Below are 57671 nucleotides of genomic sequence, written 5' to 3' on the forward strand. Positions count from 1 at the left end.
TTGTCATGGTCTCGTTATCGTTTGTACTCATCTTAATTAGCTTCTTTGGAGCCGGAAAGTAAATTTACTTCCTTCCAGCTTTTTCATATAATCATAAATGAATGGGTTAACGGTCATACTAGGTGAAAACCATGTTATGGGATTTTATCAAGCACATCCCATGTGGGAATACGCCGGGAGCGTGACCGTAATGCGCTGGATCTATGTGACTGCGGCAATGGGACTTCTTCTAAGCTCGATCCCAGCAGCCGAATTACATGCCAAAGATAACCGATTACCCCAATCTCAAAACAAGGACAGGAGGGCTCCGATGACTCAAATATTGGAACGCAAGCAAGTACCGGCCGAGCACCGATGGAATCTAGAGGATTTATTTGCCGATCAGAAGGCTTGGGAACAGGAATTTCAGAATGTGAAAAACTCGCTTGGCAAAATCAGCGCCTTCCAAGGAAAACTAAGCGATCCCGCTACGGTAAAGCAGTGTTTCCAGTTGGAAGATGAAGTCTCTGTGAAAACAGAAAGACTGTATGTTTATGCCAACATGAAGCACCATGAAGATACAGCAGAACCAACCTACCAGGCCTTATCTGATAAAGCAAAAAAAATTAGTGTCGAAGTAGGAGAAGCACTCTCCTTTGTTTCACCAGAAATTCTTAGTTTATCGGATGAAAAGCTTAAGCAGCTGGTGGAAGATCCTTCTTTATCTTTCTACAAGGACACACTCGAAGAAATGATTCGCCAGAAGCCGCATACGCTATCCAAGGATCAAGAAGCCCTGCTTGCTCAAGCGGGTAACATGGCCGGAGCGCCGAGCACCATCTTCGGTATGCTCAACAATGCCGACTTGAAATTCCCAAAAATTAAGAACGAAAAAGGCGAAGAAGTCGAACTTACTCATGGGAGCTACATTCAATTCCTAGAGAGCCGCAACGCCGAAGTTCGAAAAAACGCCTTCCATGCTGTCTACGAAACTTATCGCAACAATAAAAATACAATCGGCGCAACGCTTAGCGCGAATATTAACAAGAATATCTTCTATGCTAAGGCTCGTCACTACCCTTCCGTTCTTGAATCAACCCTGTTTGGGGACAATATCAAGAAAGAAGTGTATACGAACTTAATTTCCACGATTCACGATTCTTTGCCGCAGCTGCAGCGTTATCTGAAGCTACGCAAGAAGCTGCTTAAAGTCGATGAATTACATATGTACGACCTTTTTGCCCCGCTGGTTGAAGAGTTCAAGATGGACATCACCTACCAGCAAGCCAAAGAAGAAATCAAGAAAAGCTTAGCCCCATTGGGTGAAAACTACTTAAAAATTCTTCAAGACGGCTTTGATAACCACTGGATTGATGTATATGAGAACAAAAATAAGCGAAACGGCGCTTATAGCTGGGGTGCTTATGGCACACATCCTTACGTGCTTCTGAATCATAAGGACAACTTGAACAGTATGTTCACATTGACACACGAAATGGGTCACGCCATTCATTCGTATTTGTCTGATGAGAACCAAGAGTACCGCTATGCGCAGTATACGATTTTCCTTGCAGAAGTCGCTTCTACGCTTAATGAGGCACTGCTCATGGACTATTTATTGAAACGCGTAACGGATCCGAAAGAAAAACTATATCTGCTTACTTACTACGCGGATCAGTTCCGGACAACAGTATTCCGTCAGACGATGTTTGCCGAATTCGAAATGATTACGCATGAAAGATCAGAAAGTGGAGATTCCCTGACACCGCAGGAATTCAGCGAAATCTACTATGGCTTGAATAAACTGTATCACGGGAATGCCATGGTCGTGGATCAGGATATCGAGATGGAATGGGCTCGAATTCCTCACTTCTACAACAGTTTCTATGTGTACAAATATGCAACGGGCTTCTCGGCAGCAACCAGCTTTGCGAAACAAATTCTGGATGAAGGCCAGCCAGCCGTAGACCGTTATTTGGGCTTCTTAAAAAGCGGCGGCAGCGACTACTCGCTGAACATCTTGAAAAAGGCCGGTGTAGACATGTCCACACCAGAACCAATCAAGCAAGCAATGAGTGTCTTCAGCTCCCTACTTGATCAAATGGAAGAGTTAACTAAGTAATTGTTCTGATAAAGGTTGGAGGCGTACGCCTCCAACCTTTTCTCAGGTGAAAGGATGAATGATGGATGAAGATGCAATGGATTCTCATATCTGCTTTAGTATTCGCTCTCATAACGGCTATCTTTGCCGTCATTAATGTCGAACCGGTTCAAGTAAATTTCATGTTTGCTCAGACATCCACCCCCTTGATCCTTGTCATTTTAACATCCACCTTGTTAGGCGGTCTGATTGTCGGCCTCTTCGGAATGGTACGTCAGTATAAGCTGCAGCGTAAAGTTCGGCATTTGGAAAAGCAGCTTCAGGATGCCTTGTTCCCTCCAGCTCCCCCGCAGCCGGCGCATGATAAAGACCAAACCGAACCCAGCGGTTCAACGGTTCATTAAGCATACAAAAACAACCCTACTGCACAGATTGCAGCAGGGTTGCTTTGTAGTTATTTTAAAATATCAAAATACTTATTACTAAACACATAATGCCTCCGACTAGCGAGGATACGGCATTGACCTTATCATTTGTCATCCAGCTCATACCGCGAATCTGTGTGGCTTTTTGGTCGCAATGAAACTGTTTCTCAATGGTTTTCCCGCAAACATTACACCGATACATCACTTGAAACGTCGCCCCGAGCCAAGAATCAGCCAAAGAACCAAGCAAGCCAGAAACAGCACCTAGTATGATTAGCGCTGCAAGTGTTCCTACCTGATATCCGGAGTCGCCTATCTGACTGAACCACCCACTAACCAGACCAATGAATGCTCCTCCCAGCAATGAAGCTAATAGTCCTAATCCCGTTACACCGCCCGATGTACCAGCCGGAACACGCTTGCCGTTAATAATTGAACGCGGTGCAGATACACTCATTCCGCCTATTTCCGTAGCCCAAGTGTCTGCATTGACCGTTGCCATAACCCCTACAAATACAATCCACCAAGCTGGATCGGGCCAAACCGCATTCCCTATACATAGCAATAAACCAAGACCACCATTTGCAGCAACTTGTCCGGCATCTCGCCTTCCACCTTTGGCATAACCGCTTTCTGCTGCGGATTTGCGTTGATGCTTGAGTTTAGATAATAAGGTAGAAGATACGAAGAAGGCAATAAGTGTCCCAAACCAAGCTAAGCTTCCCAGCGCAAACATCGATGTACCGAGCAGCACAGCAGCAATCAAACCCGATAAGGATAAGGATCCCTTCCAATAGGCTGCACCTGCGATGATTAAGCTACCCGCTAAACCCCAAATCCACTCCACATGCAGCACTCCTATTCTTCTTCCATACCCTTTATAAACCGTTCAAAAATCTCTCTTATTGTATCATAGTCGTATTCGAGGTCATACGTTTACAATCCTTTCGTCATGTTTGACAAATTCATCTGAATTTTTGGTTAACTCGACAAGATGCAACCAATTTCTATGAAATTTATGATAAACTTAGTTCGGTGAATGTTAGGAGGCTGACATGGAGAACGATCAATTCGATAAAACGTCCCAGTTAAAAAAAGACCTGGATCCTCAAGGAATGCTGCGTGTTATTTTTGACTATGCAGCCAAAATTGCGAACGAACGAATCCTAGACAACGTACTTATGCTGATGGCCGACATGGGACGAGAGATGATTGTCTCAGATCGCTGTACAGTTTGGTTGCTTGATACGAACAAAAATGAGTTATGGTCCAAAGTAGCTCATGGTCTTGACGAAATTCGCATTCCTAGTACGGCTGGTCTTGTCGGCTATGCTGTAACGAATGATAAAGCTGTATTTATTCATGACGCTTATTCGAATGAAGAGTATAAATCCTATCTCTTGAATGGGGCCCTTCGAACGGACCAACAAACGGGTTACCGCACCAAAGCGCTCTTGGTTATTCCATTCCGAAACAGCCAAGGTGAAATTATGGGTGCTTACCAAGCCATTAATAAGCTGACGGCAAGTGAACAATTTTCTGATAAAGACATGGAATATTTAACGTTAGCTTCCTCCTACGCGGGTAAGTCATTAGAATCTGCTTTGCTTACGAACGAGATCGAGGAAACACAGAAGGAAATTATTTTTCGAATGGGGGAAATTGGTGAGAGCAGGTCCAAAGAAACAGGAAATCATGTAAAGCGAGTAGCGGAATATTCTTATCTCTTAGCCTTAGGCTTAGGTATGAGTCAAGAAGAAGCTGAATTATTGAAAATGGCTTCGCCCATGCATGATATCGGTAAGGTGGCTATCCCTGATAGTATCTTAAACAAACCAGGAAATTTAACAGATGAAGAATTCAAATTGATGCAGAACCATACACGAATTGGCTATAATTTGCTCAAGAACTCCAATCGCCATATTCTGAAGACGGCCGCTGTTGTCGCTTATGAGCATCATGAGAAATGGAACGGGCGCGGATACCCACGCGGAATCAAGGGCGAGGACATTCACATCTATGGCCGAATTACAGCGATTGCTGACGTATTCGATGCACTCGGCAGTGAGCGTGTTTACAAAAAAGCTTGGGAGCTCGATCGCATTTTGACTTTGTTTAAAGAGGAGCAGGGCGAGCATTTTGACCCCAAAGTGGTGGATGCTTTTTTTCAGCAATTGCCGGCCATCCTTCGAGTTCGTGATCAATATTCAGATGCTGCTTTAGAGGATCCAACAGAAGTTTAATCAAGGAAAAATAAAGGGCAGTTCTCTCAGGTCACTAATGACCTTAAGAGACTGCCCTTTGATCTGTTACATGTTAATCGTAACGGCTCCGAATCCTTCTTCTCCCCATAACAGTTCCAAGCGATCACCTTGATGTACAGGACCTACCCCTTCAGGAGTACCTGTGTAGATGATATCACCAGCACCTAAACCATAATGCTTTGCAATGTAATCAATAATGGTTTGTAGATCGAAGATCATATTACTGATGTTGCCGTTCTGCACAACTTGTCCATTCTGGCGAAGCTGAAAGTTCGATTCTGCCAGCTTTGAAGCTCCTGGAAATGGTCGGAATGAACTGATTGGCGCTGAATTCAGAAAGCCTTTGGCAGGCAGCCATGGCTGACCCTTCTTCTTAATGACGTTCTGAACATCCCGAAGTGTGAAGTCAATGCCAAGTGCATACTTGTCGACAATTTCATCCACTTGGATACCTTCTGTATAAGGCTTTGCGATATGTAGGATAAGCTCGGCTTCATAGTGAATCTCACCTTGATCACCAGGAAGTATCAATTCTCCCCCATTCATTGGGGCAAGTGCATGTGTCGGCTTGGTAAAAATCATAGGTTGATCGGGAACATCATTCCCCAGTTCAGCGGCATGTGCCCGGTAGTTGCGACCTACACAGTAAATATTGCGAACAGCTTCTGTCATGTTGATTGCTCCTCATCTTATTTCTTGCTAACATTGCCTTGCGCGTCCACTTGAGCGCCAATTGAGATTTTACTCAAACGCTGAAAGAGCTTTGCGCCATCTTCCGTACTCATCGGAGTCGGCAGTGCTGCTTTGGTCAAAATTGGCACAAGGTGGATATCGCATTGTTTATCTTTTGAACACGCAGCCTCTAAAATAACTGTCTCCCATGTCTTTGGGGTATCATTCGTTGTAAAAATGAAATTACCTAGACTATAAGCAATCCATTTGCCTTTATATTGCTCGAAGCCTTGTAAAACATGTGGATGACCGCCTACGATGAGATCAGCGCCGGCATCGATGTAGCGATGGGCCAGGTCTTTCTGATTCTTATCCGGATTATCGCTTCTTTCCACTCCCCAATGGGTAACGACAACGACCAGATCAGCACTTTCTTTTGCTTTCTGAATGGCTTCGACCGGCAGCTTGTAGCTATACGTTTCAGCTACGCCGGCATGGCCAGGACCTGCTTTCCATGAAGCCTCTGGAACGACACGGCTGAAGCCGAAGAAGGCAATCTTCACCCCCGCTTTTTCCACGATGACTGGTTGGTAAGCTTCTTCCAAATCTTTGCCCGCTCCAACTCGCTTAACGCCCTCTTGATCTAGGGCATCCATCGTGTCCAGCAAACCTTCTGTCCCATAATCCATCACGTGGTTATTCGCTAGATTAACGAGATCAATCCCAGAAGCTTTCAGGGCAGGCAACGCCATCGGTGAAGAACGGTAGACGTAATCCTTATTTTGAACTGTGCCTCTAGTTGTTATGGGTGTTTCTAAATTAGCAATCGTATAATCGGGCTTGCTCAGAAAGTCTTTTACATTCGTATAAGGGTAATCATAGCCTTTTTGCTTTAAAATATCTTCCACTTTGGAGGCCATCAACACATCACCCACAAAAGTTAACTTCACTTGCCCGCCACTGCTCGTGGGCTCACTCGATGCGATAGGAGGAGGAGTCGGGATAACGGCTTTTACCGTAGACTCTGGGCTAGGCTTCGCACTAGCTGTGCTAGCACTGCTCGCTGTATTCGTTGGTTTGGTTGGAACAGGCGAAACACTAGCCACTGGTGAGGATGCTGAATCTTGCTCTTCTGCTGATTTACTGTTCGATGTCCAATAGGAAGCGCCTATGCCAATAGCAAAACAGGCTGCTGCGGCAAGCGTGAGTCCCCCAATTACCTTAAGCGGGGTCTTCTTGCTCGTAGAGCGTTCTTTTTTCGGTTTACGGTGACGATCTTGTCTGGATTCCAATCAAAACATTCCCCTTTCCCCCTACAAATTATAGCAGAAGAAACCCTCATTGGGTAATAGTAAGAGACTCTCATTTTCAGATTCATAATCCTTGTGGTATAACTGAAACATAATTAAGTTCATTTGAGTTTATCAGAGAAAGGGAACGAAAACGTTGGAGAAAATCGCAATCATATCGGATATTCATGGTAATTTGCCCGCACTGGAAGCTGTGCTTTTAGATATTGAACGCCGAGGCATTAAACGCATTATATGTTTGGGCGACCTAGTAGGTAAAGGGCCTGATTCCGCTGCTGTCGTTGACCGTATCAAGGAGGTATGTGAATCCGTTGTTCAAGGAAACTGGGATTTGGGGATTACCCTTCCACAGGAACAGCCAGCCGGATTGTGGCATCAGCACCAGCTTGGTGAGGATAGGCTTGCTTATCTGGAACAGCTGCCTTTCTCCGTTGATTTGAATGTAAGCGGCAAATTGTTCCGACTGTTCCACGCTTCTGCGCAAAGTGTCTATCATAGAGTGAAACGTAAAGCATCTAAACAAGAACGTCTTGCAATGTTTCAAAATACGGAGCTGACAGGTGCGTCGCCGGATGGGAAACAGCCTGATATCGTCGGCTACGGAGACATTCATATTCCCTATCTTATAACGATCAAAAACCCATCGGAGAAACGCTCTGTGAAGCACGCAAGCAGCGGTCTGATGCTCTTCAATGTTGGTAGTGTAGGAACGCCCTATGACGGCATACCGCAAGCCTGCTACTGCGTTTTGGAAGGGGAAACCGACGACAATGTGCAAGCTGGATTTGCGATTCAATTCGTACGCGTTCCTTATGATATTGAACGTGCTGTTCGCTTGGCTTACGACGCGCAAATGCCGGAAAGTCAACGATATGAACTAGAGATTACTACAGGACTGGTTCATAAATGAAGAGTGAGAAATAATCATGGGAATTTCTTCCACAATATGATAATATAGGCGTATCATTGAAAGTGAGGATGCCATCCATGAGGCTGAACTGGCGTAAAATTGTTTTGATCGTCGTATGTGCAGAGTTATTATTTATCTATTGGAACGGCATCAGTGCTATTTCTTTCAAGAAGCAAGAAGTCACTCACCCTAGTACCACATCACAATCGGTGCCTCCGTTAACGCAAATAAAACCAATTACTCCTGGCAAATTAAGCGAGTCTAACTTCCATATATCAAATCAGAAAGCATCTTAAAGTTAAATAAGGGATTAGCTTCGATTACCTCAAACCACAAAATATATCATTTTTATATGTCAATGAAGAGGAGCTGTCCCAGAAGTCAATTTATGATTTTTGAGCCCCACTTAGAATCAGCTTCATATGTAAAAAGCACCTCCATCTCCCACTTTAGTAGTGGAATTGGAGGTGCTTTTGTTTAAATTTCGGACATGCTCGAGCAAACGAGCACTTTTGGGACAGCCCTTATTGCGTACAAAGAGAAGTTATAGAGATTATACGCCGTGCGTCAATCTACATGGATATGTCTTAAATCGAAATCCCCCGTCATTTATGCTCTCTTTGAGGTTCCGAATGAATGAATTAATATTCGCGATTGAATGATGTTGTAGAAAGTACAACAATTGCTGCCTAAATCTCGCCGTACTCCCTTCGTTGTTGCATCATGTACAACAATTTGGTCCTATACAGGCCATTTCGCAACAAATGAGCTCGAAATGATGTGCAGACTGCAACTTCAAGTTGCAAAGTAGCCTTGAAGCGTGTGAATTGTTGTAGAAAATACAACAATGGTAACCTTTAAAGCCCCATCTACCCTCACGAAATAACATAGTGAGGAGGCATAATGAATCAAACGACAGACTCGGTGTTACTTCACTCGTGCTAAAGCCAAGCCATCATAGGCCGGGAGAATGGTACTTTCCAAACGCGGATCCGTAGCGATCAGCTGGTTAAAAGTACGCATCGCCTGAACCGAGGCTTTGGTTTGGTTCGCGTCGACGACTTTTCCTCGCATTAGCGTGTTATCCCCTGCAATAATGGCTCCAGGGTTTGCCAGTTTAATTGCCAGCTCCAAATAATTTGGATAATTCACCTTGTCCGCATCAATAAAAAAGAAATCAAACCGCTCTCCCTGCTCCAGAAGCTCATTCAGATGAATGAGTGCTTCGCCAATCCGGTACTCAACGAGCTGGCCAAGGCCCGCTTCGGTCACATTTTGCTTGGCTACATCAGCAAATTCTTGTTTTAACTCGAGGGAAATCAGCTTGCCGCCTTCTCTTAAGCCTCTCGCCAAACAAATCCCGCTATAACCGCCCAAAGCACCTATTTCCAATACCTTCGTTGCGCCAATCATCGTGACCAGCATAGTAAGCAATCTGCCGTACCCAGGTGCAATCGATATTTCCGGCATATTCTGGGTGCGTATGATTTCCTTAACCCGCTCTAGAACTTTATCTTCTTCGTATAAACCCTCCATATAGCTCTCAGCTGTTATGGTTTCCATGTTTTATCCTCCTTAGAAAAGCATCAAAGCATCCACTTTGCGTTGTTTCGTTTGTAAGTGTAACCTATTTGTCCTATACTTGTTAATTGTATGAGTTTTATGAGCGATGCACAACCCGGATGGAAGGAATCTAAACATGCCACAACAAATTGAACTAATCGCAACTTGCCCAATGGGACTTGAGGCCATCGTTGCTCGTGAAATCCGTGATCTTGGCTACAACGAGGTGACTGTCGAGAATGGGCGTGTCCGTTTTCTCGGCGACGAGCTGGCCATCTGCCGCACCAATCTTTGGCTCAGAACCGCCGATCGCATCTTGGTACACATGGGCCAATTTAAGGCCCTCACTTTCGATGAGCTTTTCGAAGGTACCAAAGCGCTTGCTTGGCCGGACTGGATTCCGAACGATGCCGAATTCCCTGTGGAAGGGCGTTCCCATAAGTCACAATTATCTAGCGTTCCCGCTTGCCAAGGCATCGTGAAGAAAGCCGTCGTGGAGAAGCTGAAGCTTCGCTACGGAACGGAGTGGTTCCCTGAGAACGGGGCACGCTACGTGATCGAAGTCGCACTCCTGAACGATATCGCAACGCTAACGATCGACACGACCGGCGCCAGCCTGCACAAGCGCGGCTACCGCAAGCTCGTGACCGAAGCTCCGCTCAAGGAGACCATGGCGGCTGCGATGATCCTCCTGAGCCGCTGGAAGGTCGACAGACCGCTCTACGACCCGTTCTGCGGGTCTGGAACGATTCCGATCGAGGCTGCTATGATCGGATGGAATATCGCGCCAGGACTGCGGCGCAGCTTCCCTAGCGAGGCGTGGGGCAATATCCCCCGCAAGCTGTGGGACAAGGCTCGCGACGAGGCCTTCGACGCGGTTAAAGATGATGTTCCGCTGAACATCATCGGCAGTGACATTGATCCCTCTGCCATCGAAGTGGCAGAGGCTGCCGCGAAGGCCGCTGGCTTGACGAAGCAGTTCAAGCTGCTCGTGGAACCAGTAGCCAAAGCCCGCCCGCGCGGCGACTATGGCTGCTTGATCACCAACCCTCCCTATGGAGAGCGGCTTGGTGAAGCGCAAGATGTTGAGGTGGCGCTGCGCCAGCTCGGAGCACTCACCGCTCCCATGCCGTCATGGAGCATGTTCATCCTAAGCCCGAGCACACAGCTCGAGCACTATATGAACCGCCGCGCAGATAAGAAGCGCAAACTATTTAATGGACGGATCGAGTGTAACCTGTTCCAATATCTAGGACCCTTACCTCCGCGCAGACAATCAGACAAATAAAATAAAAATCCCTCATCCGCTCATCCGACCTAACTGCATGCATGCAGCGGTCAGACCAAGCTAGTGAGGGATTTTATTTTATAAACAAAAACCAAATCAATAACGCCCATATGGGAATGGACACAAGAATACTCCATAGGCAGCCCTTGGCAAACCGCAGCTTCGGCTCCTGTTCTGTCCTTTCTTGGCGATCATTTTGCATGTTCCACCAACTCCAAGGGCAGTCCATCCGGATCTGCAAAGAAAGTATAGCGGTCACCAGTAATGGGATCAACCCGTACCGGTTCTACCGCAATCCCCTTGCTTTCAAGTTCTTTAACGCTTTCGTCCATATTCAGAACGACAAAAGCCAAATGCCTAAGACCCCTTGCCTCAGGCTGGTTAACTCGCAGCGGAGGGTTCGGAAATGAAAACAACTCGATCTGCTGTTCGGTCTGACCGATGCGCAAATCCAACTTATAGGAGTCACGTTCTGCACGATACGTTTCGTGTATGACCGTTAATCCAAGTAAATCGACATAGAAGTGTTTGGATCGCTCATAATTTGAGCTAATAATTGCCACATGATGAATTTGTGCTAACTCCACTCCATTCCCCCCTGTCCCCATTTCGTGAAAAACCGCATTCCGGGAACTCCCCGTCCTGCGGTCCGTTTCATTCATTTTATCCGTCTGTTCTCATCGTTTCAACAATTTTCTTCAAAACTTCCTCAGCGTCCAAATAGTCAACTTGGCAAGTACCAGCTGCATGATGACCGCCTCCACCATTTTGAAGCATCAAGTTGCCAATATTCGTTTTCGACGAGCGATTCACAATGCTATGTCCACAAGCAAAGACGCAGTTTTGTTTGTTTCGGCCATCGACAACCCAAATCGAGATATTTTGCTCTGGATAAAGGGCATATACCATGAAACGGTTCCCTGGATAGATGGTTTTCACATCGCGAAGGTCAGTAATAATCACATTGCCTTCCGTCCGTGTATAGGTTTGAAGCATATCACGATATAAGGCATCTAGTTCAAAATATCGCGCCACACGCTCTTTCACATCCGGCAATTCCATAATCTCATGAACGGACATCGTTGCACAGTGCTCCACAAGGTCTTCCATCAATTGATAGTTACTGATCCGATAATCGCGATAACGCCCTAAACCCGTTCGAGCATCCATGATAAAAGATAATAAATCCCATCCGCTTGGATTCAAAATATCTTCCTTGCTGAACTGCGCCGAATCCGCTTTATCCACCCCGCGCATAATATCATCGATGTCTCCGAAGGTCTCACGCCCTCCATAGTAATCATAAACAACACGTGCCGCACTTGGCGCGATTCGGGTTTCCCCTTTGAATTCAACCTTTTCGCCCATCCGCTCAAGTTCACTGGAATGATGATCGAACCACAAGCCACAACCCGCTACATAAGGGACATTGGCCAAAATATCGTTTTCCGAAACCTCTATCAAACCGTCCTGCATATCTTTGGGATGGACGAATTTCATTTCATCCACCATGTTTAGCTTTTTGAAAAGCATCGCGCATACTAAACCATCAAAATCCGAACGTGTGATTAATCTCATGCTATGTATCCCCCTAATCATAGTTCCTAAGCACTACTTAAATCTCTGACATTCATTATATCAGCTAGTGTCAATTTGTGACAATGATTTTGTCTTTATAAATCCCTTCAACTGGCAATAAAAAAACGGTACGCCTAGATAGGCTGTACCGTTCTTAATTTGGTTGATAAACATTGATAAAGCCTTGTCAAAAATGCCTCAATTTGCGACATCGGCGGCATTTTTACAGAAAGTTTAACTTCGCCCTTCCAGTAGAAAATCAAGATGCTATTGTTTCTCCCATGAAACATTTCAACATCCCAACAAGCTTCATTTAACGCGTATTCTTCCCGATTAATCATGAGCTTTGGTCCATCCGAGGAAGGCACCAAACGGGCAACATGATTACCACATAGCGAAGTCACTTTTTGTTCTTCTTGTAGTATTCCTTCAGACTGCATGCTGCTGGATCCTCCTTTTATTTGTACATAAATTTGTTATGACAGAGAAAAACCCCACCATAGTGAACCGATCGGAGGGGTTCTGATGTTGATACCCAATCGTTCGGCGGCTGGCTGGCTGCGTGTCCGGTTGCAGGACAAGGAAGCCCCTTTAGCTTTGCGTCACTGGCTTTCACCAGCTTTGCCTTTGTCGAGATGTCTTACAGAATGAATGAGTGTTACGAATAATAAATACTATACTCTCAAGGATACGGGAAGTTGTATCTAAATCGAATAGTTCCTAAGAACTAATTTTGCATTATTTTTCAAAAAATTTCTTTTTTCGACGTATTTTTCAGCAACATTTGACGATTCGCGCCTCTCCAATAGAAAATGGATCCCGTAATCGTAAGAACGGCCATAAGAACATACAACGTATTTCCACCATAAGAAACGAGCAAGAACCCACCTACCCAAGGTCCGATAAAATGGCCTATGTTCGTTAATGTTTGAGCGCCAAAATACGTGCCACGCATATGCTCGGGAGCTAATTTGTCAATCAACATATTAGCAGCGGGGTAATTGAGAATCTCGCCAAGGGTGAAAATTCCCATCGAAATAATAAGCCATACCAGCGAGTGAGAAAAGGCAAAGCCGACATCCCCTAACGCAAACATTAAGTTGCCAACTATAATTGCAATAAGAGGCGTGTACTTTTCTGCCCAACGAGTAAGCGGAATCTGCATGGCAATAACCACGATCGCATTCACACTCATTAAGATCGCAAACATTTTCACACCGTTTACAAAGTTGATCTCCAAATATTGCGAAAGTGTCACCATCACCTGTGAGTAACCGATAGCTCCAATAATACCGCCAAGGATATACAAGCGAAAAGTCATATCACTGCGAATTACTCGCAAAGCAGAACCAAAGGTAACCGAAGATTTCTTCTCACCCTCGATTTTCTTGATGCCAAAAGCGATAAGCAGTGCGTATAGGGTAACCGCATAAATAAAATAAATGATACCTGTAATGAGAAAAGGCAGCGCACCATTCATCGTAGCGAAAAAAGCACCCAAAAGCGGTCCAACAGCAACACCAACATTGATAGCCATATACCGCATCGAAAACACTTTAAGTCTCTTCGCAGGTTCTGTGAGGTCTGCCATCAACGCCTGCGACACGGGCTCATAAAAGGATCGGCACAAGCCGTTCAGCATATTGAGCAGCATAAACAGGATGGGTAATTTAACCATGCCGAAGCCTAAAAACACGAACGCCCAGCCGAAAAGAGCTGCCAGCATAATAATGCGCCTTCCGAATCGGTCCGATAAGGTCCCCCCTATAAAACCGCCTACGGTCCCAGCCAAAGAACCCATTCCGATGACAATTCCGATCATCACCGCACTCATCGACGTATGCCTGGATAAATAAATCGCGAGAAAAGGCAAACTCATGGAGGATGCAGCCCTGGCCATAACAGTTCCAAGAATTAACGTATGTACAATGGGATGATAAGAACTTAGAAAACCACGTAACCGATTCATTTGAAGGGACTCCTATCACTGTTTAATTTACCGCAGGTCAAAGAAATCGACACCGAATTCCAATTATACACGAAAAATGACGATATGTGTCTATGTTTCATACAAAAAAACACTCTCCAAGGAGAGTGCAAACGAGTATATTCATTTTGTTCCTTGTGCTTCCAAAGTTTACGTTAACTGCCACCGCAACCAGACCCGCAGCTCGATCCTGACGAGCAAGAAGAGCCCGAGCCGGAGCTGCAGCTGCTGCCGCCGCCTTGATCTCCAGAACTATCGCCACTTCCTCCAGAACCTCCGCAACCCGATGAAGAACAGTTGCTCTGCTTGTCATTATGTTTATTAGGTTCATTTACAGGCCACTGAGAGTTCATCCCGCCTGTATAGTTATTATTATCCTGAATGGAGAAGAACATCATGGCTCCTGCCATATACACCATGTTGTTCGGATTTGTTAGTGAATCCTTCCAGCCTGTATCCTCAAACCTGCGGCTGTTCGCTGAATGCCTGGCTTCATGAATCGCCTGCTTAATTAGGTTGCGGATCGTCTCCGCAACTTCTGGATACCGCTTTGCCTGCTCCATATCGAACCATTGCTCGGCGATTTCATCTTCATTGCCTTTGCGAAGCAAATCTGTTCGCTGTTCATCCAGCGGATTGCGGAAAAATCCGTTCCAGCACCGCGAACTCGTTGGAGCGAACTCGAACAAATGCGCATATACCCAATCGAACCATGCACGTTCACCCGGCATTTGCTTCGGTTCGCGTTCAGGTGAATGATGAATTACGCCGCCAGCGAATTGATCCCCAAAGCGCTGATACTCTCTCGTAAACATCAGCATCTCATGCCAAATCTCATCGATTTCGCTGCTAAACATCGGGGTTCTTTTTAAAATGAGATTCATCAGAAAAAATCGTTTTAATTCAAACCATTTACAGGCAAACTCGTCATCAGACATGGAAGGATTCGCAGCTTTTACGCGATATTGGAGTCTCTCTACATAATCTAGTGGAAGTGCACTATTCAGTTTAGTAACGATACGTTCTAACGGAATACTTTCTAGCAAACCAAGCCCTTGGGGTAGATCTGAAGCTCGGAAGCTCGGTTTGGATTTCCCTACGCGACTACTCTTGGACGGTTTGGGTGATTTTCGGAATAAAAAACGAAACATTTGGCATCCCTCCCTATTTCCAATATAACACAGTAATGTAAAGAGAAGTACAACGCCAGTTGGAATACATTATATATAGGCCCTATAATAAAAGAAAGGAGGTGCTGAAGGATGAAAATAGCAGTAACCGGTGGCAGCGGATTTATTGGCAAACGATTGATTTCTCATTTGCAGAAGCAAGGTCATGAAGTCATCAATATTTCACGTTCACCCAGAGCTGTTGCAGAGCAAGTACTTACCGTCACTTGGGATCAACTAAAGACCGATTCGAGCGCATTCGCAGGGCTGGATGCTATTGTGAATTTGGCTGGTGAGTCGATTAATCAGCGTTGGACAGCTGCGGCCAAAGAACGAATCGTTGGATCTCGGCTAAAGGCGGCTGAGCAAGTGGCCCAGCTTGTAGAAAGCATGGAAGTGAAACCGAAAGTCGTCGTTAATGCTTCAGGAATGTCCGTGTACGGTACATCGGAAACCGAAACCTTTGACGAACGAAGCCCGCACCGCCCTGTCGATTTCTTATCAAGGGTAGTCGAACAGTGGGAAAGCGCGGCTGATCAGATACAGGGAACACGCATCGTAAAAGTCCGCGTTGGCCTTGTGCTAGACGGCAAGGAAGGCGCATTCCCAAAAATGGCTATGCCTTATAAACTTGGTGTTGGCGGTCCGATAGGCAGCGGTAAGCAATGGCTCTCCTGGATTCACATCGTTGACATGGTGAGGCTTATCGAATTCTGCATTCAAAACGAAGCGATTATAGGTCCTGTTAATGCGACAGCACCGAATCCTGTAACGAATAGAGAGTTTGGACKGGCACTTGGGAAAGCGATGCGAAGACCAAATCTATTCCCGCTTCCTGCTTTTATTTTAAAAATGATGTTCGGTGAGTTATCTACACTGCTTTTGGAAGGTCAGAAGGTGCTCCCTCGCGTATTAATAGAGCATGGCTTTACGTTTAAGTTTTCTTTCGTAGACAAAGCCCTTGCTGATATTGTTTAAATAAAACCCAGACCACCGAGTACGTCTCGATGAGCTGGGTTTTCGTTTTCGTTTACTTTTATTTCGTGGATAAGTCGTCTGAAACTTGAATAAGTTGTAATTGAGTTGGTGTGCTTGTAAGTGTTAAAACCCCTTTATCATCATAGCTAATGCCGAAGTCATTGTCGTTTACAATCGCAATTGTATTTTTGTCAACAACCGTCAACCCTTCAATCTTCTCGTACGGGTATCCTAGTTTAGCAATATCCACAATTAATTCCTTGCTAACTGGTTGAATACCTTGGTCTTTGAGCTGCTGAATAGATAGGCTTTCCAGGTTTTTGCTTGTTTCTGTTCCTAAAATATTCGTCGCCTTTGAGAAATCGGATTTGTAAATTCGTTTCAGTTGTGCGTCAGCAGCCGCATTCTTATCACGCTCATCAACTAGCAGCACATCACTGGATAGTGCGGAAAGATCACTGATCACGATATCTTTTTGGTTCACTTTGACGAACATGCCTGCTTGCTCAGCCACATAAACATACTCACCCACGATTTGTTTCGTGGCCAGGTCCATTTTGAGAATACGCAGATTTCTGGAAGACTCCCCTGTTTTCTTATCTGGATTTGCCATTGGACTTTGAATGGACGTGTACAAGAATTTGCCGTCTGGGGAAATAGTCACACCTTCGAATCCGCGGTTGGAAATACGCGTATTATATACCTCAGGCAGTGTATCAAAAATTGGCGTTTGAGCACCGGCTTGAACGAGCTTGTCTTTAGCGCCTTTAGGGACGTAGCGCCCTAGTATCGTGCCATCGCGTTTCACTTGTAGAATGGATGGGCGATACTCATCTGAGACCCAAAAGGTATCATCAGATGGGCTATAAGCGATACCTTCCAGATCAAGACCGTCTGGATCATAGGCCAGCTTCGTAACGCCTTTCTCATCGTACGGCACTTCATCGATTCCAATTAAGTTCGGCAGTCCTGTTATGTATTTATTATTGCTTACTTTATCTAATTTGCCATCCGGAAGCGCTAGTTTGATCGTTTCTAAGACTTCAATGTTTCCGTTCGTAATTTTGAATTTATAAATGCGAGGAATATAGTTGTCGATCGGGAATGTGCGAAGTTTATCTTTACCTACTTCACCGTTGGGCCCACGATCCGCCAATGTATAGAACGTATCTGCAGCATCTTTAGGTAAGTGAATAAGACCAGAGAACCCGCCTTCTTGAATCCCTTTATCAAGAACAGGTGCATTTTTCCACTCAAATTTGCCAGTCACTTTAGGAATATCTTTCAGCGAGATGGACTGATTCCATTCATTCCATTCGATTTGTTTGCCAAGCGCTTCACCAATGGTGCGAAGAGGAACATATGTGCTTCCGTTAATGACAACGGGATCTTTATCAAGCGTAAGCGTTTTCCCACCGGAAGTTAATTGAAACTTCACAGCGATAGCTTCCAACGTAGCTTGTCCTGCGGATACGACTGTTGTTGTAGAAACGGCACAAATGGCCGCAAGTACAATAAGCAGTCTTTTTCTTCTGAGTAATCTTTTCATGTTAACCCTCCATCATCTAATAAACTTTCACTGTGATAAGCATAATGTTTATATATTCGTGGAGTGTCAGAGGGATATGAAAAAATTGTAAATTAAAAAATATCTTTTCAAGCTCATTAAAATTGTGTACAATTAATTTGTGTAAAATAAAGTGAAGAGGGTGACCCTTTTGAACGTTCATCAATTTACAGTTCGTACGATCCGCGGTGAAGAAAAGTCTCTTGCCGATTATCAAGGTCAAGTGCTGCTTATTGTGAATACCGCTACGAAGTGCGGCTTTGCTCCTCAATTCAAAGGACTTCAAGAGCTCCATGACACATATAAGGAACAAGGTTTTAGCGTCTTAGGATTTCCGTGCAACCAGTTTAAGGACCAGGAACCCGGTGACGATGCTCAAGTTGAGCAAGCTTGCCAAATTAATTTCGGTGTTAACTTTCCGTTATTCTCCAAAATCAATGTTAACGGCGCAGACGTCCATCCGCTATACCAATACTTGAAAAAGCAGGCTTCAGGTTTACTCGGCTCAAGCATCAAGTGGAATTTCACAAAGTTTTTGGTTGATCAGCAAGGCAATGTGATTAAACGCTTCTCCCCTACTACTTCACCCAGCAAAATAGACAGCCAAATTCGCAAGCTGCTTGAGAAATCAGCTGTTCATGCTTAATCTCTGAATGATAAAAAGCATCCAACCCTAATGGGCGGATGCTTTTTTCTTATTTTACATACTTTTTTACTTTTTCAATCACTTCGTCTTCTGTTGCTGCTGTCACATAGCGTCCATTAATAAATATAAATGCAAATCGGGAACAAGGACCGCAATATGATTTGCAGGCAACTTTGACTTCAGCATCGGGTGCAATGACACTTATTTTAGAAAGCGCGGTCTTCACTTTCATATGTTTGCATTTATCACAAATGCGAATATCATTACGCATTAGTGATCTCCGTGATTCCCCTTGCTTGGATTCGTAATCATGAAGCCTTCTTCTGGTGTGTAGAAGTAATCAATACGGATGCCATCCAGCAAAGGTTCATTTTTATCAAGAATAACGTCAATGCCTTTATCCGTGCTTACAAGGACGTCATTTTCAGATTTATCGTCAAGACCCAAACCATAGTGAGCATGGTCACCGTGCGAATGAGTCACTTGAACGCGAACCAATAATCCTTTGTTTTCTTCTTTATCAAGCTCCAATTGAAGTACTTTAGCAGCATTACGAGAAATTTTGACGTTCATATGTACACATCTCCTGAAACAATAATTTTTATTTCTTATTGTAAAGAATCTAAGGCACGAAATCAACCTTTGTCCCAAGTCATCCCTTACTTCTTGCTAATTCACTAAACGAACTTTAAAATACATAGTAGTGAGAACAAAGAGCACTAATTACACAGAAGTAACTAACTTACGTCAAAGTTAGTTTCATACATTCAATTTGAAAGGAAGCGGTCTTATGTCAACCCTTGAGAATGAAAAAGTCGCTCCACTCAGCAACTATGTTCCTAAAGTACCCAAAGAAATCGAATGCTCCGTTGAAAGAACACTTGAAGTTATTGGCGGGAAATGGGCTTTTCTCGTGCTTCGCGAATTATTTTGCGGAACGAAGCGATTCGGCGAGCTGCAGCGTCAGATAACTGGGGTCAGCCCTAAATCATTAACGGATATCCTTCGTCACCTCGAGGAACATGGGGTTTTGGAACGAATGGCTTACCCTACGGTTCCTGTTACGGTCGAGTATACCTTGACACCTAAAGGCCAGGATTTGCATCAAATAATAAAAGAAATGAAGTTATGGTCAGCTAAGTGGACATAATGAATAATTAGGGACTATCACCAGAGGAGTGGAGCTTGATGATCACAATCAAATCAAAAGAACAAATTGAGAAAATGGGCAGGGCGGGTCGTATCCTGGCTGATTGCCATAAAGAAATCGCCAAAATGATTCGACCTGGTATTACCTCCTGGGAAATCGACCAATTCGTTGAGGGCTTTCTAACTAAGCACGGGGCCACTCCTGAGCAAAAAGGGTATCACGGTTATCCATATGCCACTTGTGCATCCGTCAACGACGTGATCTGTCACGGTTTCCCTAAGAAAGAGCCCCTAAATGACGGCGATATTGTAACCATCGACATGGTTGTACGTATAGATGGTTGGTTGGCTGACTCCGCGTGGTCTTATGCGGTGGGTAACATTTCTCCGGTTGCAGAGAAATTGCTGCAGGTAACGAAAGAATCTCTATACAAAGGAATTGAGCAAGCCGTTCCCGGCAACCGTATCGGCGATGTATCGCATGCTATCCAAGTGTATGCGGAATCGCATGGTTTTTCCGTTGTAAGAGATTTTATCGGACACGGGATTGGCTCCGAAATGCATGAAGAGCCGCAAGTGCCTCATTATGGGCCAGCAGGCAAAGGGCCGCGGATTAAAGAAGGTATGGTCTTCACGATTGAGCCGATGCTAAATGTAGGTAAATACCATTCCAAAGTAGATCAAGATGGATGGACAGCAAGGACCTATGACGGCAGCTTATCCGCTCAATATGAACATACGATTGCCATTACGAGTCAAGGACCGATTATTTTAACTGAACAATAAAGATACCGGAGGAACATGCATGATTTCTTTTTACAAGAAATATTGGAGGACAGCCTTTGACATTGCTCTCATTGTTCTAACCGTCTATTTATTCATGCTGTTATTTAGTTACCTGTATCGCATCGCTACCCCTATCTTTCTGGCTCTGATCATTTTCATGATGATCGAGCCTTTTGCTAGGTTTTTGAATCGCAAAGGGATACGTAAGTCAATCGCATCAGCGATTTCGACCTTAGTATTCGTCCTTATTATCCTTGGAGCACTTGCCGGTGCCGCTGTCATTTTCACCAGCCAGATCATGAGTCTTGTCGATAAGGTGGATGAATATCAAGCCGTTTTTAATGATCAAATTGTGCAGAAAATTAGCGAATTGAATAACCAATTCCAAGCGCTGCCAACTGACGTTATTGTGAAAGTCAAAGACTATGCTGGGCAATTCGCCGGCAATGCCTCCAAGTTTATCATTGCTTTCTTATCAGGATTGGTAGCCTCGTTGACATCCTTCTCAACCTTCATGTTTAACTTCATCGTCGGGATTATCTTAGCCTACTTCCTTAGCATTGAAATTGATTCTTGGAAACGCCTTGCAGGTGAAAAAACACCAAAAACCTTCAAATCCGTTTTCTTTTTTCTCAAAGAAAATGTCGTGAAGGGGATCGTCTCCTACATAAAAGCGCAAGCCAAACTAATCTCTTTAACATTCATTGTCGTGTTTTTCGCCTTGCTCCTGCTTGGCGTTAATAATGCTTTCTCCATCTCGTTGTTGTCAGCCATATTCGACGTACTTCCGCTGCTTGGTGTATCCACTTTGTTCATTCCATGGATCATCTACCTATTTATTGTTGGTCAAACGACTCTAGCGATCTGGCTCAGTGCCATACTCCTGGTCGTCATCCTCGTCAGACAAATTATGGAGCCAAAGATCACTGGGGAATCACTCGGAGTATCGGCCTTTACGACCTTAGCCTTTATGATTATATCCCTTTCCCTATTTGGATTTGCAGGGGTCATCCTTTCGCCTGTGTTGATCATTCTAATCAAAGCACTGTATACGCAAGGCTACCTGCAACGCTGGATTCGTAAGCCAGAGGATGAGTATGTTCAAGGTAAATTACCTTATAGCGGACCTTAATAGCTGAACATACGGGTTACGAAGTCCTTGGATGAGAGTGTAAGTATAGATGATATGCAAAGTATGTTGCGCCCCGGCGTTTTGTTAAAACATTCGCATGCTTATCCGTGTAAAATTGCATTTTGTAACCTTTTATTTGGTTATCGTGTGATGTTGCTGCACTTTGTACAACATTTCGTAGGCCAATTCACGATTTTCACGCGATTGTTGCAAAATATACATCAATTCCAGTCAAAAGTAACCCATTTGCCGGAAAGAATGCTGAATTGTTGTATAACCTACAACATCTTCAGCTTATTTAGAAGAAATCAAGGAAATTGTTGTACTCTGTACAACTTTCCTTCCTATTTCCCCATTTCTCCAATAAACCGGAAACCGATGCAAACAAAAGTATAAAACTTATACTTTCTTATCAACGAAAAGGCGCCAACTTCCTCATAAAGGAAAAGTTGGCGCCTTTTTTTATACGCGATGCCTGCTTCGGTATATCGACGGAGCCATGCCAATTTTCTGCGTAAAAACACGGCTCAGATAAAAGCCGTTTTCGAATCCGCATTTCTCGGCAATTGCATCCAAAGTAAGCGTTGATCCCTCCAACAAATGCCGAGCTCTTGTGAGACGCATCTCATTCAAAAACTCAGATGGTGTTTGTCCGAAAGCCTTTCGAAACTTGCGGGTGAATTGTACGGGAGTGAGTCCCAGAGTTACCGCCAAATCCAACAGGGATAAGCTTGCATATGCATATTCCGTTATGTGCCTCCGGGCTTTCTCCATCAACAAATCGACTTCTGAGGAAAGGTCATCTTTGCGATCACGCTCCATTTTGACCAAACGCAATAGATCGTTCACCATGTGTTCTTTGTGCAGCGTGCTCTCTTCATCCCAGCCGGGAAGCTGTCTCAAATATCGATAATTGGATGATAACCGATCTGTATCGTTAATGGTCAACTTTCCTTTCCAGAAGGCTTCATAGCCAAGACTGGGTTCAGATAACCATACAAACTGCAGGAAGTGAAAAGACAGGGGTTCGAGTGTTTTCCTCCGAAACACGGTATGGGGTGGACATATGACAAAGTCTCCGAACTTCGCTTCGCCTTTCTGCTCCCCGACTCGATAGAAGAATCTGCCATCTTCTATGGCAAATATCGTCCAACAAGGATACTCATCTTCCTCTAGCATAAATTCCACTTTACGGTGCCAATAGACATGGGAGATGAGCTTCATAGTCACATCACGAATAGACACTGTTTCACTCCTTCCATATTGAAATAAAGTATATGTCTATTGTAACTGTCTGCATGTTCAATGGAAATAGGATATTCTACAATGAAATTATAGACATCCTATAAACTAGTGAGGTGCTGAGTTATGAAACATGAAATTGTTTTATCAGACATAACCGTAGTTGGTGGAGGATTAGCAGGTGTTTGCGCCGCAATCGCTGCAGCTCGGTTAGGCCAAAGCGTCTCTCTCGTCCAAAATCGTCCTGTACTTGGCGGTAATGCCAGCAGCGAGGTTCGCGTCTGGGTATGCGGCGCTACCTCTCACGGAGTTCATCGAAATGCTAGAGAAACCGGCATCATGGGTGAACTATTTGTGGAGAATCAGTACCGTAATATCGATGGGAACCCTTATATCTGGGACCTGATCGTGCTGGAAAAAGTCAAAGCAGAAAAGAATATCACGTTATTCTTAAACACGGATGTCCATGAGGTCCATGCCGATGGTGACGAGACTAGTCGAACGATTCGTTCTGTCACAGGCTGGATGATGGGATCTGAACGACGTATCCGTTTCGATAGCCGTGTATATCTTGATTGTACAGGCGACGGGCTAGTCGGTTTCCTCGCAGGTGCGAAGTATCGTATTGGGCGAGAAGCCCAAGAGGAGTATAATGAGGAATGGGCACCACTCGTCGCGGACGATATTACACTTGGAAGCACCCTGCTGTTCTATACAAAAGACGCAGGCCGCCCGGTCAAATATATCGCACCAAGCTTCGCGAAAGACATCACTCAAACGTCCATTCCCATGAAACGCGTCATTCGCAGCGGAGATAATGGCTGCGCTTATTGGTGGATTGAATGGGGCGGTGAGCACGATGTTGTTCATGAAAACGAGCGAATCCGGGATGAGCTGTCCTCAGTTATCTATGGTATTTGGGATTATATCAAAAATTCCGGTAAATTCGAGAGTGAAAACCTGACGCTCGAATGGATCGGCTCCATTCCGGGGAAAAGGGAATATCGTCGTTTCGTTGGGGACTACGTGCTCAATCAGAACGATATCATCGCACAGGAGCAGTTTGAAGACCGTGTCGCTTTCGGTGGCTGGTCCATCGATTTACATCCACCGCAGGGGATGTATGCCACAGCCAAAGGTTCTAAACATATGCATATGGACGGCAGTTATCATATCCCGTTCCGTTCCCTCTACTCCGTCAACGTGACGAATATGCTGATGGCGGGACGCAACATCAGCGCGTCCCACGTTGCCTTTGGCACGACTCGCGTCATGGCGACATGTGCCGTCATTGGCGAAGCCGCGGGCACAGGAGCCGCGCTCTGCGCGGCAAAGGGCATCTCCCCACGCGAGCTGCACAGCAGCCACTTGAGCGAGCTTCAGCAGACGCTGCTTCGACAGGATGCAGCCGTCCTCGGTCTGAAGAACACGGATGCGGCCGACCTCGTGCTCCGCGCAGAGATGACGGCATCCAGCACCTTGACGCAACTTGCGCTAGAGCAATCTGCGTCTGTGCTGCCACTGAACGCGCATGTAGCGCTTCTTGTGCCGGCAGATCCGTTCATTGACGGCATCGAGCTGCTGCTGGATGCTTCGGAGGCAACGGAGCTGACAGTCGAGCTCTGGAGCACTGGGAAGCCGCAGAACTACGTCCCGCACAAACAGATGACGTCCATTCAAGTAGCTGTGGCTAAGGGTTCTCAACAGTGGGTAAAGGCTGCACTTTCTTGGCATCCTGAAACCGCTCAGAATGCTTTTATCATTCTCAGAAGCAACCCGGCGCTTTCCATCCATCTATCCGCTAGACCACAAACGGGCGTGCTGTCCTTCAAACATGATGCTGCATCAGAAGACAGCGCAGATTTCGGTGACATGCATCATCATCAGCCTGTCATTGATTGGAGCGCGAATGCCTTCATTCGGAAGCCAATCTGCTTCCGTCTGCTCTCACCCACATCCGCATTCGCAGCCGATAAAGCTGCCGATGGGTATAAGCGTCCTTACGGAGGCCCTCATCTATGGTCGTCAGCCGGCCTTGAGGTCTCCCAGCCTGAATGGCTTGAAGCCAGTTGGCCAGAGGCTGTGCAGATTCGAAGTGTACATCTCACTTTCAATGATGACGTGAATGAAGATTTAATTAATTTGCATCATCATCGGACGGAATTCGAGATCATTCCTGAACTGGTCAAAGACTATAAAATACAGGCCTTCATCGGCGGTGATTGGACCACAGTCGCTGATAGGCTCGATAATCATACACGTAATCATGTTCATCTTTTGCCGGAAGCTGTGACGACTGATCGACTTCGTGTGGTCGTTGAAGCGACGAACGGGACGGAACGGGCAGAAATTATAGAAATTCGTTGCTATGGTTGATCAAGCAATTATCAACACCCTTAAAGCATTATAAGAGTTGCGTATTCCATAACCTTCCATTATGATTAGATCAATTAAAAGTTGATGTGTGACTGGCGAAGCATGGATACCCATGAGGAAGCACATTGATCTTACAGCCGTACGCCTGGGCAGAGGTAAGGGGGATTCATCCCCCTTACCTCTTTATGTTTTTACAAACAAATGAAGGGTTGAGGGTAAAATGAATTCAGAAAAATTAATTTTGGATGGTACACGTGTCGCGAAAAGCATGAACGAAACTCTAGTCGAAAGAATCAACCAACTGTCCGTAAGAGGTGTCTTACCGTGTTTAGCTACCATACTTGTTGGCGATGACCCTTCTTCCGAAACCTATGTACGTATGAAAAGCAGCGCATGCAAGCGGTTAGGCATTGATTCCAGACGAATCCACCTAAATAAAGCAACTACAACAGAGGAGCTTATTGCTGTTATTCAACAATTAAACGCGGATCCTCAGATCCATGGTATTTTATTGCAGCATCCGGTTCCGCACCATATTGATGAAAGAGCCGCGTTTGAAGCCATTCAGATCGAAAAAGATGTGGATGGCGTTACCCTGCTGGGCTTTGCTCAAAATGCTTTTGGAGCGGCCAGCTTTCCATCCTGTACCCCGGCAGCCATTCTAGCTATTCTGGATTATTATCAGATTCCAATTGAAGGCAAGCATGCAGTAATCGTTGGTCGGAGTCCGATTCTAGGTAAACCCGTATCACTTATGCTGCTGAATAGAAACGCAACCGTAACCATTTGCCATTTAAAAACAAATAATCTCCCCCTAATTATCGGGTTAGCTGATATTGTCGTTGCAGCAGTTGGTAAACCTGCTTTTATTCAAGGAGCATGGATTAAGGAAGGTGCTGTCGTTTTAGATGCTGGATATAATGCTGGCAACATTGGCGATGTCGATTTCGAAGCTTGTCTAAAAAAAGCTAGTGCAATTACCCCTGTCCCTGCTGGAATTGGCCCGGTGACCATTGCCATGCTGCTCAAACACACCGTTCTTGCTGCCGAAAAAAGCAATCTTATAACTTGAGTTTCCGACATTCTTTTTTCTAAAATAGGTCTTAATAACCCTTGTTTAACCTTACATGGTGTGTTATATTAAAAGTGCATCAAATCAAGGTTTCCACTTCAAAAAGTTGACATAGGAGTGATACAAATGCCCAACAATTCCGTGCAAATCCCGCAAGGTGAAGAATTGATTCGTGTGGAAATGACGGTTAAGGAAGCGCTTGCATTGACAGGCACTAAATTTAACCAAAACCACAAATTAGAGACAGATGCGATCAAGAAGGTTAAACAATCCTTAGAAGATAAATTGCTGACACCGAACCATTAATCCATACCCACTCATCGCACATAGCCCTGACGATCGATTTCAAATCGCTCGCGGGGCTTTTTATTTTTATCGCATCAAATTCGGCTGAATGCTCATAATAATCTCGCAGCGCAAAAATCCTACATTTTAAGGAGTGAACAACCATGTCTGAATCTCATAAAAAAACAGGACAATCCCAAAAAAATACAACGGCACGTGCACAAGATCAGAAAACCAATAAGAAAGGTTAGAGTTAACGGCAACATTTCACATCCACAGCTCAGCCCTGACGAACGATCTTTAATCGCTCGCGGGGTTTTTATTTTTTTCGTATCAAATTCAGCCGAATGCTTATAATAATCACGCACCGTCCAAAATCCTACATTTTAAGGAGTGAACAACCAAATGTCAGAAGATCATAAGCAGCAAGGGCACGCCAGACAAAATACAACGACTCGAACACAAGATCAGAGCAGCAACAAGAAAGGTAAGAAATAACAATATTCCATATCAGGAGGCCGATATATGCTCGATCAGTTAGAAAGCAATTATGACTGTGCGAATGCGGGCTCTGACCTGCATAGTTTAAAACAAGAACTTGAACAATTCCAAGGGCAAGCAGCCTCTTCCGACAAAAAACAAGAAGAGCATCGGAATCGACTTGAGAATCAAATTCGTTTTATTGAAAATAAGTGTTCCATCCCAAGCGAACATATCCCGCAATAAAGAAAGTCCACGCCTTAAATAACAAGGGCGTGGACTTTTTGCATTAGGTGACTTTTCTTCTTGTCAAAATACACGGAACACCTTTACCAACGGCTCCTGGCTCAGACATCATGGCCAAGTACCGAAGTCCTCTTGTGCACGGTGTCTTACAAACCGCACATGTGGACGACTCCACAAGCCTCATCGTGTATTGTACTCTGGATGAAAGTTCTTTCTTCTTGGATGCCTTACCCTTCCCTTTAGGTGGTGCCATATCCACGCCTCCCAACAGTTTCCTTCCTTCAGTATATGAAGTCTGGGCGGAACGGTTCTTGGGAAGCATGCTCAAGTTCGTTATACTTGTCTATGACAAATTTTAAAGTTCCATCGCTGTCAATAGGATAGGAACCAATTCCTCATACAGTGCTGCGAAAGACTCCACTGGCAGGGGGTTTACCCCAAATCCTACTTCAACGGTAAAGCCGGGTCTACGAAATTGTTGGATGAACCAGTCTTTGTAACCCGCGTCACTGTCCGTCAGTTTAACAGCCTGATAGCTGCTGGCTAGGGCTAATCGCTCGGCAAATACTTCAGATTCCGGTGGCTCATAGTCGCGATAATTCCAATAAATCTCCCTACCTTGGGTATGCAGCGCAATGACAAGCTCAAAGTCATGGCATTCTGTAAATTGAGCTAAAGCTGCCGCCTCCGGCTCCGTTAACGGTGCTTCTCCACCGTAATCACGCTCACCAGGTCCAACCTTCTCTCTACGCACTGCCTCTTCCTCCCAGTGTGCAGGGAACTGGTCATTGAGATCAACACCGCGAATATTGGCCTTCCAATTCCTGAAATCCAGTGATCCTCCATTCCAATGCAACAACGGCTCTTGGTAGGGATGTTCCTCATTAACACCAGACAGAACAAGTTCCACGCCATCAGGATTCACCATGGGTACAACCCAAAGTGAATACTCCGATAGGAGCCTCCTTATGTTGCTGCCATGCCAAGCCGTCCCTCTTGCATAGGAGCAAGCAAGGTCTTCCACGAATTGCATTAATAACGGGGTCGTTATCCATTCATTGGCATGGAGCGCTGCGTTGAAATGCATCTCTTTCGTACCTTGACCAATTCGCAGAGCTGGTATGCTTTTCCCCATCACACTTGCGCCTATCTCTTCTACATGAAGAAAAGGATATATCTTGCAGAGCCGGTTCAGTTCTTCACAAAGTGTCCAATACCCGTATCCTAACACACGACCACCTCACAGCCCATTTACTTAGTTCGTATGGCTATGATTATGCCCGCAGGCTTCGAATCATGCGGATTCATGCTGAGATACCTAATGCTCCCTTATGCGATTGCTGGACGTACGAGTCATGTTGCGGAATCCATTTTCTGAATGACTCTAAAATCAAATTTTTGAGTTTTGATAATTATGAAACTTCGTTCCCATTAAAAATAAAAAATAGACCCCATTAGGGTCTATTCACATCACCTATAAAATATTAGGCACCTGCCAAACGACAGGCGTTATCGAAATTTGCTCTTTCAGCCAATTCTGCGCAATTTTCTTAAATAATTCGGACTCACCACTGCAAAAAAATTGATGGATAGGAAGCTGCCCCGATGATGCCAGGATGTCGCGGTGGTAAAGGATCGTACTGATTTCTCTTGCCGTTTCGTCCGCCGAAGAAATCAAGGTCACCTCTGGTCCCATGACACGAGAAATGGACTCCACTAGAAAAGGGTAGTGGGTACAGCCTAGAATTAAGCAATCTATCGGCTTGCCGATTAGCTGTCTGAGCGATTGCTCGACAATCGCGTTTGCACCATCCGCACCGAAAAGCCCTTTTTCTACGAACGGCGCTAACAGCGGGCAAGCTTCGCTATATACTTGAATGTTCGGCGAAATCAACCTTAATGCATGTTCATATGCTTTGCTGCGGATTGTGCCATCCGTACCGATAACCCCAATGATACCGCTTCGCGTATTTTTGATCGCTGCTCTCGCTCCTGGCAAAATAACGCCAATCACAGGAATTGATACCTGTTCACGAATATCTTCTATAGCCACTGCGGTTGCTGTATTACAAGCGATAACAATCATTTTAGGATTAAATTGAATTAAGTACTCGACGATTTGCCGCGTGAAAATTCTCACTTCTCCAGCAGATCGGGGACCATACGGACTTCGAGCTGTATCTCCGAAATAAATCACTTTTTCCTGCGGAAGCTGTCTCATAAGTTCTTTTACTACAGTCAATCCTCCGACTCCCGAGTCTAGTACGGCTATCGCTTGCTGCACACCTATCCGCTTCCTTTGCCGGTTAATGAATTACGTAACCACATGAATAGGATATGAGTGTCCAAGCTGAAAGGTACCTAGGTGAACGTATCAGATTTCTAGTCGGACACCTACTTTGTTAGGTATGGAGTTCACTCACAATTCCGAATTCATAGCCTTTCTTCTTGATCTCTTTACAGATACGAGACAGCGCCTGCATATTTTCTAAAGATCCCTGATGCATCAATATCACATTGCCGTCATGCAAATTATTCATAATATCATTGTATGGATCTTCTGCCCCGTTGGCTCTTGGTTCCCAATCCCGCATAGCTGTAGACCAGAATACAGAGGTATAGCCCATACTGGATACTAAGTTCAAGTTATGTAGATTGTAATGTCCATAAGGAAAGCGGAAATATTTCTCGACTTCTTTACCCGTAATCTTTTTATATAAAGCTTCAAAATCCGTAATTTCTTTTCTAATTTGATCATCAGACATGTCATTAAAGTCGTTATGTGTCATCGTGTGATTGGCAATGAAATGACCATCAGCTACGAGCTTTTTCAAATAATCCGGATTTTTTTTAATGTTATTGCCCGAAATAAAGAAATTCGCTTTCACATCGTTTTCTTTCAACGATTTAAGCATAAGATCGACTTCAATCAAGGGTCCTCCAGCATCGATCGTTAAATAAACCTTTTTGCCGGTCCCAACCCAAACTGCTTTCTGGTCGGCCGTGAAGGATTTTGTTTCTTTTGGAAAATCAGGAACTTGCCCCGTTTTCTTTTTCATGTAATACCAGGAATAAGGCACGCGATCGCCAGTCACTGACTTCGTTTTGGAAAAGTTGCCTACCACTGCTGGTTTTGTTGTTGCAGTTGGCTCTGGAGCCGTTGTTGGCTTCGGTGTCGCACTGGGAACTGGTGTAGATTGAGGTGTGGGTATGGGTTTAACAGTTGATTTAGGAGTTGGAGTTGGAGTCGCCGCTGCACTTGTTGTTGCTTGTGGCGTAGTATTTTGAGCTTGACTCGAGTCTGGGGATAACAGGCTTTTGTCTGCACAACCGATCAATGTTGCGCTTAGAACGATCAGTAGTGCAGCACTTTTAGTAATTGGCTTCATCGTAGCACCTCGTTTTGGAATGAATACTCACGCATTCATTTCGACAGCGCTAGACAAATTCCCTGCCTATTCTAGGTAAACGGTGTTTATTTCGTAGCTCGATACGTCATAAATTGAAGAATGGTGATGAGAATAAAGGCTGTTCCGGCAAGCATAGGAATCGTGATGAAGCCCAGCCAGTTCAAGTAATCCACATCACATGGAATAGGGCCGCAGCTTGTTGCTGATTCGTGAAATACACCCGATTGCAGCAGAACATGGTAGATAGAAATACAAGCTCCCCAGATGGTCAGCGGCAGCACATAGATCGTTAATTTGTAGTCTCTGCGCACGGCTGCAATTCCTAAAAGGACAACTAATGGATACATAAGAATGCGTTGATACCAACATAATTTACAAGGAATAAAGTTCATAATCTCTGAGAAATACAAGCTTCCTAATGTAGCTATTAATGCTAGAAGCCATGATAGGTGCATGCCATTATCTCGTAACCATTTGTTTGACATCAAATCTCGTCCCCCCCTTTCCCTTATTATAAAAAAATTGAGAAAGGAAGTCTAACAAGAACGAAAAATAGCCAAGCAGACATCAACAAGCCTGCTTGGCCACTTCCATTAAACGGAGAAGCTATACACCACTTCATTCGTTTGTTTCACGAGATCAACCCACTGTTCCACGGGAACAATATCCACAACGGCTTTGATCGGTATGGTTTTAAAATCCAGCTTTGGCACGTCCTCCAAAGTCATCCGATTCGTAACCAAGCGGTCGAGCCAGCCTGGAAACTGCTTCTCCATTTGCTGTAAGCGGTAAATGGCGGTCTCGAAATCTTTGCGCGAAGCGTTAACCGAGCCGATTACGCACTTATTCTCCAGCACCATGCTCTGGTTGAGCATGTCGGATGAAATCTCCAGCTTACGATCCGCTGGCGTAACACCAAGCAGCGCCAATACACCGTTCGGCGCTAGAACAGACATGGCCTCGAAGGCTAGCGGGCTGTAACCCGTGCATTCGAGGATCAAATCTATCGGCTTGCCGAGACCCTCGGCATAAGCCGTCATGGTCGCCGCGCTGCTGCTGTCAGCGCCGGCCTCCTTAAATACACCTCCGCTGTCCTTCACAAGCTGCGCTTGCAGACTGTCCTGCGGAGATTTGGACCAGACATACGCTTCCAGCCCCAGCAGGCGGCAGGTCATCGCAGCGAGCAAACCAAGCGGTCCAGACCCGAGTATGAGCGCTGTTCTCGGCTCCCAGATCAAACGCTGCTGGACCCGCAGCACTTGATCCCAAACTTTCTCAACGATGCTCTGCGGCTCGACTAACACCCCATGCCTCAGCAGTCCCTTCGGCACCTGAACCAAATATCGACCTTCCTCTTTGTAATACTCGGAGAGGAAGCCGTGAGCCCCTTTAATGCCCCGTTCTACAAACTCGCCGGTCTGACAAAAATCTGAATGTCCATTGCGGCAATTGACGCAGCTTTGATTTCTGCAAGGCCGTCTGACAATTGCGGTTACAAGATCCCCTAGCTGGAATCCACTTTCCGCTCCAGCTTCAGTCACAACCCCTAGCGACTCATGCCCGGTGGTCAAATCATCTTCGCCTTCGGGCGGAACGCCGTATTTCTCTTGTAGAATTTCCTTGTCTGTACCATCCAGCCCAACTGCAAGCACCTTTACAATGACTTCTTGAGGCGCTGAAATCACGGGGTTCTTCACATCTTCAAGCTGAATAGTCGGGTTCCCCTGTCGAAGCTGCTTGACGCGAATTGCCTTCATTACTTCCTCTCCTTCCAACTAATGAACGACGGGTTCCAGTACTTTATCCTCACTCGCATCAACGGCTTGCTTCGTTCCCTTCGAGGTCAATAATTTTAATTTCGATAAATACTCTTGCGTCACCTTAATAAAGGAAGCATGTGACCATGTCAATGGTGAAACGGACATAGGCTCTCCTGTGAAAGGATGCACTTGCTCAGCCATCACGCCTGAAGGCGCAGCATGTAGAATAGCCCAACGCATCAATTTTTCCGCTTCCAACAAGTCCTGAACGGTTTTGGCAGATGCAACCAGCCATTCTGCGTACCAAAGGGTACATATGAACCAAGGATTGCCCGGTACCTTAGCTACGTCATTGGTAACTTGGTGATAATAGTCGTTCTCATAACGGGCGATACCGCCGATATCGGTATGTACCCACAATTTTTCTTTCAGAATCTTCATCGTTGCCACAATCCGCGGATCTTCAAGCTCAAACAAGCCGAAGTCAAATAGTGCATACATACTCATATCGAGTGTGTAGTCCGGCACATACGTATTTTGCTCGTAATTCCAATATAAAGCCCGCAAAAAGCGGTTCTGATCGGGTGCATACAGATGCTGTTCGGCTGCTTTCTTCACTTGACCTGCGATATCTGCATAGTAGATGGAGCGAACTTTATCCTGATGATATTCGGCAAAACGTGCTGCTGCTATAAGACCGGCGTAGACCGATGATACTGTGAAGGCTAGTACGCCATAACGTTCTTCCCAGAGGTCATAGGATGGCAAAGGAAGTCCGGAAGCATCCCGGTATCGAACGAGAAAGTCAGCTGCGGGCTTCACAAATTTCTCATAATCCTCACGTGAGTTCTCTATCGTCCCAGCCAGCTTATGGTGATGCCACAACGTATACAGCACGAGGGCTGTCTCATCTTCTTGAATCGCAAGCTGCTTATTCCCCCGGCTATCCACCCAGGGATGCCAGCTCGAGCCTACCGAACTGTCGGGGTTATATTTGTGCATGAGATAGCCTTCAGGCGTTAGCACCTTTATACAAAAATCGAAAAATTTCCTAGATAATTCGTAATACCCTGCCCTGTCTAGCGCATGTGACACCAAAGCGCCATCACGTGGCCACATATACGAGTATGTATCCTTGGCAAATTTCAAAATATCAGAATCATTCGCCGCAATAATGGCGCCTCGGTTGTCGACGTTTGTTCTGGTAATCAACAAGCATCGCTTATAAAATGATTCCAAATCAGGCTTCAGCAGTGATAGCTGGTGGGCATCCTGATTCACCCATTTCACCCAATGATCGTGAGTTCGTTGTAATAACTTTTGCGGGGTTGCTGTGCGAAGTAATCGCTCTAAACGTTCAACCTCCTGCTTTGCGCGCCCAAAACAGACCCAGAACCAAGCATCTTTCGCGCTCTTTGGCGGTAGCTTCATCGTCAATTCAATCACACCGTCAACGGATCCCTGCGCGATTGGATTACCGCCTAGATGACCATCCTCAGCATCACGCCATGTTCCCTCCAGACCATGAATCCCTTTTTGTCCCGTAGCATAACCGCTAGGCATTGCTTTCTCGGCATCTGGAGACAAGCAAGATAGTGACATATATCGATGACCCTTATAAAATAAAAGTGAATTCAGCTCAGGATCATAATAAATCGTATCTCCGACGCCATTTCCATAGATTTGGAGATCCAAATGAAAATACAATTTGATTTCTCTTTCCACATCGAAGCGGTTTTCTACCTTCACCTTGCGCAAAAACACATTCTGCTGTACATCGACCCCATCACGAATAACGAAGCCCAGACCTAACCTTTCATGAGCACAATCAGCGTTAGTAACAAGCGAATCTTCCAAATAATTGAGCTTTTTTGATACCTCTGGATCGTCAATCCAGAAGAATCCTTCCGGACACCAAATGCCAAAATGTGAAAGATGATCACTAGATTGATTCTCTTGACCTACTAAAGGGTAATACATGTCACGAATATTATAAGCAGCGTCGAAATTAATGAGTACATTCCCGTTTCCTATGGGTAAATCTCTTGCCATGCCATCAGCCTCTTTCCAAGATATTGCTACTAATTTACCAATTTGAGTGCTTAAATATGCACGCGGCGGTTCTTGGCTGGGTTTTGAGGTAATTGGCACCAATTCGCGCCTTAAATATGTTCATTTCGTTCGAATTCATTTACAATTAAAACATATGGAGGGATACGTTATTATGAAACAATTTGAAGGATTCGGTAAATTTTTGGAAAGCTTGCGGGGTAAGATGTCTTTGCGTGAAGCGGCCCATAAAAGCGGACTTTCACATGCCTACATCAGAGATCTTGAACTAGAGCGGAATCGTTCCACCAATGAGAAAATCAAACCCTCACCTGTCACGCTGAAAAAGCTGTCGGATGCCTACAACTTTTCATATACAGAACTTATGGAGAAGGCCGGGTATCTCGAAAAAGAGGACGTCCATGCCATCAATGAGCAGGAGCTAGTCCCTATGTCGGATACACTGTTTATCGAAGTCAGTACGAAGGAAATTACGTACCATACACGAATTGGCAAAGTTAGCCGAAGTGTAAATTCATTACTGGATTTCAGTCATTTCCTAGATAAGCTTGAAGAGCAAGGATTTAAGAAGATGGATACCGACTTATTCGTCAACCTAAATCATGTGCAGAAATACATCGAAAAAGAAGGAAAACTCTATTTCGATCCTCTAGGAGTCAGCAAATTTGTCATTATCGCTGCGATTCGTCAGAAGAAATACCATGATTTAATCGTCCGCAGTGTAGCAAATAACACAGGAATGGGATTAGAGTTTCAATACGACCGTAACTCCGCAACGGATTCACTTTTCCAGGCTTTAAAGCGGCATATTTAAGAATACGAAGGATAAAGGGACGAGCGCGTTTGTAAGAAAACCCTTGCCATTAGCAAGGTCCTTCGACTATCAGCCCCTACCAGCTACTTGGACATCTGTAACGATGAATATCATCGTTCCAGCACGCGATAGCAAGGAAGAGCCTTCTGTAACGATGTGAAACATCGTTACATGCTGCACGCAGCGTGGGAGCCAGCACTGTTTTCATCTGCAACGATGAATATCATCGTTACACCGCGCGATAGCAAGGAAGAGCCTTCTGTAACGATGTAAAACATCGTTACATGTTGCACGCAGCGCGGGAGCCAGCACTGTTTTCATCTGCAACGATGAATATCATCGTTCCAGCGCGCGATAGCTCGGCGGAGCCTTCTGTAACGATGTAAAACATCGTTACATGCTGCACGCAGGCGGGAAGCCAGCACTGTTTTCATCTTCATCGTTTCAAACCATACTCAGCGCGAATATCAGGCCTTATCTCACCTGTAATAAAGGGTAACCCCTCGGTCACCCAAAACATATAAATTCTTATCTTACAAAAAAAGGAGAAAAGTTCATTCGTTTATGAAACTTTTTCTCCTTTCTTTTCGTTTATTTATATGGATGGTTAGATTGATTTTTTGGCAGAGAGGATAGGTAAAGAATAAATGGCTGTACAACAAACCACCTCCCAGCAGTCTTCTCGTCTAACGAGAGTTAAACGCAAAAGGTCTGCGGGAATGAGCTTTATCGTGTATGGAGTACTTGGGTTTACCTTACTTTCTGTAATGTCCTTATGTTGGTTTTTCCTAACTTCCTCTGGTTCGAATGTAAGATTAATGATGGCTGACACTTTGATTACAACCCAACACAGGGAGTGGGCCAAATATTTGATAGGATCTACAGAATTACAGAAGCGCGTGGAAGCTTATTGGAAGAAGTTCGACGAAATGGGCGATGAGAAAGATAAGGGATTCGTTGAAATTAATCAAAACTCCCCCCTTGCCCCAGTAGTTGCCAAGAAAGATTTGGTCACGATTGAACCGATTTCGGGTACCAATTTCAAAGGACAGCTCGTCACGATTTCGGATCCGAAAAAGCTTCGAATTGCCGTACCTGAGAAAGCGGGCAAAGGGGAGAAGGTTTCCTCTATGGTCAAAAGAACCGGAGCAATTCTTGGTGTTAACGGTGGAGGATTCATCGACCCCAATTGGGAAGGAAACGGCTTCCAGCCTGAAGGAATTGTTATCTCCGGAGGCAAAATCTTTTATAATGACAAAGGCATGAACGGCACTGTGCAAGTTGTTGGTATCGATAAAGAAGGCCGCATGATTGCAGGCAAGTACAAGGTTTCCGAGCTTGTGGACATGGGCGTACAGGAAGCTGTTTCGTTCAGCCCTCGGTTCATTGTGAATGGGGTTGGGCAGATTAAGAGCCAAGCCGATGGTTGGGGAATCGCTCCGCGTACCAGCATGGCGCAGACGAAGGACGGCTCCATTCTATTCGCTATCATCGATGGCAGACAGAAGCATAGCATCGGAGCAACGCTGTATGATGTACAGCAGATTTTCCTAGAGCATGGAGCTGTAACGGCTGCGAATCTAGATGGTGGCGCCTCAACAGTACTCGTTCATAACAATGAGATCATCAACAAGCCATCAAGTGAATACGGGGAACGATACCTCCCTACAGCCTGGCTTCTCTTCGATCATCCGGAAACAGCGAACATTAAGAACGTTTGGGAAGGTTTAGATATTCGCAAAATTGATCCTTCCAAGTGGTAAAAGAAAAAGCAGAAAGCTCTATTTTAAGAGCTTCCTGCTTTTTCTGTTTTAACGATTTCCTAGAATGACCAAATCTTCGGCAGCTTCGTTTACTTCTTCATCCGGTGAGTCCAGCTCTTCGTCACTCTTGGACTCTTTCCAGGAACGAACGGTATCCACAACGTTTACGGCTGTGTCTTTTGCTTTTCCATATAGCTCAGATGTTGTTGTGCTTACGGTTTTCGCAACTTCTTGCGTTTTTTGACTTACGTTGCTTGCGATTTGTACCGTTTTGTCGCTAACCACTTGCGCTTGCTCCGCAATGTCACTTCTCAATTCACGGCCTGATTTCGGTGCAAACAGAAGCGCAGTTGCCGCTCCGAGTATGCCTCCAACAACCGCACCGATGAGAAGATCTTTACCTTTTCTTTCATTGGACATGAGAAATCCACTCCTTAATTGTCTGATTTGGCATTCCGATACGCTTGCCATCTTTGCCACAGCTCAAATCCCGTCGTTGCCCACTCCATAGCATCTTGGATTCGCTTCTGGTGGGTATGTACAACCTTTTCCGCACCATGAATCGATTCGTTCATCACACGTGAGGCTTTGCGAAGTGCAGAAGCGACATCCCCTATAGCTGCTCCTGCCTTCTCCACAGATTGGATACTGGGCTCTAGTGTAAGTAACTGCATATGCACCTCTTCGGTGAGCAGCCCTACCTTCGTCATCAACTGCTCCGCTTGCTCTGCAGTCTCAGCTAAGTTCTTCCTAGCTTGAGCAGCCGTATCGCCCAACTTGCCTAGTATCTGCACAATGGTAATCAACATGCGAATGGCAAAGCCGACGAGCACGATGAAAGCAACTGCTGAACTGACGATACTTATCTCTATCCATGTCATGACGGGCACCTCCTGGGAGCTAATAACGGTGAGGTTTGATGACGGCTTCTAGACGAATGCCTATGATTTACTACAGTATAGGTAGGAGCAGCTTGTTTTGACACAAAAAGCTGGAAAAATTTCTGAGACCTGTCATAATGAAAACAAATCAAACTAGAACACTTGGAGGATTAAGATGAACAGAGAGCAAGGACTTAAAGAAATCGAGCGCACCCGTATCATTGCCATCGTTCGAGGTGTGCAAGAAACACACATTCTCTCTTTAGCTGACGCACTTCTTACAGGTGGCATTACCGTAATGGAGGTCACACTCAATACACCAGGGGCTCTGCGTATGATTCGTGAGCTGCAGGATAAATCGGGTCAGCGCATGTTTATTGGCGCGGGTACTGTACTAGATCTAGAAGATGCTAAGAAAGCAGTCCATGCCGGTGCTTCGTTCTTAGTGACTCCGAATATGGATGAGGAAGTGATCCGCTGGGCTAGTACGGAGGGGATTCCGATTTTCCCAGGTGCTATGACACCAACCGAAATCGTTAAAGCATGGAAGGCTGGCGCTACGGCCGTTAAAGTATTTCCGAGCGCGAGCTTAGGTCTCACATATATCAAAGAATTGATGGGTCCTCTAGACCAAATTCCATTGATAGCCGTCGGCGGGGTTACGGAGGAGAATATCAAACAATTCCTAAACATTGGTTGTTACGGATTAGGCATCGGTGGCTCCTTGATTAATCTCAAAGAAATCGAAGCAGGCCGCTTCGAGTGGGTTACAGATAAAGCTGCAAGTCTCCTTGCTGCTTCGCGTTAGGACAAACAAAAAAACCATCTTCCTCCGTATGTGAGGTTGATGGTTATTTATTTTGACGAATAATATAGACACACTTGCTAGCACCCTTCGCTAAACACTCGGTTCGCTCCACGTTCGCGTCAAGCAAATTCCGAAACAAGGCTAACTCACACTGACAAGCTTGGGCAAAAGTATTCGCCACCTGCGTTATCGGACAGTTATGTTCACTAAACATATACGCGTCCTCTCCAAGCTGTGACCAGTCCACCATATATCCATTCTCGTTCTGAATAGACGCTAACTCAGCCACCCGTTCTTCCAAGCTTTTCTCATTCATACGCGATTGATACCGGGATTCAAGCTTAGCTTGCCTGCCTTCAAAAAGTCGTTCGATCTTCTCTTGACCTTCGTCTTCTAATAATTCATCAAGCAAATCGAGCGTCAATTGCATGTATTTCTTAGGAAACAATTCATCTGCTTGCGGAGCTAATGTATAGACGTTAGACGGTCTTCCCATAGCTTGCCTAACCAGCTTCGTTTCGAGCAGATCATCCTTCTCCAAGGAATGGATATGACGCCTGACAGCCATTTCCGTAATTCCGAGCTGTTTGGAAATATCATGGACACTTAGTGGTCCCTGAGTTTTGAGCATAGAAAGAATCACTTTACGCGTGGATGTCTCAAGTGCATGATTCACTCTCTCACCTACCTCGGAACTGTCATTTATGTCTCATTTTACAGCATTGTTAACAATAAGTAAATTAAGAAACAACTATGTATGTTATTCCAATTCGCTCTTAATAAAAGCTCGAACACTCGCTGCAAATTCTTCAAAAGCTGCTGGAAGTTTCGAGATTAGCGGGTTCAATTCCTGGCGGTTCCAGTCAACATAATCTTGGACAAGAGGCTTTCTGAGCTTCACGAGCTGAAGCAGCGTCCCTGTCAACGATTCGGAATAGGCACCTTCTCCATGTACAATTTCCACGATATCCTCATAGCTGCTAGCATCTCTTAGTATAAAAGCATCAATCAGCAAGCTCCCAATATCTGTCACTGTTTCGATCGCTAAATGCAGAACACGTTCCTGCGCAAGCTGCCATACAAGATCATTGGTACCTTTCGCCCACTGCTCTTCTAATTGCTTGCTAGCATCAGCTAAAGCAGCCAGAAACTGAATTCTTTGATTGATCTGTTCATGATTAATAAAATACATGGGGCTATCTCCGTCCTCTTTTTCGCCATTTCGTCCAAATCATCATTGCAAAAAAAGTAATTATAACCAGAAATACTAACAATACAGCCTGCATGACGTATTCATAACTCACGTTCATTCACCCTCTTGACTTTCACTTGGTTCATTCTACTCTCAGTTTATCGCGGGTGCGGGGGAGCGTCAAGCCAAGCAAGATTCTCATGGGAACCGTATTGTTCTCTCATTTCTTTCATGATAGAGTGAAAAAAGTGAAAAAAGGAGAGTCATAGACATGTTATCAAGGCCCAAGCTTACCGAAATCGACATCGTACGCGCAATAGCGATCATCGCAGTCCTCGTCATTCATGGTACTTCAGGCGCGACTCAGCTGCCGTTAGGAACTGGGTCTCATGCCGTATTTTTCATCCTCAACAAGACCAGCTTGTTCACCGTTCCACTCTTTATTTGGATTAGCGGTGTTGTCTTATTTTATACGTACTACGACCGCTGGGAGCCGGGAATGTCGCGGGTTTTCTGGACGAAACGTTTGCGAAAAATTCTGATTCCCTATGTGCTTTGGTCATTTTTTTATTACTTGTTCAATCTATTCATATTTCATGGCAACATTGGTTTTGACCTTATATATGTAATCAAACTGCTCATCTCGGGAAATGCTAGCTATCATCTCTATTATATGGTCATTATTGTTCAGTTCTATCTCTTATTCCCTCTGATGATTACGGCTGCTAGACGGTCTCATCGGTTTCGCCAAGGACTTATTCCTATAGGTATCGGTATTCAAGCAGTTGCTTACTGCTTTCATCATTGGGTGTATCCTCTTCCAGAGTACGCCTCACTGTTTCTAAGCTATTCAGCTTTATTTGCTTTCGGCGCTTTCATGGGCATTCATTATGCGGCCATTGTTGCTTGGTCTAACCGCTATAAAGGTTGGATTTGGAGCATCATGCTCCTAGCAGGTGCCGCTTTTGTGGGGATGCTATTGCTCCACGAATACGGGCTCGCTTCTATAGAAAATTCATGGTTCGAGCTAGCGCTTCTCCTGTATTGTATGGCGATCCCGCTATGCTGCATGCAATGGGGGCGTAAGCTGCACGAGAGCGGCTCACCGCTCGGCACCGTCTTATCTGCCTTAGGCGGAGCTTCTTTCGGCATCTACCTCGTACATCCTGCGCTTCTGACGCTTTGGGATCGCATCGCGCCAGCGAAGGAGCAGCTCTGGCTGTACGATCTACACACGGTCGCGTCGATTCTCATCGGACTGCTTGGCTCTTGGCTGCTCGTGCGGCTGTATGCGAGCGCACAAAGAAAAGGTTCCGCCAACTGAGCGGAACCTTCTTTCATTTAAAGCGGGCTAATAGCGCCCATCGCCGCTGCTGTCTGCGGCTGTAACGCGGCAAGCCGCGGTGAATATCCAGCGCTTCGCGGTAAGCGCGCTTAGCATCTTCTCCGCGGCCGAGCTGCTGGTACAGCTGGCCAAGACGGTAGTAAGCTTCAACCGACGAAGAATGCAGGTCTCGGAATTGCTCGATGTATTGCGCCGCTCTCACTGGTGACGATGAAGCCAAAGCTTCACCAAGTCGTAAATAAGCTTCGCCAAATTTGACTCGTGGATTTAATTCTACCGCTTTGAGCATATAGCTTTCACCCTTGATGAGATCTCCTAGCTTAAGGTGGCAAAGGCCAATCTCATAGTGGACGTCTGCAGATTCTTCCATAATAGACAGGGTTTGTTCCAAGTAGGGAAGCGCTTCGCTGAACTTTTTGCGCTCGATTAGAATCCTTGCCAACTCCAATTTAGCTGACGTATTGTGCGGATTAGCGTGCAAGTCACTTCGCAATCTAGATGCTCTGCGGCTTAATTGAAATGGCTTGAAAATGTTTGGTGTTAACCCGATAAATCTTCTATCCAGCACGTACAGAATGACTAATAAAATAAGAAGAGCAAGAAACGGATTGCCAACAAGACGCCATAATAAACCGAAAGCAAGTAATTTAGTAAGCACGGTAAACCCTCCTTTCAACTTCCTTATCCTACCATAATCTTCCTAGTTTGGTCATCCCTATTCAAAGAAAAAAGCACTCAGCCTTCAGCTAAGTGCTTCCACGATTTACTATTCATCTGAAGGATAGAGCATCATTCGAGATTTTTTTGAAGCGGTGCTATAATGAAAAGAAAAAGGGAGTTTATCTATGAGCGATCCACGTAAAGAAATTTGGCACAAAAGAAAACAACTGGGAAGATCCAAGTATTTAATTCTGTTCGGCCTGCTCCCTTGGGGCATCGGACTCACGTTATTGTTTAGTGTCATCGAATTTCTTAGTTTTCAAGAGCTCAAATTAGTTTGGCTGCCGATTCGTCTTCTCGTCTTTGTCTTCATAGGTTTCTTCGTGGCTAACGCACGCTGGCACGCGATGGAAAGCCGCTACGAACCATATACTAGACGACCTTAACGGTCGTTTATTTTTTTATTAATGTAAAAAGGTCTGATCTTCCACATCGTCTGTATGAAAAAGCGAAGCTGTGTGAGTACGATGAAAATGTTCCTCCAGCTCTTTCCGAATCGAACCGAACGACAGGATTTCTTCTATGAACGCCTCGCGCTCACCCCACTCTTTATCAATATCCTTGTTATTGAACAATTCCTCAGAAACATCTTTAAACGCCTCATGTAAATTGTTATCATACCAGTCGATTTCATTCGATGCTTCTTTGCGGTACACATGTCTCATGTCAAAGTCGTTATCCTTCGTGGCCGTGAATTCAGCTAGTAAAATTCCTTCTGTGCCATCGGCTTTAACTTCGACATCGGCGCACCGAACATCATTGCGTTCTGTGAAGCGAACAATGTTCGCCTGTTTAATTTCCCTCATGTCATACCCTCCTAATGTTACCTTTTATTAAGAAGAGTATTTCCAGTTTTATAGGATTTATCAAACGCTTGGAGTGAACCATATTTTTCGAAAATCAACCCAACCCAAATCGTTAATGCTCACTCCCTTGATCGAATCATGATACGTGGTTTGCTGAGAACGATGGAGCACGAACAGAAACGATTTCTCCTCCTGAAGCACTTCAATTAACTCGTTTAGCTTGCATATGCGCGCTTCTTGACTTGCATTTTGGAGAATTTGATCGATTTCTGCATCAACCCATGCCATTTGATCGCTATTTAAATGGGCGCGGACGTAGCTGTTACTTTGCTTAAGCGTCTGAATAATATGAAGGTCATAATCGCTTTCCATACAAATGTGATAGAATATGAGGTCCGCTTCTTGGATCGTGTCCAGCGCCATCATATCTGATTTACTCCGGGTTGTCAGTTCAATCCTAATTCCAATTTTGATACACTGCTCACAGATCCATAACGCATCTTCGTTGTTGTTACTATAAATGTACATGTGAAGGGGCTCACCGTCATACTCCATTTCATCAAGAAGGCGCTTAGCCTCTACGAAATCAGTACGATAACCGGAGACAGTTCCTTTGCGATCCAACATCGGTAAAAAACTGCTGGCAGGTGCTTCTCTGAAGCCTCCAAGCTCCTCAATCATTCGATCACGATCCATAATCAGGTCAATCGCTTTGCGGAATCGAGTATCCTGCTGAGGCCCTTTTTTATTCTGATTAAAAGTGAGCAGGCTGCAGCCGAGAATCGACTGCTCAATCTGGTGCCATTCCGTATCTTTACCGACAGCACCAACAGGCTTACGGGAATTCGTATGGTCGCAAAGTACTTGCACCATATCCCAACTAGGGCCAACCTCAGATAAATCCTGCGGCAAAAGCCAGATTTCCACTTGATCCAGATGTGGCCTAACTCCAAAATATCCATCGAAAGCACGAAGTTTACAGATATAATCATCATTTCGTTCAAGCCTGAATGGTCCTGTCCCAATGGGCATACGTCCGAAGATTCCCTCGTTATCCCGACAAATATCCTCCGGCAGGATAGCCATCGAGGAATGCGATAACTGCTGCAAAAAGAGCACATTCGGCTGTATCAACTCGATAGCAATCGCACTTCGATTTAGTACCGTCATATTCTCAATACTTTCGCTCATCCAACCTTGACATGCCGAAAGACCAAGCTCTTTCAATCTCGAAAATGTGTAAAAAACATCATGCGCTGTCATCTCTCTGCCATGATGAAACAGCACGCCTTTTCGCAAATAGAACGTATAATATAAGCCATCCTCGCTAACTTCCCAATAATGCGCCAAATGGGGCTCAAAGATCCTTGTTTGCGGATTATACACAATCAGTGTGTCAAATATTTGATTAATGAGATGACAGTCGAATGCATAAAAAGAGTGCGCCGGATCCAAAGTCACCAACCATTTATAGACCGGAAACCGTAGTGTATCCTTGTAACGCTCCTCAAGTTCGACTGCACGATAACCAAAAAAACTGAACAACCAATCGATGAAAGAGTCCTGCAGCCCCTCTCCCTTGCCCAATTGGTGTATCAGTTCAATCGTCCCTTTATAATCGCCTCGGCCCGCCAGCTCCATCGCCTGCTTGGAAATCATATCCTCCGAGGAAACAAGAAACGTAAGCTCGGAGACATTACCTCTTCCTCTTCCAGGCTTCCAGGATACCCAGCCATGCTCCATCATTTTTTTAAGCAAAATCTTTACATTACGTGTTGTACAATACAATCTATCTGCCAATTCATCTAACGTTATAGGTTGTGGTTCATGTTCTACCCCATGTTCAAAACTAGCTCGAAGCTCTAAGAAATGGGTCAAAAGCTGCATACTCAACATCCTTTCCATAAAAGGGGAAATCGTTAAAGAGAATTATACTCTTTTTGTTCCCCTTATTCTAGATGTAAACTAGACCTAACAGGAAAAGAAAGGAAGGTGAACCGTATGCAACCTACAGATCTATACGTATCCGAGAAGCTGATGCAATGGCAGCAGCAAGATTTGGAAAGCGAAGCTCGCGAGCATTGGAAATGGAAATCGATTAAAAAACGAAAAGTCTACATGCTTCTAACTAACTTATTCATCTTCGTTTAATCCTAGTTCTTATCCAGAGAACCACTAGGACGAGGAGAACGGCCAGAAGTATACCGATGGCATCAACAGCAACATCAATCCCATGCCCCGTTCGATCCTTTACAAAAGTTTGATGCCATTCATCGGAAGCCGCATAAACTAACGAAATGATGGAGGAGGTGAGCAGTGCCATGACCACTTTTACAGGCTTCGCCAGCAGTGCTAAGGACCAGAGCAGGGCAAGGACAGCGTACTCGCTAACATGCCCTGCTTTTCTTATGAAGAACTCGACGACACCAATGGGATCCTGCCACGAGATCTTTTGGTGGTCATAGGAGAACTCCCAATGTGGGAATAAGTTCATCAGTTGAACACCCGAAAGCTTGGATTCCAACAACGGCCGCAAGCTCTGCTGCTGGTACGATTCTGCCGACTTTAAAAAAATAAACGCCATCCAAAGGACGGCAGCAATCAAGAAAAAATAGAAATAAAATTTTGAATATGATTTCAACATGAGTGGATCATTCCCCTTAAGGATTCAATTTCTTACGAATGCTAAATAAAGCAAAAAATTCAATAACCATCAGATTTACTGCGGATACCCCATAAAAGGCCATTCCAAACATCATGCGGAACGGATCATCTGTCACAGACTTCCACCAAAACGCAGCAGCCAACGTCATAACCATATTCAAAGCTGTCGTTATCCAGAAAGAGAAGCCCAATCGATTCGTTTTCCGCATTAACCACACACCGATGACAAACGGAATTACAAAAGCTACACCTAAGAAAACCCAATACAACACCGCATTCGACACTCTCCAACACTCCCACACGATCAACTAGTTTATTCTAATAGGTTAGCATGAATAACCGGCTGAAAACAACGTTTGCCGCCCTTTGCAACAGAAACGTCAAATGGTTATGCTGGGAAGAAAAACTATAGAAAAATTCTCCGATGCAGGACTTGCTTGAGATGAATAATTCATGTATAATACGAAAAGTCGACATTAACTAAGCGACATTGAGGGGCCTTAGCTCAGCTGGGAGAGCGCATCGCTGGCAGCGATGAGGTCAGGGGTTCGATCCCCCTAGGCTCCATACTAAAAAGAAGCATCACAACCTTACTGGTTGTGGTGCTTCTTTTATTTGGAGCTGTGGGGAGAGAACCCCGAAGGTTCGCCTGCGCGGACGAACGGATGAGTGAGCTTCATAGGGACAGCTTCACCTGCAGGAGCACGGCGTCTGAATTTACCGCTAAGTTCGCCTGCGTCGAGTCTGCTTCGTTAGCCATTTCAATCTAGATTCATACATCCCCCTAGGCTCCGTAGAGAATAAATAAAGCACATGGCCATCAGGTCATGTGCTTATTTTTTGGGAGAGAACCCCTGTAAGTTCGCCCGTGCGGACGGAACGGAGTGTAGGAGCACGGTGTCTGAATGTACCGCTAAGTTTGTCTGCGTCGATACTCCCGAATTCAGTAAAAGTCACTTTGAATCACCTAATGGCTCGCTAGAAACTCATTTTAGATTCAGGAGCAAGTAGGAGGGTAATCTCTGGTGGTTGGGTAATTAGAAGTGGTGATCCAAAAACCCAAGCGGTATTCTCAACAGAGTCTTATCCCAGAACTGAAACCGTATGGGTTATAACGTCTGGAATAATACACTAGATTTTCAAATTGTCACACCTTACCTAATAGATAAGAGAAGGTAGTTAAAAGAATTATTTGCTGTGTTATTAATAATTCCTTTCGCCTGCTTATGGTCATTTTAACCATGAGCAGGTTTTATTCTTTGTCCCTCAACTGCCCCTTCTGTTTCTGTTCCATGTGCAGCTTAAGCAATCCTGCCCGCGTAGTGCCTAGTTACACTTAAGCATACACTTGAACGCTTGACGCTGTGATGTAATTGGACCACTGAATGGTGTGTTAAGGGTTGTAACACTTCCACATTATAACGTGCAAACGTGCTGCTTATGTTCCTTTTGAAAGCCCAAATCGTTATAGTCAAGCATCCAGTTATTATATTTCTACATAGGTTGGTGTATCAAAATTTGGAGGAGATTAAACAATGAGTTACAACCAAAGTCATCATGTTAATCCACACCATCCGCATCATCCACATCATCCACACCATCCGCATCATCCACACCACCCTCATCATCCACATCACCCATACCATCCATATCATCCTCATATGCATCATCATCCAGTGATCATTTATCCTGTTCCATATCCACATCATCCACATTACTATCCAATGCCTTATCATGGTATGCACGGTGGTCACCGGCAAGGAAGCCACGGTCATAGTGGACAGTGGACCGGCCCACATCAAGAGCATCAAGGTACTTGGCATGGTGGGCACAGAGGAGAACAAACTCAAAAATAAATTCGTAACAGAGTCGGGCGAATTTCCCGTGCGGCTCTGTTCTACTTCCTTACTATCCATTAGGTGGTTTATCATTGGGCTGCTTTGACCATAATTGTTCCATGATAAGAAATATTTTGGAGGCCCGCCAATTGGAAAAATTAAATCAAGCGATTGAAGTCATAAGTCACAATTATATTTTGATTATTATTGGGGCGGTTATTTTCTTTGGGCTAAAGGCGCTATTTGGATATCTAACCTATAAAAAAATCATGAGACAATTTGAAGAAATTAAAGAACTTATCAAAGAGCGCAAATAGCGCATACTTCACAATTTACGATTAGAATTCCTCACATTCGACGATAAATCAAGTAATAAAGTACAGGACTAATTATTATTATGGATATGGTCATACATAGATATAAAAAAATTCCTATTCAACCTCTAACCAATTGTGATAGATTGATTTTATAACCAGTTGGAGGTATATCATTTTGAATCCTGTCACCGAGAATTTCGTTAAGAAACATCAAAAATATTTGTCCGATAACCCCAACGAACTAGAGAATTTCAACTCGATCTATGATCACATGCTATTTTACTTAACTAGTATTCTGGGGATTGATGAGCTGCAAGCTTCGCAATGTATCCTTGATCTCAAAACGGATATATCTTGTGATCTTCTTCCTTACATAATTAAAAGTGAAATAATTTGAAAGCGGTTTAATCACCGGTTCAATTGGATCCTAGTTATGAGCCTTCACTAACCAATCCGACAATCCGCCCCCTTGGATTTTCTTTTCATCCGCGACATCACAATAGTAATGATGCCGCTGGCTTACTAATCGGAGATAGCAAAGTTATCGTGATGCTCTTTCCGGAGTCCACATTCAAAAGTTTCACTAAAAATGATATTGCAGATACGAAGCAAGGTACCGAAGTATTGCTATCCATTGATACCGAGAGCAAAGAAGAAGTAGATCAAATGTTAGAGAAAGCGGTACAGGCTGGCGGCACTATTTACGGTGAGCCTCATGATCAGGGATGGACGTACGGAGCCGGTTTCATTGATTTGGATGGTCATCGGTGGAAGATGCCGAAGGCGTAAGAAGGCAAAAAAGAAGAACACTGTAGCCATAATGGCCACAGTGTTCTTCTTTTTACATCTTCAATAAGAGAGCCTTGCCCCCTTCTGGTTCATCCATCATTCCTTGACGGCGCCGATAGAGATCCCTTTTACAAAGAAACGTTGCAGGAAGGCGTAGACCACCAATATGGGCAACGCGCCGATAAATATTTGAGATGCCCGAATCGTTCGTTGAGATTGATTCGCAACCGCTGACAGATCAATCTTCGACATATCTGCTTGAACAATAATGGTTTGCATGAAACTTGCAAGCGGGAGATGTTCAGCATCTTTCATATAGATCAAGCCGTCAAAATAAGCGTTCCAATGGCCAACCATCGTAAATAAGGTAATCGTCGCTATGGCTGGTAATGAGATGGGCAAGTAAATCGTGAAGAAGGTTCGAAAATGACCTGCTCCGTCAATAAAGGCAGCTTCCTCAAGATCTTTAGGAACGTTACGGAAGAAGTTAAGAAGCAGAATGAGGTTATATACTGCTACCATTCCAGGCAGTATAAGCGCCCACATCGTATTCATCAAACCAAGCTTATAGACAAGGATATAGTTGGGAATCAGGCCCCCGTTGAACAGCATAGTTATGACAAAATACCAAAGATAGCCGGTGCGAGCGCGAAAGACGCGAGCATCTTTCGAAAGCGCGTAAGCTGCAATGGCGTTAACGAACATCGCAAGCACCGTTCCAAGGATAGTCCGTTTAATGGATACCCCAAGCGATGTAAGAAATTGGGCATTGTTAAACGTTTTTTCGTAGGCATCAAATGTAAAACCGATCGGCCAAAACGTAACCAACCCGGCGTTGGCGGGAGCGTTTGAGCTTAAAGACACCATCAGTAAGTGGAACAACGGCAGTAGGCAAAGAATAGAGATTATGATCAACAGCGCATTGTTAAACACGGTAAATATGCGATAAGATAACGTTTTGTGGTACATATGTTGTCCTCCTTAGAGTTTTCGCAGAAAAACTGATCTCGTATGCATTCGATTAGAAGATTCGATATCCAGCGAATCTATAAGCAAGACGATAGGATATGATGATTAAAATTAAGCTGATAAATGATTTGAATAGACCGACAGCTGTTGCGAAGCTGAATTGCCCGCTAAGAAGACCTTCCCGGTACACAAACGTGTCGATAATATCACCCTGCTGATAGATCAGAGGACTATACAAGTTAAACACTTGGTCGAAGTTCGCATTCAGTACATTGCCCAAAGCTAAAGTTGCAACTACGATTGCGATCGGAATAAGGGATGGGATGGTAATATGCATTGCTTGCTTGAAGCGGCTAGCCCCGTCGACTTCAGCGGCTTCGTACAGCGCTGGATTAATGGCAGTGAGCGCCGCTAGGAAGAAAATCGTATTGAACCCAAATTCTTTCCAGACATCACTGAAAATAATGGTAAATCGGAACCAATTGCCGTCGCCTAGAAAGAAAATCGGCTTAATGCCGAACACACTGGAAAGGAACTGGTTGACAAGCCCTGTCTGGGCAAGCAAATCAATCAGAATCCCTGCGAGTGTGACCCATGAAAGAAAGTGGGGAAAGTAGACCAGCGTTTGGATCGACCTTTTGAGCCCCATGTTCCTTACTTCATTCAATAACAAGGCGAAAATAAATGGAATGATTAAATTCATCACAATCTTGGTACAAGCAAAGAACAGGGTATTCCACGTAATTTTCAAAAAATAATCATTCTCAAACATATAACGAAAATGCTTCAAACCGACCCACGGTGAGCCTGTTATTCCCAAACCTGACTTATAATCTTGAAAAGCCATAACAATCCCCGACATGGGAAGGTAAGAAAAAATAAAAACCAATAGGACAGCCGGCAGCACCATGAGATGAAGTATCCATGGTTGTTTGTAGCCGCTTTTCCTTTTCACACGTTCGGTGGCCTTGTGGGTCACTTGATGTACTGTATTTGCGTCCATAGCTCTCTACCCCGTTCCGTAAAACTCATTTGTGTATTTTGAGAAACCCTGATATATATAGTATCAACAAACGCTACCCATAAACTATAAGACAATGTTAGGATGGATAGGGTTTTGTTAGGGATATCTTCTGGGGGGATCGGTTATGGAGCTGCAAAGAGGTATTGCGTTTGTCAAAAGAAGGGTCGGTACCAGGTTTAGTCTGTTTGCCAAAATGAACAGTCTTATTATCATTTTGTTCATCCCTATCATTATCGTATTTACATATTCCAATAGAATCGCATTCAATGTTATAGGCAAAGAGCTACAGGTATCTAATATCAAACAGCTCTCTTTTCTGTCCAGCCAAATTGACTCGAGGATCAATCAGATGATGGACTTTGTCATGACCTTTTCGAAAGATCCAAATGTTCAGAAATTCAACGGCTTAAACATCTGGGAAGATCGCTATGATCGGATGCAGACTAGATACGTGGTTCAGGAAAAGATGGTGCTGCAGTCCGGTATTATGAACATATGGCCGGTTAAATACACGGTGTATTCCCAACAGAACAAAGAAGCCATTTCTAATGCCATTAAAACGTCCGAGTATGATGAGAAATATTTGAAAAAGAATATGACCGGAAAATGGACTTATGGGGATGGCGAAACCGTGCCCCAAGGCGATCCGAAGGCCTTTTATTGGTTCTATACGGATTCTTTCGGCCAACAGGATACGCTTAGTGGAAGTAATCTGGTGGTTGAAGCCAGCTTTGGTCATGAAAATATTCAAAATATGCTAGACACTTATAAGGCAGGCGGTCAAGGAGATCCTTTCTTTTACCACAAGGGTGAGACTCCGATTCTGAATCGCAGCGCGTCCACGCAGCTATCAAGTGACCTCATCCATTATTTGGACGGACAGTCACTAGAAGATACGATGCAGCAGGTCGTGAGATTAGAAAATAAAAATTATTTGGTTAGTGCTGTGAAATCTCCCCAATTGGACTGGCATTTGGTTGACATTGTTCCACTGGATCAAATCTTAGGACCGATATCGTTCAGCCGCAATCTATTCTATTTATCGATGGTCCTGCTTTTTGTGGTCGGTATTTCTTCCTCTGTGCTGCTGTACCGGAACGTTCAACGTCCGATTAGAAAGCTAATTCGCGGATTACAGAGCGTACAGCGGGGGGATTTTTCGGTAAGGATCAAGACAAATGCGCACAATGAGTTTTCATTTCTGTTTCATCGATTTAATGATATGTCTCAGCAAATTCAAGGCTTAATTGAAAACGTGCTCAATGAGAAACTCAGGGCTAGGGATGCGACTTTGAAGCAATTGCAAGCTCAAATTAATCCGCATTTTCTTTACAACTGCCTAGGCTACATTGTCAACATGGCCCAGATGAAGAACGAAGAGGCCGTCGTTTCCATGGCGTATAATCTAAGCGCATACTACCGCTACACGACCCGAATGGAGCGGGAAACGGCTAGTCTCGACGAAGAAATTCGACTGATCGTCAACTACCTAGACATTCAAAAGCTGCGTAATGGCAGAATTTATTACCTTATCGATATACCCGAAGAGCTGTTGAACCAACAAGTTCCGCGGTTGCTGCTCCAGCCGATTGTGGAAAATGCCGTCATTCATGGGGTTGGGAAATCGTATTCATCGGGTGAAATTCGAATCAGCGGCGAGATTGTAGGCGGCTATTGCAGGATTTATATCGATGACGACGGCCCCGGGATGACGGAAGATCAGCAAATGGCGCTAAATCGTAAAATGCTGGAGCCCTTACAAGAGAAAATGGGCTGTGGTCTTTGGAACACCAACCAGCGGATCATTCATCAATTCGGAGATAACTCTTATCTCTATTTCACGAAATCGCATCTTGGAGGATTTCGAACAGAAATTATTTGGGAATTAAACTCGGGAGAAGAACATCGCCATCATCCCTTCATACAAGGAGATACGTAACATGCAAATGATCATAGTAGACGATGAAGCTCACTGGGTAGACAACCTATCCATGCACAAACCTTGGCATACGCTCGGCATCGAACAGGTCCATAAAGCTTATTCTGCGCATGAGGCGCTTCAAATCCTCGAGACGCATCCTATCGATATTGTCATATCGGACATTCTCATGCCTGAAATGACAGGCATAGAGCTGATAGAGCGAATTCGCATGTTTGACAAAAAAATAAAATGCATTATATTATCCGGTCATTCCGATTTTGAGTTTACGAAAGAAGCCGTCCGAAATCAGGCAGTAGACTATCTGCTTAAACCGCCGACCGACAACGAATTGTTTGACGCCGTCAAGGCTGCGATCGATCAATTGAATAATGAATGGGAAAGCGTTAGCTCCCATGAACGCACCCAATACACCCTTCGCGAAAACTTACCGCTTCTTCGCGGCCAATTGCTGCTTGATGCCTTACGGGGGCATCGCATGCCCATCGACGAATGGAGTCGGAAGCTAGAGAATTATGAATTACCGTTCCATTATGGCAATTGTGCCCTCCTGCTCGTCCGTATGGAGGAAGAATTCGGTCAATATAAAAACAATGGGCAGCAGTTGATGGAATATGCGATCATCAATATGGCCGAAGAGATTATCGGAGAATTTACAGAAGTCTGGGGTGTTAAGGAAGAGCATGGGTATCTTGCTTTTCTGCTTCAGCTCAAGGGAGATCATTCTGACGTTGGGAATGAAACTATTTTAGAAAAGCTTGCTATGCAGCTTCAGTATAAAGTGAAACAATTCTTGAAAGGATCTCTGTCCATCGTTATTACGGAGTGGTTCCAATTTCCGGACCAGTTACCGGACCATTATAGACAGGCATCAGCCTATTTCCGGCAAATTGTAGGAGACGAACAGGAGTTCGTCATGCGGGTTGGCGATTTCGAGCAAAACGTTTCGAAGGGAACCTTGGATGCGATCCATATGCCTCCTACTTTGATTAACCTGCTCGAGGTCGGGCGTTGGGATGCGGCGGAAGATAAACTAGGGACGGTGTTCGCGGAGCTTGATGATAGATGGTCCGAATCCTGGGAGCACTGTATGGAGGCTGGATTTTCAATCGCTTCTTCCTTCACGCATATAGCGCATCGGAACGGCTACACATTGGCCAACTTAATTGGATCAGAGATTGAATCCTTGCAGAGCGGAGAGGCTTTTTCCTCCATTAGCAAGCTTAGAAAGTGGTCTCTCGGCGTGCTTGGCAAGCTAAAAGAGAATGCATCAAATGAAATCAAAGATATACGATCCCTGTATGTAAAGAAAGTCCAGGATTTTGCGGAGAAAAACCTTCATCTCGATGTTTCGCTGCGTGCGCTTGCAGACCACGTTAATTTACACCCGACACATTTATCCAAAATTTATAAGATTGAAACCGGTGAAGGGATAAGCGATTACATGTCCTCTCTGCGAATGGAGCGTGCTTGTCATTTGCTAAAGACAACCGACAAAAAAGTGTATCAAATCAGCACGGAAGTCGGTTATTTGGATCCGGCTTACTTTATCAAAGTGTTTAAACGCCAGTTCGGTGTAACACCGCAAGAATTTAGAGACGGTAATTAATTGCCTAACAAAGTCTTACGGAAACTAAAATAATCATATAGATACCTTCCCCAATAAGTTGGTAGAGTTAACACTGTAGTAATTTTACACCGTAGGGGGAAATCAAAAATGAGTAAACTCAAAAAATCATGCTTGCTGCTCGTAGCCACTTCACTCATCGTGATCTCGGCTTGTAGCGGAAAGTCTGGTGAGAAGCCAGTCACTACCGGTTCAAAAGATACCGCTGCATCCGATGCCGGATTCACCAAAGGCAAATACGATCCGCCAATTGAGATTAGCACCGTCGTCATGTTTGCCCCGCCAAAGAAGTACGTCAAAGGCGACACCAAAGAGAACAATGTCCACGATCGTTGGATGTTGGAGACGCTAGGTATCAAGCATAAAGATACTTGGTACCCTGCTGGCGGGGATCAATATAAGCAGAAGCTTCAGCTTGCAATTGCTTCCGGCGAGAAACTGCCAGATTTCGTATTCGTACCAACGGATCCCGTACTAACCAACCAATTGATCGATTCCGGCCAGTTTGTTGCCATTGACGCGTTGTTTGAGAAGTACGCCAACAAAACTTGGAAAGACCATACCGTTCAACATCCAGAACTATGGTACCCTTTCACAAGAAATGGCAAGAAGTACAACCTGCCAATTCTGGAATATACCGACAATGACGATACGATGTTATGGCTCCGGGAAGATTGGATGGAGAAGCTGAATCTTACGGCTCCCAAGACGATCGCAGATTTAGAGAACGTGATGGACAAATTCAAAAATCAGAACCCGGACGGGCTTGCTGCTAAGGATGTCTATCCGCTCGCGATTTCCTTGAAAAACAATACGAACACATGGATGGGCGGACTCGATTGGCTGTTCGGGGCATACGGCTCTGTTGAGGAGCAATGGAACAAAGACGCAAATGGCAATCTTGAATATGGGTCTATCAACCCAGGGGCCAAGAAAGCGCTAGCGAAACTTCAAGAATGGATGAACAAAGGCTATATTCATCCTGATGCAGCTCTGTGGGACGAAGGTAAATCTGCTGAGATCTGGACAAAAGGAAATGCAGGTGTATTGCCTGGAGCAAACTGGGTTCCTGACTGGCCGGCTCCGGATTTGATCAAGAATGTAAAAAATTCGAAATATAAAGCCTATCCGGTTCCAGCAGGTCCAGATGGACTGGCAGGCACGAAATGGCAAAATTCTGGCGTGAACAGCAGCTTCATGATTAATAAAGACGCTAAACATCCGGAAGCCATCTTCCTGTATTACAACTACATGCTTGACAACTTGGCCAACCCACCAATCGGCAGCAAATTCGAAAACGGCTTTGCCCAAGGCTATGATTGGGACATCGTGGATGGAAAACCGACTAGTGATAAAGACAAAATCAAAGACTTCAGCAATGACTTCACATTCATAACCGGACCGGCGCGGATTCCGGATCTATATATGAAGACGCTTGTTAAGCTTGCGGACGGCAAAAAGCCGGAAACTCCTTATGAGAAGCAGATTGCAGATTTCCGCAAACCTGAAAACTGGTACGCTGCGAAAGTCGTCATGTCACAAATGGACATTCGCAAGCAAAACTATTTCACCGGTGCGGCGACACCGACCATGATCTCGAAATGGAACCTTCTGCGTCAGTCTGAAATGGAAACATTCAACAAAATCATCTATGGCAAATTGCCGGTGAATGCGTTTGACGAATTCGTCGCTAGTTGGAAGGCTAATGGCGGTGATCAGACAACGAAGGAAGTCAACGAGTGGTACACGTCAGTAACCAAAAAATAAATGGTGTCGTAAGAAAACTACGATTTCAAAACGGGCGAAAGCCCGTTTTTTTACGTCCTATTTGAGCAATGTAAGAATGGATTCTACAGAATTATTCATAAATGAGCGATCTGGACGTGATTTCATCATAACTGTAAGACCGATTAACGAGACAACAAGTGTCTGCGCTAAGGCTAATGGATTCGTAGCGTTATCAAGCTCACCTGATCGTATGCCTCGCTCAATCGTTTCTTGAAATATAGCGGATAGATACATCTGATGCTCTCTTGTGAGTATTGCAAATTTGGTATCATGAGGTGCAAGTTCGACCATCGTGTTCAGGCAAAAACAACCCCGATTGGGCTTGGGCCCCTCCTCGTATTCTTCAGCCACTATACTTTCAAAATAGGAACGAAATGCTTCTATCACTGATGACTTTTTTTGAAGTCGCGCTCTAACATTAGAAGCGTGAAACTGTGTATATTTTCGCAGCGCAGCTTCAAACAGTTCCTTTTTATCACCAAATGCCGAGTAAATGCTTGGTCGCTGGATACCCATTTTGGATGTCAAATCGCTTAACGAGGTTGCCTCGAATCCTTTTTCCCAAAATACATGCATAGCTGCATCTAAAGCCTTTTGCTCATCAAATTCACGGAGCCTAGCCATATTATTCCTTCTTTCCATAACGATCAGTATGATATTATTTTATATTTTCCAGCATTTAAATGTCAAATCGTTGACAATAAGAGTCAATTGTCGTATGTTTTTCCTTATAATAACGTACTGATCAGTACGTTATTAATAAAACTAAATTCAGCCAAGGAGCGTGAACAATGGAGAAGCTTGAAGAACATATAGACGTCGGGGATGCAAGCGGTGTAGAAGTGAAAAAAGTACGAAGCGAGTCCGACGTATCCGAATCGGATATCAATTCATCGCTTTCACGCTCGGCCACGCTCTTGTTAGCAGTCGCCAGCGGGCTTGCTGTCGCCAACATCTATTTCGCACAACCGCTTCTCGACATTATTGCTAAGGAGTTCGGCATCAGTCATTCGTTCGTAGGCATAATTATTACAATCACTCAGATTTGCTATGCATTGGGACTTCTATTTCTTGTGCCGCTTGGGGATCTATTTGATCGACGTCGCTTGGTTGTCCGTATGCTGCTAGTCTCCGTATTAGCACTGTTCACGGTAAGCATTGCGCCCACAAGTGCTGTACTCCTTGGAGGTATGGCTGTAGTAGGGCTGTTTGCCGTAGTGGTACAGGTGCTTGTTGCGTTCGCTGCAACTTTGGCTCCGCCGAACGATCGTGGCCGTGTGGTTGGCTTGGTGACAAGCGGTGTCGTGATCGGCATTCTATTGGCGCGTACCATCGCTGGTGTACTGACGGATCTCGCTGGATGGCGTGCCGTCTATGATGTCTCCGCAGTAATGACGCTTTTAATGGCTATCGCTTTATTTCGGATGCTGCCACACCACGATAAAGTAAAAGCTCCCCTATCCTATCCGCAATTGTTGCGTTCCGTGTTCACTCTGTTCATTCAAGAACCAATACTGCGTATACGTGCCGTCATCTGTCTGCTGATCTTTACTGCATTCAGCATTTTATGGACTTCGCTAGTACTGCCGCTCAGCGCACCGCCATTATCTCTTTCACATACTGCAATCGGGTCGTTTGGCCTAGCAGGTGTTGCCGGAGCGCTAGCAGCTGCACGGGCAGGACGTGTGGCCGATCGCGGACTAGGTCAGCGAACAACCGGTATAGCTCTAGTTCTGCTTCTAGGATCATGGTTGCCAATCAGCTTAGCTGAGAACTCACTGTGGGCATTAATAGTCGGAGTTGTCGCTCTGGATCTCGCGGTGCAGGCTGTGCACGTAACCAATCAGAGCATGATTTTGAACGTACGTCCAGAGGCACGCAGCCGTCTCACTGCTGGCTACATGATCTTCTATTCCATCGGCAGTGCCGTCGGTTCAATTTC

60 protein-coding genes, 1 tRNA gene and 2 riboswitches (2 of these 63 running past the window's edge) are annotated in these 57671 nt (G+C 44.8%); of the genes, 29 read left to right on the forward strand and 32 right to left on the reverse strand.

What is annotated here, in order from left to right; translation table 11 throughout:
• The 3 genes from ASD40_RS31215 to ASD40_RS31225 form a co-directional block, all read left to right on the forward strand.
• Positions 1-62 carry the 3' end of a hypothetical protein gene (locus tag ASD40_RS31215; RefSeq protein ID WP_057307000.1) on the forward strand. The gene continues 121 nt to the left of window position 1, outside the view, so only the last 62 of its 183 coding nucleotides appear in the window; its start codon lies off the left edge, out of view; its stop codon occupies positions 60-62.
• A gap of 248 nt (positions 63-310) precedes the next feature.
• Positions 311-2101: an oligoendopeptidase F gene (gene pepF, locus ASD40_RS31220; protein WP_057307001.1), complete on the forward strand. Its 1791-nt coding sequence runs from the start codon at positions 311-313 to the stop codon at positions 2099-2101.
• Positions 2102-2166: 65 nt separating this feature from the next.
• Positions 2167-2484, forward strand: coding sequence for a LapA family protein (locus ASD40_RS31225; protein ID WP_057307002.1), 318 nt, complete (start codon positions 2167-2169; stop codon positions 2482-2484).
• A gap of 55 nt (positions 2485-2539) precedes the next feature.
• Here the strand turns inward: ASD40_RS31225 and ASD40_RS31230 are convergent, their stop codons facing one another.
• Positions 2540-3352: a DUF92 domain-containing protein gene (locus ASD40_RS31230; protein WP_057307003.1), complete on the reverse strand. Its 813-nt coding sequence runs from the start codon at positions 3350-3352 to the stop codon at positions 2540-2542.
• 208 nt (positions 3353-3560) lie between these two features.
• Between ASD40_RS31230 and ASD40_RS31235 the strand changes: the two genes are divergently transcribed.
• Positions 3561-4748, forward strand: coding sequence for an HD domain-containing phosphohydrolase (locus tag ASD40_RS31235; RefSeq protein ID WP_057307004.1), 1188 nt, complete (start codon positions 3561-3563; stop codon positions 4746-4748).
• 66 nt (positions 4749-4814) lie between these two features.
• Here the strand turns inward: ASD40_RS31235 and ASD40_RS31240 are convergent, their stop codons facing one another.
• Together ASD40_RS31240 and ASD40_RS31245 are read right to left on the reverse strand one after the other, a co-directional pair.
• Entirely contained in the window at positions 4815-5441 is a 627-nt protein-coding gene (locus ASD40_RS31240) for a fumarylacetoacetate hydrolase family protein (RefSeq protein ID WP_057307005.1), read from the reverse strand.
• Between the two features lie 17 nt (positions 5442-5458).
• Complete coding sequence (locus ASD40_RS31245) at positions 5459-6733, reverse strand: CapA family protein (protein WP_057307006.1); 1275 nt, start codon at positions 6731-6733, stop codon at positions 5459-5461.
• Between the two features lie 154 nt (positions 6734-6887).
• On the opposite strand from ASD40_RS31245, the gene ASD40_RS31250 reads away from it, so the two are divergent.
• The gene (locus ASD40_RS31250) at positions 6888-7661 is read left to right on the forward strand and encodes a metallophosphoesterase family protein (RefSeq protein ID WP_057307007.1); all 774 of its coding nucleotides are present in this window, start codon (positions 6888-6890) and stop codon (positions 7659-7661) included.
• A gap of 77 nt (positions 7662-7738) precedes the next feature.
• Positions 7739-7957, forward strand: a complete 219-nt coding sequence (locus ASD40_RS37610; RefSeq protein WP_156390248.1) for a hypothetical protein — start codon at positions 7739-7741, stop codon at positions 7955-7957.
• A 631-nt stretch (positions 7958-8588) separates the two neighbouring features.
• Here the strand turns inward: ASD40_RS37610 and ASD40_RS31255 are convergent.
• Positions 8589-9224 (reverse strand): O-methyltransferase, encoded by a 636-nt coding sequence (locus tag ASD40_RS31255; RefSeq protein WP_057307008.1) that lies wholly within the window; start codon positions 9222-9224, stop codon positions 8589-8591.
• Between the two features lie 136 nt (positions 9225-9360).
• Here ASD40_RS31255 and ASD40_RS31260 point away from each other — a divergent pair, with 136 nt between their 5' ends.
• Complete coding sequence (locus ASD40_RS31260) at positions 9361-10512, forward strand: THUMP domain-containing class I SAM-dependent RNA methyltransferase (protein ID WP_057307009.1); 1152 nt, start codon at positions 9361-9363, stop codon at positions 10510-10512.
• A gap of 191 nt (positions 10513-10703) precedes the next feature.
• Here ASD40_RS31260 and gloA2 read toward each other — a convergent pair whose 3' ends face one another.
• The 5 genes from gloA2 to ASD40_RS31285 all read right to left on the reverse strand — a co-directional run bounded on the left by gloA2 (position 10704) and on the right by ASD40_RS31285 (position 15228).
• A complete protein-coding gene (gene gloA2 / locus ASD40_RS31265; protein WP_057307112.1) occupies positions 10704-11099 on the reverse strand; it encodes an SMU1112c/YaeR family gloxylase I-like metalloprotein in 396 nt (131 codons plus the stop codon).
• Between the two features lie 76 nt (positions 11100-11175).
• On the reverse strand, positions 11176-12090 hold the full coding sequence (locus tag ASD40_RS31270; protein WP_057307010.1) for a hypothetical protein: 915 nt from the start codon (positions 12088-12090) through the stop codon (positions 11176-11178).
• 134 nt (positions 12091-12224) lie between these two features.
• Positions 12225-12530 (reverse strand): hypothetical protein, encoded by a 306-nt coding sequence (locus ASD40_RS31275; protein ID WP_057307011.1) that lies wholly within the window; start codon positions 12528-12530, stop codon positions 12225-12227.
• A gap of 102 nt (positions 12531-12632) precedes the next feature.
• Positions 12633-12726, reverse strand: a riboswitch (cyclic di-GMP riboswitch).
• 109 nt (positions 12727-12835) lie between these two features.
• Complete coding sequence (locus ASD40_RS31280; RefSeq protein ID WP_057307012.1) at positions 12836-14059, reverse strand: MDR family MFS transporter; 1224 nt, start codon at positions 14057-14059, stop codon at positions 12836-12838.
• Between the two features lie 173 nt (positions 14060-14232).
• Positions 14233-15228: a hypothetical protein gene (locus ASD40_RS31285; protein WP_057307013.1), complete on the reverse strand. Its 996-nt coding sequence runs from the start codon at positions 15226-15228 to the stop codon at positions 14233-14235.
• Positions 15229-15339: 111 nt separating this feature from the next.
• On the opposite strand from ASD40_RS31285, the gene ASD40_RS31290 reads away from it, so the two are divergent.
• Positions 15340-16224 carry a TIGR01777 family oxidoreductase gene (locus tag ASD40_RS31290; RefSeq protein WP_057307014.1) on the forward strand — a complete coding sequence of 295 codons (885 nt, stop codon included), beginning with the start codon at positions 15340-15342 and terminating at the stop codon, positions 16222-16224.
• A gap of 58 nt (positions 16225-16282) precedes the next feature.
• Here the strand turns inward: ASD40_RS31290 and ASD40_RS31295 are convergent, their stop codons facing one another.
• The gene (locus ASD40_RS31295; RefSeq protein WP_057307015.1) at positions 16283-17773 is read right to left on the reverse strand and encodes an esterase-like activity of phytase family protein; all 1491 of its coding nucleotides are present in this window, start codon (positions 17771-17773) and stop codon (positions 16283-16285) included.
• Positions 17774-17942: 169 nt separating this feature from the next.
• Here ASD40_RS31295 and ASD40_RS31300 point away from each other — a divergent pair, with 169 nt between their 5' ends.
• Entirely contained in the window at positions 17943-18437 is a 495-nt protein-coding gene (locus ASD40_RS31300) for a glutathione peroxidase (RefSeq protein ID WP_057307016.1), read from the forward strand.
• A gap of 49 nt (positions 18438-18486) precedes the next feature.
• Here ASD40_RS31300 and ASD40_RS31305 read toward each other — a convergent pair whose 3' ends face one another.
• The gene (locus tag ASD40_RS31305; RefSeq protein ID WP_047686255.1) at positions 18487-18708 is read right to left on the reverse strand and encodes a DUF1450 domain-containing protein; all 222 of its coding nucleotides are present in this window, start codon (positions 18706-18708) and stop codon (positions 18487-18489) included.
• The gene (locus ASD40_RS31310; RefSeq protein WP_029199372.1) at positions 18708-19010 is read right to left on the reverse strand and encodes a heme biosynthesis protein HemY; all 303 of its coding nucleotides are present in this window, start codon (positions 19008-19010) and stop codon (positions 18708-18710) included. Before ASD40_RS31310 ends, ASD40_RS31305 begins: the two co-directional genes overlap by 1 nt.
• 217 nt (positions 19011-19227) lie before the next feature.
• Here ASD40_RS31310 and ASD40_RS31315 point away from each other — a divergent pair, with 217 nt between their 5' ends.
• The 3 genes from ASD40_RS31315 to ytvI are packed head-to-tail and all read left to right on the forward strand — an operon-like array spanning position 19228 to position 21504.
• Complete coding sequence (locus tag ASD40_RS31315; RefSeq protein WP_029199371.1) at positions 19228-19587, forward strand: winged helix-turn-helix transcriptional regulator; 360 nt, start codon at positions 19228-19230, stop codon at positions 19585-19587.
• A 38-nt stretch (positions 19588-19625) separates the two neighbouring features.
• Positions 19626-20372: a type I methionyl aminopeptidase gene (gene map / locus ASD40_RS31320; RefSeq protein WP_057307017.1), complete on the forward strand. Its 747-nt coding sequence runs from the start codon at positions 19626-19628 to the stop codon at positions 20370-20372.
• A gap of 19 nt (positions 20373-20391) precedes the next feature.
• Positions 20392-21504, forward strand: coding sequence for a sporulation integral membrane protein YtvI (gene ytvI, locus ASD40_RS31325; RefSeq protein WP_057307018.1), 1113 nt, complete (start codon positions 20392-20394; stop codon positions 21502-21504).
• Between the two features lie 462 nt (positions 21505-21966).
• On the opposite strand, the gene ASD40_RS31330 is transcribed toward ytvI, so the two are convergent.
• Positions 21967-22749 carry a helix-turn-helix domain-containing protein gene (locus tag ASD40_RS31330; RefSeq protein ID WP_057307019.1) on the reverse strand — a complete coding sequence of 261 codons (783 nt, stop codon included), beginning with the start codon at positions 22747-22749 and terminating at the stop codon, positions 21967-21969.
• A gap of 123 nt (positions 22750-22872) precedes the next feature.
• Between ASD40_RS31330 and ASD40_RS31335 the strand changes: the two genes are divergently transcribed.
• From ASD40_RS31335 to ASD40_RS31350, 4 genes are all read left to right on the forward strand, one after another.
• A complete protein-coding gene (locus ASD40_RS31335; protein ID WP_057307020.1) occupies positions 22873-25122 on the forward strand; it encodes an FAD-dependent oxidoreductase in 2250 nt (749 codons plus the stop codon).
• Positions 25123-25200: 78 nt separating this feature from the next.
• Positions 25201-25280: riboswitch (ZMP/ZTP riboswitch) on the forward strand.
• 62 nt (positions 25281-25342) lie between these two features.
• On the forward strand, positions 25343-26194 hold the full coding sequence (locus tag ASD40_RS31340; protein ID WP_057307021.1) for a bifunctional 5,10-methylenetetrahydrofolate dehydrogenase/5,10-methenyltetrahydrofolate cyclohydrolase: 852 nt from the start codon (positions 25343-25345) through the stop codon (positions 26192-26194).
• A gap of 126 nt (positions 26195-26320) precedes the next feature.
• Positions 26321-26500, forward strand: coding sequence for a hypothetical protein (locus tag ASD40_RS31345; protein WP_029199365.1), 180 nt, complete (start codon positions 26321-26323; stop codon positions 26498-26500).
• A 504-nt stretch (positions 26501-27004) separates the two neighbouring features.
• Complete coding sequence (locus ASD40_RS31350) at positions 27005-27205, forward strand: hypothetical protein (protein ID WP_057307022.1); 201 nt, start codon at positions 27005-27007, stop codon at positions 27203-27205.
• Positions 27206-27248: 43 nt separating this feature from the next.
• Here ASD40_RS31350 and ASD40_RS31355 read toward each other — a convergent pair whose 3' ends face one another.
• From ASD40_RS31355 to ASD40_RS31385, 7 genes are all read right to left on the reverse strand, one after another.
• Positions 27249-27458 (reverse strand): hypothetical protein, encoded by a 210-nt coding sequence (locus tag ASD40_RS31355; RefSeq protein WP_057307023.1) that lies wholly within the window; start codon positions 27456-27458, stop codon positions 27249-27251.
• Between the two features lie 102 nt (positions 27459-27560).
• Complete coding sequence (locus ASD40_RS31360; RefSeq protein ID WP_057307024.1) at positions 27561-28436, reverse strand: M14 family metallopeptidase; 876 nt, start codon at positions 28434-28436, stop codon at positions 27561-27563.
• Between the two features lie 243 nt (positions 28437-28679).
• A complete protein-coding gene (gene racE, locus ASD40_RS31365; RefSeq protein ID WP_057307025.1) occupies positions 28680-29489 on the reverse strand; it encodes a glutamate racemase in 810 nt (269 codons plus the stop codon).
• Between the two features lie 118 nt (positions 29490-29607).
• Entirely contained in the window at positions 29608-30594 is a 987-nt protein-coding gene (locus tag ASD40_RS31370; protein WP_057307026.1) for a polysaccharide deacetylase family protein, read from the reverse strand.
• An 86-nt stretch (positions 30595-30680) separates the two neighbouring features.
• Complete coding sequence (locus ASD40_RS31375; RefSeq protein ID WP_057307027.1) at positions 30681-31100, reverse strand: disulfide oxidoreductase; 420 nt, start codon at positions 31098-31100, stop codon at positions 30681-30683.
• A gap of 108 nt (positions 31101-31208) precedes the next feature.
• Positions 31209-32372: a glucose 1-dehydrogenase gene (locus ASD40_RS31380; protein WP_057307028.1), complete on the reverse strand. Its 1164-nt coding sequence runs from the start codon at positions 32370-32372 to the stop codon at positions 31209-31211.
• Positions 32373-32390: 18 nt separating this feature from the next.
• Positions 32391-34427 carry a glycoside hydrolase family 15 protein gene (locus ASD40_RS31385; RefSeq protein ID WP_057307029.1) on the reverse strand — a complete coding sequence of 679 codons (2037 nt, stop codon included), beginning with the start codon at positions 34425-34427 and terminating at the stop codon, positions 32391-32393.
• Positions 34428-34599: 172 nt separating this feature from the next.
• Here ASD40_RS31385 and ASD40_RS31390 point away from each other — a divergent pair, with 172 nt between their 5' ends.
• Together ASD40_RS31390 and ASD40_RS31395 are read left to right on the forward strand one after the other, a co-directional pair.
• Complete coding sequence (locus ASD40_RS31390; protein ID WP_057307030.1) at positions 34600-35259, forward strand: helix-turn-helix domain-containing protein; 660 nt, start codon at positions 34600-34602, stop codon at positions 35257-35259.
• A 647-nt stretch (positions 35260-35906) separates the two neighbouring features.
• Positions 35907-37022: a phosphodiester glycosidase family protein gene (locus ASD40_RS31395; RefSeq protein ID WP_057307031.1), complete on the forward strand. Its 1116-nt coding sequence runs from the start codon at positions 35907-35909 to the stop codon at positions 37020-37022.
• A 48-nt stretch (positions 37023-37070) separates the two neighbouring features.
• On the opposite strand, the gene ASD40_RS31400 is transcribed toward ASD40_RS31395, so the two are convergent.
• Both ASD40_RS31400 and ASD40_RS31405 read right to left on the reverse strand, forming a co-directional pair.
• Complete coding sequence (locus ASD40_RS31400) at positions 37071-37442, reverse strand: YtxH domain-containing protein (protein WP_057307032.1); 372 nt, start codon at positions 37440-37442, stop codon at positions 37071-37073.
• Between the two features lie 14 nt (positions 37443-37456).
• Positions 37457-37903 (reverse strand): DUF948 domain-containing protein, encoded by a 447-nt coding sequence (locus ASD40_RS31405; RefSeq protein WP_057307033.1) that lies wholly within the window; start codon positions 37901-37903, stop codon positions 37457-37459.
• 175 nt (positions 37904-38078) lie between these two features.
• Here ASD40_RS31405 and ASD40_RS31410 point away from each other — a divergent pair, with 175 nt between their 5' ends.
• Complete coding sequence (locus ASD40_RS31410; RefSeq protein WP_057307034.1) at positions 38079-38711, forward strand: bifunctional 4-hydroxy-2-oxoglutarate aldolase/2-dehydro-3-deoxy-phosphogluconate aldolase; 633 nt, start codon at positions 38079-38081, stop codon at positions 38709-38711.
• Between the two features lie 43 nt (positions 38712-38754).
• Here the strand turns inward: ASD40_RS31410 and ASD40_RS31415 are convergent, their stop codons facing one another.
• Together ASD40_RS31415 and ASD40_RS31420 are read right to left on the reverse strand one after the other, a co-directional pair.
• A complete protein-coding gene (locus tag ASD40_RS31415) occupies positions 38755-39387 on the reverse strand; it encodes a helix-turn-helix transcriptional regulator (protein ID WP_082562562.1) in 633 nt (210 codons plus the stop codon).
• A gap of 84 nt (positions 39388-39471) precedes the next feature.
• Positions 39472-39903: a DUF86 domain-containing protein gene (locus ASD40_RS31420; RefSeq protein WP_057307035.1), complete on the reverse strand. Its 432-nt coding sequence runs from the start codon at positions 39901-39903 to the stop codon at positions 39472-39474.
• 271 nt (positions 39904-40174) lie between these two features.
• On the opposite strand from ASD40_RS31420, the gene ASD40_RS31425 reads away from it, so the two are divergent.
• Positions 40175-41227: an acyltransferase gene (locus tag ASD40_RS31425; protein WP_057307036.1), complete on the forward strand. Its 1053-nt coding sequence runs from the start codon at positions 40175-40177 to the stop codon at positions 41225-41227.
• A gap of 13 nt (positions 41228-41240) precedes the next feature.
• Here ASD40_RS31425 and ASD40_RS31430 read toward each other — a convergent pair whose 3' ends face one another.
• Positions 41241-41906, reverse strand: coding sequence for a tetratricopeptide repeat protein (locus tag ASD40_RS31430; RefSeq protein WP_057307037.1), 666 nt, complete (start codon positions 41904-41906; stop codon positions 41241-41243).
• Positions 41907-42093: 187 nt separating this feature from the next.
• Between ASD40_RS31430 and ASD40_RS31435 the strand changes: the two genes are divergently transcribed.
• Positions 42094-42354, forward strand: a complete 261-nt coding sequence (locus tag ASD40_RS31435; protein ID WP_057307038.1) for a hypothetical protein — start codon at positions 42094-42096, stop codon at positions 42352-42354.
• Between the two features lie 18 nt (positions 42355-42372).
• Here the strand turns inward: ASD40_RS31435 and ASD40_RS31440 are convergent, their stop codons facing one another.
• Entirely contained in the window at positions 42373-42774 is a 402-nt protein-coding gene (locus tag ASD40_RS31440; protein ID WP_057307039.1) for a hypothetical protein, read from the reverse strand.
• A 60-nt stretch (positions 42775-42834) separates the two neighbouring features.
• A complete protein-coding gene (locus tag ASD40_RS31445; RefSeq protein ID WP_057307040.1) occupies positions 42835-44661 on the reverse strand; it encodes an SgrR family transcriptional regulator in 1827 nt (608 codons plus the stop codon).
• A gap of 114 nt (positions 44662-44775) precedes the next feature.
• Here ASD40_RS31445 and ASD40_RS37615 point away from each other — a divergent pair, with 114 nt between their 5' ends.
• Positions 44776-44925: a hypothetical protein gene (locus ASD40_RS37615; RefSeq protein WP_156390249.1), complete on the forward strand. Its 150-nt coding sequence runs from the start codon at positions 44776-44778 to the stop codon at positions 44923-44925.
• Here ASD40_RS37615 and ASD40_RS31450 read toward each other — a convergent pair.
• The gene (locus tag ASD40_RS31450) at positions 44912-45418 is read right to left on the reverse strand and encodes a VanZ family protein (RefSeq protein WP_057307041.1); all 507 of its coding nucleotides are present in this window, start codon (positions 45416-45418) and stop codon (positions 44912-44914) included. The genes ASD40_RS37615 and ASD40_RS31450 overlap by 14 nt on opposite strands.
• A 16-nt stretch (positions 45419-45434) precedes the next feature.
• The gene (locus ASD40_RS31455; RefSeq protein WP_057307042.1) at positions 45435-45722 is read right to left on the reverse strand and encodes a hypothetical protein; all 288 of its coding nucleotides are present in this window, start codon (positions 45720-45722) and stop codon (positions 45435-45437) included.
• A 210-nt stretch (positions 45723-45932) separates the two neighbouring features.
• Here ASD40_RS31455 and ASD40_RS31460 point away from each other — a divergent pair.
• From ASD40_RS31460 to ASD40_RS31475, 3 genes are all read left to right on the forward strand, one after another.
• Positions 45933-46005, forward strand: a tRNA-Ala gene (locus ASD40_RS31460).
• A gap of 1420 nt (positions 46006-47425) precedes the next feature.
• Complete coding sequence (locus ASD40_RS31465; RefSeq protein WP_235549452.1) at positions 47426-47593, forward strand: hypothetical protein; 168 nt, start codon at positions 47426-47428, stop codon at positions 47591-47593.
• 549 nt (positions 47594-48142) lie between these two features.
• Entirely contained in the window at positions 48143-48382 is a 240-nt protein-coding gene (locus ASD40_RS31475; protein ID WP_327205315.1) for a VOC family protein, read from the forward strand.
• Positions 48383-48478: 96 nt separating this feature from the next.
• Here the strand turns inward: ASD40_RS31475 and ASD40_RS31480 are convergent, their stop codons facing one another.
• Together ASD40_RS31480 and ASD40_RS31485 are read right to left on the reverse strand one after the other, a co-directional pair.
• On the reverse strand, positions 48479-49351 hold the full coding sequence (locus ASD40_RS31480) for a carbohydrate ABC transporter permease (protein ID WP_057307046.1): 873 nt from the start codon (positions 49349-49351) through the stop codon (positions 48479-48481).
• A 52-nt stretch (positions 49352-49403) separates the two neighbouring features.
• Complete coding sequence (locus tag ASD40_RS31485; RefSeq protein ID WP_057307047.1) at positions 49404-50354, reverse strand: ABC transporter permease; 951 nt, start codon at positions 50352-50354, stop codon at positions 49404-49406.
• Between the two features lie 145 nt (positions 50355-50499).
• Here ASD40_RS31485 and ASD40_RS31490 point away from each other — a divergent pair, with 145 nt between their 5' ends.
• The 3 genes from ASD40_RS31490 to ASD40_RS31500 all read left to right on the forward strand — a co-directional run bounded on the left by ASD40_RS31490 (position 50500) and on the right by ASD40_RS31500 (position 55708).
• The gene (locus ASD40_RS31490) at positions 50500-52314 is read left to right on the forward strand and encodes a sensor histidine kinase (RefSeq protein WP_057307048.1); all 1815 of its coding nucleotides are present in this window, start codon (positions 50500-50502) and stop codon (positions 52312-52314) included.
• A 1-nt stretch (position 52315) separates the two neighbouring features.
• Positions 52316-53923 carry a response regulator transcription factor gene (locus ASD40_RS31495; protein WP_057307049.1) on the forward strand — a complete coding sequence of 536 codons (1608 nt, stop codon included), beginning with the start codon at positions 52316-52318 and terminating at the stop codon, positions 53921-53923.
• Positions 53924-54031: 108 nt separating this feature from the next.
• Positions 54032-55708: an extracellular solute-binding protein gene (locus ASD40_RS31500; RefSeq protein ID WP_057307050.1), complete on the forward strand. Its 1677-nt coding sequence runs from the start codon at positions 54032-54034 to the stop codon at positions 55706-55708.
• Positions 55709-55765: 57 nt separating this feature from the next.
• On the opposite strand, the gene ASD40_RS31505 is transcribed toward ASD40_RS31500, so the two are convergent.
• A complete protein-coding gene (locus ASD40_RS31505) occupies positions 55766-56353 on the reverse strand; it encodes a TetR/AcrR family transcriptional regulator (protein WP_057307051.1) in 588 nt (195 codons plus the stop codon).
• A gap of 167 nt (positions 56354-56520) precedes the next feature.
• Here ASD40_RS31505 and ASD40_RS31510 point away from each other — a divergent pair, with 167 nt between their 5' ends.
• On the forward strand, positions 56521-57671 hold the 5' portion of the coding sequence (locus ASD40_RS31510; protein WP_057307052.1) for an MFS transporter. It continues 118 nt past the right edge of the window; the window shows 1151 of its 1269 coding nt (coding positions 1-1151); it begins with the start codon at positions 56521-56523; the stop codon falls past the right edge of the window.

It is taken from the genome of Paenibacillus sp. Root444D2 (genome assembly GCF_001426375.1).
GTDB lineage: Bacteria > Bacillota > Bacilli > Paenibacillales > NBRC-103111 > Paenibacillus_E.

What these genes read in the sequence shown, in the direction of transcription:
- ASD40_RS37615 (WP_156390249.1), top strand. Translation starts at nt 44,776, where the DNA reads ATGCAACCTACAGATCTATACGTATCCGAGAAGCTGATGCAATGGCAG.
- ASD40_RS31255 (WP_057307008.1), bottom strand. Translation starts at nt 9,224, where the DNA reads ATGGAAACCATAACAGCTGAGAGCTATATGGAGGGTTTATACGAAGAA.
- ASD40_RS31475 (WP_327205315.1), top strand. Translation starts at nt 48,143, where the DNA reads ATGCTCTTTCCGGAGTCCACATTCAAAAGTTTCACTAAAAATGATATT.
- ASD40_RS31425 (WP_057307036.1), top strand. Translation starts at nt 40,175, where the DNA reads ATGTTATCAAGGCCCAAGCTTACCGAAATCGACATCGTACGCGCAATA.
- ASD40_RS31375 (WP_057307027.1), bottom strand. Translation starts at nt 31,100, where the DNA reads ATGTCAAACAAATGGTTACGAGATAATGGCATGCACCTATCATGGCTT.
- ASD40_RS31340 (WP_057307021.1), top strand. Translation starts at nt 25,343, where the DNA reads ATGAATTCAGAAAAATTAATTTTGGATGGTACACGTGTCGCGAAAAGC.
- map (WP_057307017.1), top strand. Translation starts at nt 19,626, where the DNA reads ATGATCACAATCAAATCAAAAGAACAAATTGAGAAAATGGGCAGGGCG.
- ASD40_RS31305 (WP_047686255.1), bottom strand. Translation starts at nt 18,708, where the DNA reads ATGCGTAATGATATTCGCATTTGTGATAAATGCAAACATATGAAAGTG.
- ASD40_RS37610 (WP_156390248.1), top strand. Translation starts at nt 7,739, where the DNA reads ATGAGGCTGAACTGGCGTAAAATTGTTTTGATCGTCGTATGTGCAGAG.
- ASD40_RS31345 (WP_029199365.1), top strand. Translation starts at nt 26,321, where the DNA reads ATGCCCAACAATTCCGTGCAAATCCCGCAAGGTGAAGAATTGATTCGT.
- ASD40_RS31285 (WP_057307013.1), bottom strand. Translation starts at nt 15,228, where the DNA reads ATGTTTCGTTTTTTATTCCGAAAATCACCCAAACCGTCCAAGAGTAGT.
- ASD40_RS31490 (WP_057307048.1), top strand. Translation starts at nt 50,500, where the DNA reads ATGGAGCTGCAAAGAGGTATTGCGTTTGTCAAAAGAAGGGTCGGTACC.
- ASD40_RS31260 (WP_057307009.1), top strand. Translation starts at nt 9,361, where the DNA reads ATGCCACAACAAATTGAACTAATCGCAACTTGCCCAATGGGACTTGAG.
- ASD40_RS31235 (WP_057307004.1), top strand. Translation starts at nt 3,561, where the DNA reads ATGGAGAACGATCAATTCGATAAAACGTCCCAGTTAAAAAAAGACCTG.
- ASD40_RS31315 (WP_029199371.1), top strand. Translation starts at nt 19,228, where the DNA reads ATGTCAACCCTTGAGAATGAAAAAGTCGCTCCACTCAGCAACTATGTT.
- ASD40_RS31400 (WP_057307032.1), bottom strand. Translation starts at nt 37,442, where the DNA reads ATGTCCAATGAAAGAAAAGGTAAAGATCTTCTCATCGGTGCGGTTGTT.
- ASD40_RS31295 (WP_057307015.1), bottom strand. Translation starts at nt 17,773, where the DNA reads ATGAAAAGATTACTCAGAAGAAAAAGACTGCTTATTGTACTTGCGGCC.
- ASD40_RS31410 (WP_057307034.1), top strand. Translation starts at nt 38,079, where the DNA reads ATGAACAGAGAGCAAGGACTTAAAGAAATCGAGCGCACCCGTATCATT.
- ASD40_RS31395 (WP_057307031.1), top strand. Translation starts at nt 35,907, where the DNA reads ATGGCTGTACAACAAACCACCTCCCAGCAGTCTTCTCGTCTAACGAGA.
- ASD40_RS31280 (WP_057307012.1), bottom strand. Translation starts at nt 14,059, where the DNA reads ATGAATCGGTTACGTGGTTTTCTAAGTTCTTATCATCCCATTGTACAT.
- ASD40_RS31405 (WP_057307033.1), bottom strand. Translation starts at nt 37,903, where the DNA reads ATGACATGGATAGAGATAAGTATCGTCAGTTCAGCAGTTGCTTTCATC.
- ASD40_RS31355 (WP_057307023.1), bottom strand. Translation starts at nt 27,458, where the DNA reads ATGGCACCACCTAAAGGGAAGGGTAAGGCATCCAAGAAGAAAGAACTT.
- ASD40_RS31445 (WP_057307040.1), bottom strand. Translation starts at nt 44,661, where the DNA reads ATGCAGCTTTTGACCCATTTCTTAGAGCTTCGAGCTAGTTTTGAACAT.
- ASD40_RS31275 (WP_057307011.1), bottom strand. Translation starts at nt 12,530, where the DNA reads ATGCAGTCTGAAGGAATACTACAAGAAGAACAAAAAGTGACTTCGCTA.
- ASD40_RS31450 (WP_057307041.1), bottom strand. Translation starts at nt 45,418, where the DNA reads ATGTTGAAATCATATTCAAAATTTTATTTCTATTTTTTCTTGATTGCT.
- ASD40_RS31420 (WP_057307035.1), bottom strand. Translation starts at nt 39,903, where the DNA reads ATGTATTTTATTAATCATGAACAGATCAATCAAAGAATTCAGTTTCTG.
- ASD40_RS31505 (WP_057307051.1), bottom strand. Translation starts at nt 56,353, where the DNA reads ATGGCTAGGCTCCGTGAATTTGATGAGCAAAAGGCTTTAGATGCAGCT.
- pepF (WP_057307001.1), top strand. Translation starts at nt 311, where the DNA reads ATGACTCAAATATTGGAACGCAAGCAAGTACCGGCCGAGCACCGATGG.
- ASD40_RS31500 (WP_057307050.1), top strand. Translation starts at nt 54,032, where the DNA reads ATGAGTAAACTCAAAAAATCATGCTTGCTGCTCGTAGCCACTTCACTC.
- ASD40_RS31240 (WP_057307005.1), bottom strand. Translation starts at nt 5,441, where the DNA reads ATGACAGAAGCTGTTCGCAATATTTACTGTGTAGGTCGCAACTACCGG.
- ASD40_RS31390 (WP_057307030.1), top strand. Translation starts at nt 34,600, where the DNA reads ATGAAACAATTTGAAGGATTCGGTAAATTTTTGGAAAGCTTGCGGGGT.
- ASD40_RS31495 (WP_057307049.1), top strand. Translation starts at nt 52,316, where the DNA reads ATGCAAATGATCATAGTAGACGATGAAGCTCACTGGGTAGACAACCTA.
- ASD40_RS31350 (WP_057307022.1), top strand. Translation starts at nt 27,005, where the DNA reads ATGCTCGATCAGTTAGAAAGCAATTATGACTGTGCGAATGCGGGCTCT.
- ASD40_RS31435 (WP_057307038.1), top strand. Translation starts at nt 42,094, where the DNA reads ATGAGCGATCCACGTAAAGAAATTTGGCACAAAAGAAAACAACTGGGA.
- ASD40_RS31310 (WP_029199372.1), bottom strand. Translation starts at nt 19,010, where the DNA reads ATGAACGTCAAAATTTCTCGTAATGCTGCTAAAGTACTTCAATTGGAG.
- ASD40_RS31480 (WP_057307046.1), bottom strand. Translation starts at nt 49,351, where the DNA reads ATGTACCACAAAACGTTATCTTATCGCATATTTACCGTGTTTAACAAT.
- ASD40_RS31440 (WP_057307039.1), bottom strand. Translation starts at nt 42,774, where the DNA reads ATGAGGGAAATTAAACAGGCGAACATTGTTCGCTTCACAGAACGCAAT.
- ASD40_RS31485 (WP_057307047.1), bottom strand. Translation starts at nt 50,354, where the DNA reads ATGGACGCAAATACAGTACATCAAGTGACCCACAAGGCCACCGAACGT.
- ASD40_RS31225 (WP_057307002.1), top strand. Translation starts at nt 2,167, where the DNA reads ATGAAGATGCAATGGATTCTCATATCTGCTTTAGTATTCGCTCTCATA.
- ASD40_RS31270 (WP_057307010.1), bottom strand. Translation starts at nt 12,090, where the DNA reads ATGAGATTAATCACACGTTCGGATTTTGATGGTTTAGTATGCGCGATG.
- ytvI (WP_057307018.1), top strand. Translation starts at nt 20,392, where the DNA reads ATGATTTCTTTTTACAAGAAATATTGGAGGACAGCCTTTGACATTGCT.
- ASD40_RS31335 (WP_057307020.1), top strand. Translation starts at nt 22,873, where the DNA reads ATGAAACATGAAATTGTTTTATCAGACATAACCGTAGTTGGTGGAGGA.
- ASD40_RS31385 (WP_057307029.1), bottom strand. Translation starts at nt 34,427, where the DNA reads ATGGCAAGAGATTTACCCATAGGAAACGGGAATGTACTCATTAATTTC.
- ASD40_RS31370 (WP_057307026.1), bottom strand. Translation starts at nt 30,594, where the DNA reads ATGAAGCCAATTACTAAAAGTGCTGCACTACTGATCGTTCTAAGCGCA.
- ASD40_RS31380 (WP_057307028.1), bottom strand. Translation starts at nt 32,372, where the DNA reads ATGAAGGCAATTCGCGTCAAGCAGCTTCGACAGGGGAACCCGACTATT.